This is a genomic window from Azohydromonas lata NBRC 102462, from assembly GCF_001571085.1.
GTDB lineage: Bacteria > Pseudomonadota > Gammaproteobacteria > Burkholderiales > Burkholderiaceae_C > Azohydromonas > Azohydromonas lata.
In genome coordinates this window covers 1-57,090 of sequence record NZ_BCTC01000032.1, presented here as the reverse complement: position 1 = coordinate 57,090, position 57,090 = coordinate 1, and the positions used below count along the sequence as shown (strand labels likewise).

44 protein-coding genes and 1 tRNA gene are annotated in these 57,090 nt (G+C 70.4%); 27 read left to right on the top strand and 18 right to left on the bottom strand.

What is annotated here, in order from left to right; translation table 11 throughout:
• The first annotated feature begins 114 nt into the window (after positions 1-114).
• Positions 115-957, top strand: coding sequence for an AAA family ATPase (locus tag ALA01S_RS13355; protein ID WP_066337168.1), 843 nt, complete (start codon positions 115-117; stop codon positions 955-957).
• A gap of 130 nt (positions 958-1,087) precedes the next feature.
• On the opposite strand, the gene ALA01S_RS13350 is transcribed toward ALA01S_RS13355, so the two are convergent.
• A complete protein-coding gene (locus tag ALA01S_RS13350) occupies positions 1,088-2,206 on the bottom strand; it encodes a FecR family protein (protein WP_157118982.1) in 1,119 nt (372 codons plus the stop codon).
• A 189-nt stretch (positions 2,207-2,395) separates the two neighbouring features.
• On the opposite strand from ALA01S_RS13350, the gene ALA01S_RS13345 reads away from it, so the two are divergent.
• The 12 genes from ALA01S_RS13345 to rocF all read left to right on the top strand — a co-directional run bounded on the left by ALA01S_RS13345 (position 2,396) and on the right by rocF (position 22,127).
• The gene (locus ALA01S_RS13345) at positions 2,396-2,983 is read left to right on the top strand and encodes a GNAT family N-acetyltransferase (protein WP_066337164.1); all 588 of its coding nucleotides are present in this window, start codon (positions 2,396-2,398) and stop codon (positions 2,981-2,983) included.
• Between the two features lie 4 nt (positions 2,984-2,987).
• The gene (locus tag ALA01S_RS13340; protein ID WP_066337160.1) at positions 2,988-4,946 is read left to right on the top strand and encodes a S9 family peptidase; all 1,959 of its coding nucleotides are present in this window, start codon (positions 2,988-2,990) and stop codon (positions 4,944-4,946) included.
• A gap of 103 nt (positions 4,947-5,049) precedes the next feature.
• On the top strand, positions 5,050-6,216 hold the full coding sequence (locus tag ALA01S_RS13335; RefSeq protein WP_066337159.1) for a vWA domain-containing protein: 1,167 nt from the start codon (positions 5,050-5,052) through the stop codon (positions 6,214-6,216).
• Entirely contained in the window at positions 6,213-8,132 is a 1,920-nt protein-coding gene (locus ALA01S_RS13330) for an autotransporter assembly complex protein TamA (protein WP_084267516.1), read from the top strand. Before ALA01S_RS13335 ends, ALA01S_RS13330 begins: the two co-directional genes overlap by 4 nt.
• A 336-nt stretch (positions 8,133-8,468) precedes the next feature.
• Positions 8,469-12,680, top strand: coding sequence for a translocation/assembly module TamB domain-containing protein (locus ALA01S_RS13325; protein WP_066337158.1), 4,212 nt, complete (start codon positions 8,469-8,471; stop codon positions 12,678-12,680).
• Positions 12,681-13,080: 400 nt separating this feature from the next.
• Positions 13,081-16,515, top strand: coding sequence for an FG-GAP repeat domain-containing protein (locus tag ALA01S_RS13320; protein WP_066337152.1), 3,435 nt, complete (start codon positions 13,081-13,083; stop codon positions 16,513-16,515).
• 161 nt (positions 16,516-16,676) lie between these two features.
• Positions 16,677-16,751, top strand: a tRNA-Arg gene (locus ALA01S_RS13315).
• Between the two features lie 166 nt (positions 16,752-16,917).
• Complete coding sequence (locus tag ALA01S_RS13310; RefSeq protein ID WP_066337150.1) at positions 16,918-17,757, top strand: GGDEF domain-containing protein; 840 nt, start codon at positions 16,918-16,920, stop codon at positions 17,755-17,757.
• Between the two features lie 123 nt (positions 17,758-17,880).
• Positions 17,881-19,314 carry a S41 family peptidase gene (locus ALA01S_RS13305; RefSeq protein WP_066337147.1) on the top strand — a complete coding sequence of 478 codons (1,434 nt, stop codon included), beginning with the start codon at positions 17,881-17,883 and terminating at the stop codon, positions 19,312-19,314.
• 90 nt (positions 19,315-19,404) lie between these two features.
• Entirely contained in the window at positions 19,405-20,169 is a 765-nt protein-coding gene (locus ALA01S_RS13300) for a HesA/MoeB/ThiF family protein (RefSeq protein ID WP_066337144.1), read from the top strand.
• A gap of 38 nt (positions 20,170-20,207) precedes the next feature.
• Positions 20,208-21,110: an LOG family protein gene (locus ALA01S_RS13295; RefSeq protein ID WP_066337207.1), complete on the top strand. Its 903-nt coding sequence runs from the start codon at positions 20,208-20,210 to the stop codon at positions 21,108-21,110.
• 93 nt (positions 21,111-21,203) lie between these two features.
• Positions 21,204-22,127 carry an arginase gene (gene rocF, locus ALA01S_RS13290; RefSeq protein ID WP_066337140.1) on the top strand — a complete coding sequence of 308 codons (924 nt, stop codon included), beginning with the start codon at positions 21,204-21,206 and terminating at the stop codon, positions 22,125-22,127.
• Positions 22,128-22,182: 55 nt separating this feature from the next.
• Here the strand turns inward: rocF and ALA01S_RS13285 are convergent, their stop codons facing one another.
• Positions 22,183-23,880: a Na/Pi cotransporter family protein gene (locus ALA01S_RS13285; RefSeq protein WP_066337205.1), complete on the bottom strand. Its 1,698-nt coding sequence runs from the start codon at positions 23,878-23,880 to the stop codon at positions 22,183-22,185.
• A gap of 519 nt (positions 23,881-24,399) precedes the next feature.
• Between ALA01S_RS13285 and ALA01S_RS13280 the strand changes: the two genes are divergently transcribed.
• Positions 24,400-25,293 (top strand): peptidoglycan-binding protein, encoded by an 894-nt coding sequence (locus ALA01S_RS13280; RefSeq protein ID WP_066337137.1) that lies wholly within the window; start codon positions 24,400-24,402, stop codon positions 25,291-25,293.
• A gap of 162 nt (positions 25,294-25,455) precedes the next feature.
• On the opposite strand, the gene ALA01S_RS13275 is transcribed toward ALA01S_RS13280, so the two are convergent.
• A complete protein-coding gene (locus ALA01S_RS13275) occupies positions 25,456-27,387 on the bottom strand; it encodes a hybrid sensor histidine kinase/response regulator (RefSeq protein ID WP_157118981.1) in 1,932 nt (643 codons plus the stop codon).
• Between the two features lie 659 nt (positions 27,388-28,046).
• On the opposite strand from ALA01S_RS13275, the gene ALA01S_RS32960 reads away from it, so the two are divergent.
• The gene (locus ALA01S_RS32960; RefSeq protein WP_157118980.1) at positions 28,047-28,184 is read left to right on the top strand and encodes a hypothetical protein; all 138 of its coding nucleotides are present in this window, start codon (positions 28,047-28,049) and stop codon (positions 28,182-28,184) included.
• 160 nt (positions 28,185-28,344) lie between these two features.
• Positions 28,345-29,286, top strand: a complete 942-nt coding sequence (locus tag ALA01S_RS13270) for an NYN domain-containing protein (RefSeq protein WP_066337134.1) — start codon at positions 28,345-28,347, stop codon at positions 29,284-29,286.
• 42 nt (positions 29,287-29,328) lie between these two features.
• Here ALA01S_RS13270 and ALA01S_RS13265 read toward each other — a convergent pair whose 3' ends face one another.
• Both ALA01S_RS13265 and ALA01S_RS13260 read right to left on the bottom strand, forming a co-directional pair.
• Positions 29,329-31,782 carry a ligase-associated DNA damage response DEXH box helicase gene (locus ALA01S_RS13265; RefSeq protein WP_066337131.1) on the bottom strand — a complete coding sequence of 818 codons (2,454 nt, stop codon included), beginning with the start codon at positions 31,780-31,782 and terminating at the stop codon, positions 29,329-29,331.
• Between the two features lie 21 nt (positions 31,783-31,803).
• Positions 31,804-32,154, bottom strand: coding sequence for an antibiotic biosynthesis monooxygenase family protein (locus ALA01S_RS13260; RefSeq protein ID WP_066337202.1), 351 nt, complete (start codon positions 32,152-32,154; stop codon positions 31,804-31,806).
• Between the two features lie 165 nt (positions 32,155-32,319).
• On the opposite strand from ALA01S_RS13260, the gene ALA01S_RS13255 reads away from it, so the two are divergent.
• Positions 32,320-33,009, top strand: coding sequence for a hypothetical protein (locus tag ALA01S_RS13255; protein WP_066337128.1), 690 nt, complete (start codon positions 32,320-32,322; stop codon positions 33,007-33,009).
• Between the two features lie 244 nt (positions 33,010-33,253).
• Here the strand turns inward: ALA01S_RS13255 and ALA01S_RS13250 are convergent, their stop codons facing one another.
• A complete protein-coding gene (locus tag ALA01S_RS13250) occupies positions 33,254-33,694 on the bottom strand; it encodes a response regulator (RefSeq protein ID WP_084267519.1) in 441 nt (146 codons plus the stop codon).
• Positions 33,695-34,182: 488 nt separating this feature from the next.
• Here ALA01S_RS13250 and ALA01S_RS13245 point away from each other — a divergent pair, with 488 nt between their 5' ends.
• The 3 genes from ALA01S_RS13245 to ALA01S_RS13235 all read left to right on the top strand — a co-directional run bounded on the left by ALA01S_RS13245 (position 34,183) and on the right by ALA01S_RS13235 (position 37,235).
• The gene (locus ALA01S_RS13245) at positions 34,183-35,391 is read left to right on the top strand and encodes a tetratricopeptide repeat protein (RefSeq protein WP_176579657.1); all 1,209 of its coding nucleotides are present in this window, start codon (positions 34,183-34,185) and stop codon (positions 35,389-35,391) included.
• A gap of 303 nt (positions 35,392-35,694) precedes the next feature.
• Positions 35,695-36,741 carry a HupE/UreJ family protein gene (locus tag ALA01S_RS13240; RefSeq protein WP_238455788.1) on the top strand — a complete coding sequence of 349 codons (1,047 nt, stop codon included), beginning with the start codon at positions 35,695-35,697 and terminating at the stop codon, positions 36,739-36,741.
• A gap of 152 nt (positions 36,742-36,893) precedes the next feature.
• Positions 36,894-37,235: a hypothetical protein gene (locus ALA01S_RS13235; RefSeq protein WP_066337118.1), complete on the top strand. Its 342-nt coding sequence runs from the start codon at positions 36,894-36,896 to the stop codon at positions 37,233-37,235.
• A 31-nt stretch (positions 37,236-37,266) separates the two neighbouring features.
• Here the strand turns inward: ALA01S_RS13235 and ALA01S_RS13230 are convergent, their stop codons facing one another.
• The 11 genes from ALA01S_RS13230 to ALA01S_RS13180 form a co-directional block, all read right to left on the bottom strand.
• A complete protein-coding gene (locus ALA01S_RS13230) occupies positions 37,267-38,079 on the bottom strand; it encodes a DUF429 domain-containing protein (protein ID WP_066337110.1) in 813 nt (270 codons plus the stop codon).
• A 43-nt stretch (positions 38,080-38,122) separates the two neighbouring features.
• The gene (locus ALA01S_RS13225; protein WP_066337108.1) at positions 38,123-39,097 is read right to left on the bottom strand and encodes a 2-hydroxyacid dehydrogenase; all 975 of its coding nucleotides are present in this window, start codon (positions 39,095-39,097) and stop codon (positions 38,123-38,125) included.
• A complete protein-coding gene (locus tag ALA01S_RS13220; protein ID WP_066337106.1) occupies positions 39,094-40,062 on the bottom strand; it encodes a Bug family tripartite tricarboxylate transporter substrate binding protein in 969 nt (322 codons plus the stop codon). Before ALA01S_RS13220 ends, ALA01S_RS13225 begins: the two co-directional genes overlap by 4 nt.
• A 129-nt stretch (positions 40,063-40,191) precedes the next feature.
• Complete coding sequence (locus ALA01S_RS13215) at positions 40,192-41,163, bottom strand: Bug family tripartite tricarboxylate transporter substrate binding protein (RefSeq protein WP_066337104.1); 972 nt, start codon at positions 41,161-41,163, stop codon at positions 40,192-40,194.
• A gap of 245 nt (positions 41,164-41,408) precedes the next feature.
• Positions 41,409-42,674: an alpha-hydroxy acid oxidase gene (locus tag ALA01S_RS13210; protein WP_373862992.1), complete on the bottom strand. Its 1,266-nt coding sequence runs from the start codon at positions 42,672-42,674 to the stop codon at positions 41,409-41,411.
• 38 nt (positions 42,675-42,712) lie between these two features.
• Positions 42,713-43,990, bottom strand: coding sequence for a glycerate kinase type-2 family protein (locus tag ALA01S_RS13205; RefSeq protein WP_066337102.1), 1,278 nt, complete (start codon positions 43,988-43,990; stop codon positions 42,713-42,715).
• A gap of 492 nt (positions 43,991-44,482) precedes the next feature.
• Positions 44,483-45,385 (bottom strand): 2-hydroxy-3-oxopropionate reductase, encoded by a 903-nt coding sequence (locus ALA01S_RS13200; RefSeq protein ID WP_066337099.1) that lies wholly within the window; start codon positions 45,383-45,385, stop codon positions 44,483-44,485.
• Between the two features lie 45 nt (positions 45,386-45,430).
• Complete coding sequence (locus ALA01S_RS13195; protein WP_066337095.1) at positions 45,431-46,228, bottom strand: HpcH/HpaI aldolase family protein; 798 nt, start codon at positions 46,226-46,228, stop codon at positions 45,431-45,433.
• Between the two features lie 109 nt (positions 46,229-46,337).
• Positions 46,338-47,669, bottom strand: a complete 1,332-nt coding sequence (gene gudD, locus ALA01S_RS13190; protein ID WP_066337092.1) for a glucarate dehydratase — start codon at positions 47,667-47,669, stop codon at positions 46,338-46,340.
• Between the two features lie 132 nt (positions 47,670-47,801).
• On the bottom strand, positions 47,802-48,776 hold the full coding sequence (locus tag ALA01S_RS13185; RefSeq protein ID WP_066337090.1) for a Bug family tripartite tricarboxylate transporter substrate binding protein: 975 nt from the start codon (positions 48,774-48,776) through the stop codon (positions 47,802-47,804).
• A 215-nt stretch (positions 48,777-48,991) separates the two neighbouring features.
• On the bottom strand, positions 48,992-49,600 hold the full coding sequence (locus ALA01S_RS13180; protein ID WP_066337088.1) for a PH domain-containing protein: 609 nt from the start codon (positions 49,598-49,600) through the stop codon (positions 48,992-48,994).
• A 278-nt stretch (positions 49,601-49,878) separates the two neighbouring features.
• Between ALA01S_RS13180 and ALA01S_RS13175 the strand changes: the two genes are divergently transcribed.
• Positions 49,879-50,598, top strand: coding sequence for a FadR/GntR family transcriptional regulator (locus tag ALA01S_RS13175; protein ID WP_066337084.1), 720 nt, complete (start codon positions 49,879-49,881; stop codon positions 50,596-50,598).
• A 221-nt stretch (positions 50,599-50,819) separates the two neighbouring features.
• Here the strand turns inward: ALA01S_RS13175 and ALA01S_RS13170 are convergent, their stop codons facing one another.
• The gene (locus ALA01S_RS13170) at positions 50,820-51,539 is read right to left on the bottom strand and encodes a FadR/GntR family transcriptional regulator (RefSeq protein ID WP_066337081.1); all 720 of its coding nucleotides are present in this window, start codon (positions 51,537-51,539) and stop codon (positions 50,820-50,822) included.
• 139 nt (positions 51,540-51,678) lie between these two features.
• Here ALA01S_RS13170 and ALA01S_RS13165 point away from each other — a divergent pair, with 139 nt between their 5' ends.
• The 6 genes from ALA01S_RS13165 to ALA01S_RS13140 all read left to right on the top strand — a co-directional run.
• Entirely contained in the window at positions 51,679-52,506 is an 828-nt protein-coding gene (locus ALA01S_RS13165; RefSeq protein ID WP_066337079.1) for an NAD-dependent epimerase/dehydratase family protein, read from the top strand.
• 21 nt (positions 52,507-52,527) lie between these two features.
• Complete coding sequence (locus tag ALA01S_RS13160) at positions 52,528-53,433, top strand: SMP-30/gluconolactonase/LRE family protein (RefSeq protein ID WP_066337075.1); 906 nt, start codon at positions 52,528-52,530, stop codon at positions 53,431-53,433.
• A 134-nt stretch (positions 53,434-53,567) separates the two neighbouring features.
• Positions 53,568-54,533 (top strand): TRAP transporter substrate-binding protein, encoded by a 966-nt coding sequence (locus ALA01S_RS13155; RefSeq protein ID WP_066337072.1) that lies wholly within the window; start codon positions 53,568-53,570, stop codon positions 54,531-54,533.
• Positions 54,534-54,792: 259 nt separating this feature from the next.
• On the top strand, positions 54,793-55,392 hold the full coding sequence (locus ALA01S_RS13150) for a TRAP transporter small permease (RefSeq protein ID WP_084267513.1): 600 nt from the start codon (positions 54,793-54,795) through the stop codon (positions 55,390-55,392).
• Positions 55,383-56,672 carry a TRAP transporter large permease gene (locus tag ALA01S_RS13145; protein ID WP_066337070.1) on the top strand — a complete coding sequence of 430 codons (1,290 nt, stop codon included), beginning with the start codon at positions 55,383-55,385 and terminating at the stop codon, positions 56,670-56,672. The genes ALA01S_RS13150 and ALA01S_RS13145 overlap by 10 nt, the downstream gene beginning before the upstream one ends.
• Positions 56,673-56,795: 123 nt before the next feature.
• Positions 56,796-57,090, top strand: a 295-nt coding sequence (locus tag ALA01S_RS13140) for a UxaA family hydrolase (RefSeq protein WP_218011465.1), incomplete at its 3' end; no start/stop codon positions are given.

The window sequence follows — 57,090 nt, the reverse complement described above, 5'->3', positions numbered from 1 at the left end:
TGCTGCTGCGAGGGCGCCGGCGGTGGAGCTTGCGCGGTGTCAAGGCGCAGTCTAGGGGGCTCCTATACTCGAACGCCACCCCTGCAAACCCGCCGCAGCGCCGGCGCCACGCCCATGAAATTCCAAGGCTCCGACCAGTACGTCGCCACCCCTGAATTGCGCCTGGCCGTCAACGCCGCGCTCACGCTGCAGCGCCCGCTGCTCGTCAAGGGCGAGCCCGGCACGGGCAAGACCATGCTGGCCGAGGAAGTGGCCCAGGCGCTGGGCATGCCGCTGCTGCAGTGGCACATCAAGAGCACCACCAAGGCGCAGCAGGGCCTCTACGAGTACGACGCCGTGAGCCGCCTGCGCGACAGCCAGCTCGGCGACGAGCGCGTCAAGGACATCCACAACTACATCGTCAAGGGCGTGCTGTGGCAGGCCTTCACCGCCGAGCAGCCCGTGGCGCTGCTGATCGACGAAATCGACAAGGCCGACATCGAGTTCCCCAACGACCTGCTGCGCGAGATCGACCGCATGGAGTTCCATGTGTACGAGACGCGCGAGACCATCCGCGCCCGCCACCGCCCGCTGGTCTTCATCACGTCCAACAACGAGAAGGAGCTGCCGGACGCCTTCCTGCGCCGCTGCTTCTTCCACTACATCAGCTTCCCCGACCCGGCCACCATGCGCGCCATCGTGGACGTGCACTTCCCCGGCCTCAAGCACGAGCTGCTGGCCGCCGCGCTGGACAATTTCTACCGCGTGCGCTCCCTGCCGGGGCTGAAGAAAAAGCCCTCCACCAGCGAGCTGCTGGACTGGCTCAAGCTGCTGCTGGCCGAGGACATCCCGCTCGAAGCCCTGCACAGCGGCGACGAGCGCGTGAGCGTGCCGCCCCTGGTGGGCGCCCTGCTCAAGAACGAGCAGGACTTGAACCTCTTCCACAAGCTGGTCGCCATGCAGCGCCAGCACCGCTGATTTCAACTTTCGCTTGAAAGTGCTTGGGGCGATTACCCCGGCCTGACGCGGCAATCCGCCCCTTGAAAGCGCCTCCCGGCGCCTGCTGGCCTGCTGGCCTGCTGGCCTGCTGGCCTGCTGGCCAGCAGCCTCAGCGCAGGAAGCCGCTCATGGTCAGCGATACCCGCGGCTCCAGCGGCTGGCCCTCGCCCGTGCGGCGCGCGCCCAGGTCCAGCGACAGCTTTCCCGGCTGCAGCCACCAACGCATGCCCAGCTCGCGCGCGATGCCCGTGGCCTCGTCGGCCCACTGCGCGTAGACCATGTGCGTGCCCAGCGGGCGCCACAGCCCGGTGACGGCGGTGCGCGTGCGCATCTCGCCGCTGCGCAGATTGCCCGTGCGCTGGCGGCCCACGCTCATGTCCAGCGCCGCGTTCGGCCCCAGCCGCAGCAGGCTGCCGGAGGCCAGCAGCGCGCGCTGGTCGCTTTGCACCTGGCCCAGCGTGCTGTCGCGCGAACCCTGCCAGCCCAAGCGCAGGCTGGTGGTCAGCGGCGCGTCCAGGGCCGACCACTGGTGGCTCTGCACCTGGTCCAGCTCCAGCTTCACCGGCGCCTTGGGCGAGGCCGGGGGCTTGTCCAGCAGCGCCGCCTGCTGCACGGGCTGCACCGTGGCCAGCTCCACCTGCGAGCCCTGCACGCCCAGCTTGAGCTGGTCGCGGCCGCAGCCCTGGCGCAGCTGGGCCAGCCAGTCGTCGGTGCTGGCGCTGTTGAACGGGTCCGGCGCGCAGCTGCGCGGCGCGCTGAAAGCCGTCTCCTTCAGCGGCACGCGCAGCCGCGGCGCATAAATCCTCACCGCCGCCAGCGGCGTATGGGGCACCAGCCTGTAGGCCTGGCTGGACCACACGCTGGGCGCGGCATAGGGCGCGGGCGGCAACAGCGGCGAATCTTGCGGCGGCAGCAGCGCGGCCACGGACGGCGGGCGCAGCGGCTTGTCCAGCGGGCGCCACAGCGCCAGCAACTGCGGCTCGTACGCCGGCAGCTCCACGCCCAGGCGCTTGGGCGGCGGCGCGTCCTCGGCCGGCCCGTCCTCAACCGCCGCGTCCTGGGCGGAGGCCTCATCCGCTGCCGCCTCGCCTTCGGCCAGGGCTGCGGCTTCGCCCGCGTCCGCCGGGCCGGCCGGCGCGGCGAAGGCCGGCGCATCCGCCTCCTCCCGGTCCCCTTCCTGCCCCCAGGCCGGCAACGCCGCCACGGCGCCGGCCAGCACGCAAGCCATCACGAAATCCCACCGCGCACGCACGCCCACACTGCCGCCCACAACCCGCTCCCACGCCAACAACCACGCCCGCATTCGGGTCCGCCCGCAGGCGATGGTGCGATGATCCCGCGCCATGGATTTGAAGCAACAAAGGCCGCTTTGCCGCCGCTGTAACCCCATGCAAACGACCTCGCGGAGCCGCCGCCCATGAGCTGGCCCGCCGCCACGGCGCTGCAGGGGCATCACGCCAGCCTCAGGCTGCTCTCCCACGACGACGCCCCTGCCCTGGCCGAAGCCGTGCAGGAAGGCGAGCTGTGGAAGCTGTGGGCCACGCGCGTGCCCGCGCCGCACGAGATGGATGCCGAGATCGCCCGGCGCCTCGCGCTGCACGAGCAAGGCGCCATGACCCCCTACGCCGTGCTCGACGCCCAGGGCACGCCCGTGGGCATGACGACCTACATGAACGTGGACGCGGTGAACCGCCGCGTGGAGATCGGCAGCACCTGGATCGCCCAGCGCGTGCAGCGCACGCCGCTCAACACCGAGTGCAAGTACCTGCTGCTGCGCCGCGCGTTCGAGGAGCTGGACTGCCTGGCCGTGGAGCTGCGCACGCACCGCCTGAACCACCGCTCGCGCCGCGCCATCGAGCGCTTGGGCGCGCAGCTCGACGGCATCCTGCGCCACCACATGCGGCTGCCGGACGGGACCCTCCGCGACACCGCCGTCTACAGCATCACCGCCCCGGACTGGCCCGCGGTGAAGCGCCATCTCGAAAGCCAACTGCAACGCCGCTGACCGCATGAGCACCCGACGACTGCACCCGCGCCTGACCTGGCGGCTTGAACACCCTTCGGCCATCGCCCTGTGCGCGGACGGCGCCCGCGCGGCGCTGCAGGTGCAGTCGCCCCGCGGCGACACCGTCGCGTCCCGGCTGTGGCTGCTGGACACGCGCCGCGGCGGCGAGCCCCGGCCGCTCACGCCGGCGGACGTGGACGCCCGCGCCCCCGCCTGGGCGCCGCGCGGCGGCGCCATCGCCTGCACCGCGCGAGCGGCCGGCGACCCCCACGCGCCGGCGCAGCTTGGGCTGCTGGACCCGGCCGCCGACGCCGCCGCGCCGCCCCGCGCCCTGGCGACCGTGCCCACCGGCGTGTTCGCCCCGCGCTGGCTGCCGGACGGCCGCGGGCTGCTGGCCGCCACCCGCACCTGGCCGGACCTGCCGGACACCGACGCCCAGGTCCGCCGCCTGCGCCGGCTGCGGCGCCTGGCGCGCGAGGGCGTGCACGAGGCAGACAGCGCCGAGCCATGCGCCGTGCACCTGCTGCTGTTCGACCTGGAAGGCGGCGTGCGCGACCTGTTCGCCGCGCTGCCCTGCGCGCTGGACGACGCCCCCGACGCCTGGGACGTCAGTGCCGACGGCCGCCACGTCGTTTTTGCATGCGCCCCGCGCCAGCCCGGCGGAGCGCGCGCCCTGGCCGAGCTCAACCTCGCCAGCGGCGCGCTGCGCTGGCTGGTGCGCGACGCGGGCTGGGACTGCTTCGCCCCGCGCTGCGCGCCGGCCTCGGCGCTGGACGGCGGGCGCGTCGCCTTCCTGGCCCGCCACGTCGGCCTCAAGCACAACCAGCCCGCGCAACTGGCGCTGTGGGACGGCGAGACGGCCGCCTGGAGCGTGCTCAGCGCCGCCTGGGACCACGAGGTCGAAGCGCCCCTGCGCTGGGAAGAGGACGGTTTGGCCGTGCTGCTGCGCGCCCGCCAGCGCGGTGTAAAACACCTGTGGCGCTTCGACGTGGCCGACCGCCGTGCCGAGGTGCTGGTGCGCGGCGGCTGGCTGCGCGCCTTCGACAAGACCGCCGGCACCCTGGTGACCGTGGCCGACGCGCTGGAGCACCCCGCCCGCGTGCACGTGCACCTGCCGGGGCAGCCGCCGCTGCGCGTGGAGCGGTTCAACGACACGCTGCTGCCCGGCGTGGACCTGGGCGTGGCCGAGGAAGTGACGCTCACCGGCGCGCTGGGCGAGGAGTTCACGCTCCAGCTGCACTACCCGCCCGGCTTCGACGCCACGCGCCGCTACCCCGTGCTGCAACTGCTGCCCGACGGCCCGCACGGCGGCGCGGGCGAGCGCTGGAGCACGGCCTTCAACCCCGCGCTGCTGGCCACGTTGGGCGGCTGCGTGGTGGCGCAGGCCCAGGTGCACGGCAGCGCCGGCCACGGCTATGCCTTCCTGGACAGCATCACCCACCGCTGGGGCGAGCTGGAGCTGCAGGACTTGCAGGCCGCCACCGCCTGGCTGCAGCGCCAGCCCTGGGCGGACGCGCGGCGGCTCTTCGCGGCCGGGCTGGGCGGCTACGGCGGCTTCCTCGCCGCCTGGCTCAACGCCCGGCGCTCGCCGCACGCGGCGCTGGCCTGCCTGGGAGGCGTGTTCGACTGGGACGCCATGCTCGCCAGCCGCGACTGGCCCCGCTTCGTCGCCGCCCTGGGCGCCCTGCCCTGGGCCAACCCCGAGGCCCTGCTGATCGCCAGCCCCCAGGCCAGCGCCGAGGGCATGCGCACGCCCATGTTGATCGTCCACGCCGCGGGCGACGCGCGCGTGCCGCTGCAGCAGGCCCTGGCCCACCACCACGCGCTGCAGGCGCTGGAGGTGCCCTCGCGGCTGCTGGTGCTGGACGCCCCCGACCTGCGCCGCCCCCGCCACGCCCGCCGCGTGCTGGGCGAGTTGCTGCGCTGGTTCCGCCGCCACGACCCCGGCGCGGCCGCGCGCTGAGCCGCTCCCGCGGCGCCCCCGCGCCGCGCACAATCCCTCCCATTCCGGGGGCGCGCCGCTGGCCGCCGCCCCTGGCGGCTGCGACCCCAGGAAGACCGCCCAAATGCTCATCGACTTCTTCTACAGCCTGCGCGCGGCGCGGCTGCCGGTGTCCCTCAAGGAGTTACTCACCCTGCTGGAGGGCCTCAAGGCCGGCGTGATCGAACCCTCGGTGGACGAGTTCTATGCCTTCGCCCGCCTGGCGCTGGTCAAGGACGAAACGCTGTTCGACCGCTTCGACCGCGCCTTCGGCGCCTATTTCAAGGGCGTGGAGCAGATCGACGTCGCCCTGGAGCTGCCGGACGACTGGCTGCGCCGCACGCTGGAGCGCGAGTTCACCCCCGAGCAGCGCGCCGCCCTGGAGGCCATGGACTGGGACGAGCTGATGGAGACGCTCAAGAAGCGCCTGGACGAGCAGCAGGAGCGCCACGAGGGCGGCTCCAAGTGGATAGGCACCAACGGCAGCTCCCCCTTCGGCCACGGCGGCATCAACCCGCGCGGCGTGCGCATGGGCGGCCCCGGCAAGGAAAAGAGCGCCGTGAAGGTGTGGGAGCGCCGCGCCTTCAAGGACTACGACGAGACGGCCGAGATCGGCACCCGCGGCATGCAGCTCGCGCTGCGGCGGCTGCGCCGCTTTGCCCGCGAAGGCGCCGCCGAGGAGCTGGACCTGGACGGCACCATCCACGCCACGGCCGCCAACGCCGGGCTGCTGGACATCCGCTTCGTCCCCGAGCGGCACAACAACGTGAAGCTTCTCTTGCTCATGGACGTGGGCGGCTCCATGGACGAGCACGTCAAGGCCGTGGAGCAGCTGTTCTCCGCGGCGCGCAGCGAGTTCAAGCACCTGGAGTTCTATTACTTCCACAACTGCGTCTACGACTTCGTGTGGAAGCACAACCAGCGCCGCCATGCCGAGCGCACCGCCACCTGGGACCTCATGCGCACCTACAACCACGACTACCGGCTGGTGTTCGTGGGCGACGCGACCATGAGCCCCTACGAGATCCTGCAGCCCGGCGGCAGCGTGGAATACAACAACGAGGAGCCCGGCGCCGAGTGGCTGCAGCGCCTGGCCCACCACTACCCGCACTGCGCCTGGATCAATCCCGAGCCGCAAGGCCTGTGGCAGTACCGCCAGAGCATCGCGCTGGTGCAGCAGCTCATAGGCCCGCGCATGTTCCCGCTCACCCTCGCCGGCCTGGAAGGGGCCATGCGGCTGCTGAGCAAATGAGGGGACCGCGGCAACCACGGCGGTACTTAGGGCAGTACTCAGGGCAGCACCCAGCGCGGCCACCGGCGGCAGCACTCCGGCGCCTGCGCACGGCGGCGCTGCTGGCGCCGGCGCTGCTCCTGGGCGGCTGCGCGCTGCTGCGGCCCAATGCCCAGGAGGCCGACGGCCAGGCCCGGCTCGCGCAGGCGCAGGCGCTGCCGCCGCCCTACACCCTGCGCGTGGAGCTGGACAACGCGCCGCTGCGCGCGCTGCTGCTGGAACACCTGGACCTGGCGCGGCTGCGCCGCGTCGCGCCCAACGCCGAGGTGGACGCCACGGAGCTCACGCGGCTCATCGCCGCCGCCCCCGCGCAGGTGCGCGCGCTGCTGGAAACCGAGGGGTTTTTCAACGCCCAAGTCAGCCTGCGCCGCGAGGACGGCGCGCCGCCGGTGGTGGCGCTGGTCGTCGATCCGGGCGCGCGCACGCGCGTGTCGCAACTGCAGTTGGACATCGCGGGCGACCTGCAACGCCGCCGCGAGGCGGGCGAGCGCGGCGCCGACGTGCTGGACGAGGAGTTGCGCCGCCGCTGGCCGCTGCCGCCAGGCGCGCCCTTTCGCAATGCCGACTGGTCCGCCGGCAAGCGCGCCCTGCTCACGCAACTGCGCGCCGCCGGCTACGCCGAGCCGCGGCTGGAGGACAGCGCCGCGCAGGTGGACGCGGCCACGCAGGAAGCGCGCCTGTCCGTCCAGGCCGACAGCGGCCCCCTCTTCCTCACCGGCCCGCTGCGCATCGAAGGTCTGCAGCGCCAGGACGAAGCCACCGTGCGCAACCTGGCCGGCTTCAATCCCGGTACGCCGGCCAGCGAAACGCTGCTGCTGGACTACCAGGACCGGCTGCACCTGGCGGGCCTGTACGAGCGCGCCACCGTGACGCTGGACACCTCGCAAGGCCCCGGGGCCGCGCCCGTGGTGGTGGCGCTTCGCGAGCTGCCGCTGCAGCAGGCCAACGTGGCGCTGGGCGTGGACGCCAACACCGGCGCGCGCGCCAGCGTCGAGCACTGGCACCGCCGCGCCCTCGGCTGGGACGCCACGGCGCGCGACAAGGTCGAAGTCGCCCAACTGCGCCAGGCCTGGGAGGGCGAGCTGGCCACGCACATCCTGCCCGGCATGCACCGCAACCTGGTGAGCGTGCAGGCCGAGCGGCTGGTGTCGGACGAGGACGTGGTGCGCTCGCTGCGCCTGCGCCTGGGCCGCGACCAGACCACGCCGCGCGCCGACCGCTTCAGCTTCGTGCAGTTCGAAAGCTCCAACCAGGAGCCCGGCGACAGGGCGCAGCCGTCCACGCACGTCGAGGCGCTGTCGCTGCAGCACCACGTGGTGCTGCGCCGGCTCGACAGCGTGCTGCTGCCCACGCGGGGCTGGACGCTGTCGCTGCAGGGCGCCGTGGGCCAGGCCCGCAGCAGCGACGCCGCGGCCGGCCCTTTTACAAGGCTGTACGCGCGGCTCACCGGCTACCGGCCCTTGGGCGCGAACTGGTACGGCCAGGCGCGCCTGGAATTGGGCCAGGTGTTCGTGCGGGCCAACGTGCTGGTGCCGGAGTCGCAGCAGTTCCGCGCGGGCGGTGACGAGTCGGTGCGCGGCTACGCCTACCGCTCGCTCGCCCCCACGGTCAACGGCGCCATCACCGGCGGCAACGTGCTGTTCACGGCCAGCGCCGAGGTGGCGCACCCGCTGTCGGCGGCGCTGCCGGCGCTGTGGGGCGCGGCCTTCGTGGACGTGGGCCAGGCCGCGCAGCACTGGGGCGGCCTGCAGCCCGTCTGGGGCCCCGGCCTGGGCCTGCGCTACCGCAGCCCCGTTGGGCCGCTGCGGCTGGACCTGGCCTACGCCACGGCCGAGCAGCGCGTGCGGCTGCACCTGAGCGTGGGCGTGATGTTCTAGACGCGCACCGTGCCGGCGCGGGTGGAGGCGTTGGGCGATGGAGGGCGTTAGACGGTCTAACACCGTGTTCAGGGGGCCTGCCGCGCCGGTCGCGCAAATGGCTTCGTCATCCCAGGGCGCCGGATCGCAGGCACACCGAAGTTGCCGTGTCCACACATCGGCCCACGGCTCAGACCGAGAGCACGCAGCGCCACGGCTCACGACCTGCCCAAGCGCCTGAACGTCCCCCGAAAATGCCCGCGGCGAGGGCCGCCGCGAACGGCAAGCCCCCTGCGGCGCCCCGCCTCCAGCCTTGCCGCCACCCCTTCACCACTTCCGGCCCCCCGATACGCCCTGATGCCCAACGACACCGCTGACGCCCAAACGCCGCCCACGCCCCACGCCCCGCCCCCGGCCGTGCCGCCCACGCGCCCCCGCCGGCGCTGGTGGCTCGCGCTGCTGCCGGCTTTGCTGGCACTGCTGGCGGCCGGCGGCGCGGCGCTGTGGTGGGCGCTGTCGCCCGCGGGCTTGACGTGGTGGCTGCCGCGCGCGGGCGTCGAGGTCGCCGGCCTGCGCGGCGGGCTGCAGGGCGGCGCCCTGGCCTTCGAATGGCTGCGCTGGAGCGGCCGCAACGGCGCCCGGCTGGACATCGACCAGTTCTCCCTGGGCGACCTGCACTGGACTTTCCGCCCGCCCGGCGGCTGGCTGGGCCTCACCCTCACCGCCCCCAGCGCCCAACGCGTGGCCTGGACCTCGGCCCAAACCGGCAGCCCGCCCCTGCGCGCCCCCGCCTCGCTGCAACTGCCGCTGCGCCTGCGCGTGGACAGCCTGAAGGTCGCCACGCTGCAGCTGGATGCGCAAACCGTGAGCGAGCTCGCGCTCAGCGCCGAGCTCGGCGCGCAGGCCGGGCGCGTGCACCGGCTCAACGCGCTGTCGCTGCGCTGGCAGCAGATGGCGGTGTCGGCCAGCGCACAGCTCGGCGCCCAAGCGCCGCTGGCGCTGCAGGGGCAGGCGCAGGCTGCGTCGCTGGAAGGCGTGTCGCCGCCCTGGCAGGCGGCCCTCACGCTGGACGGCACGCTGGCCCAATTCAGCGCCCGCGCCACGCTGCGCAGCCCGCCCGCCGACTCCAACGCGCCCGCGACGCCGCCCGGCGGCAAGCGCCGCGCCCTGCCCGGCACCCCAGCCGCGTCCGCCAGCCTGGACGCCGAGGCCCGCTTCACGCCCTTTGCCGACTGGCCGCTGCCCTCGCTGCAGGCGCGCACGCAGGGGCTGGACCTCTCCGCCCTCGCGCCCGCGCTGCCCGTGACCGCGCTCACCGGCCACGCCGACTTGCAAGGCGGCAGCGCCGGCACGCCGCTGGAGCTGGACCTGGCGCTGGACAACGCCCGCCCCGGCCGCTGGACGGAACACCGGCTGCCGCTGCGCAGCGCGCAAGTCACGCTGGCGGCGCGCCCCGGGCGGCGCGACCTGCTGGAGCTGCAGGCGCTGGGCCTGGAGCTGGGCGACGCGCGTGGCCGTGCCGGCAGCTTGAGCGGCAGCGGGCGCTGGGAGCAGTCCACGCTCACGCTGGACATCCGCGCGCGCCAATTGCAGCTCTCGCGGCTGGACCCGCGCCTGCCCGCGCTGCGGCTGGACGGACCGCTGGCCGCCGAGATCGCCGGCCTGCCCCTGCCCGGCACGGCGCCCCCCGCGGCGGCACAGCCGCTGCCAGCGCCGCTGCGTATGAACCTGCGCGCGGCGCTGAGCGGCCAGGACGAGAACCGCCTGCCCCTGCCCCTGCAGCTCAGCGCCTCGCTGCAGGCGCAGCGCGAGGGCGCCCCCGGCGCCGGCACGTGGCGCGTGGAGGTGCCCGAGTTCAACGCCCGCGCCGGCACGGCCCAAGCGCAGGGTGAAGGCCGCTTCGAGCGCGACGCCACGGGCGCCTGGCAGGCGCAAAGCCGCGGCCGGCTGCGCGATTTCACTTTTCAGCCCTGGTGGCCGGACGCGCCCGCCGGCACCTCGCTCAGCGGGCAGTGGGACGCGCAGCTCTCGGCGGCTGCCGGCGCCGCGCTGCCGCGGGCGCTGCGCGGGCAGGCCTCGGCGAGCTTCTCGCCCAGCCGGCTGGCCGGCGTGCCGCTGCAGGGCGACCTCTCCTGGCGCGACGTGGGCACGGGGCCACGGGCGCAGGCGCGGCTGCAGTTGGGCGGCAACCGGCTCCAGGCCGAAGCCCGCGCCGCCGGTGCCTCGGCCACGCCCACCTGGAGCGTGGACGTGGACGCGCCCGCGCTGGCCGCCCTCGCGCCGCTGGCGCGGCTGCATCCCGCCCTGCCGGCGCTGTGGCCGCGCGAAGGCAGCCTGCGCGGCCAGGCGCGGTTCCAGGGCGGCAGCGCGCGCGACTGGCGCAGCGAGGGCTCGCTGGAAACCACCGCCCTGGCCGCGGGCCCGTGGAAGCTGGCGCGGGCGCAGGCGCGCTGGTCGCTGCGCGCGCCGCAGGCGGGAGATGCGCCGCTGTCGCTCACGCTGGACGCCGCAGGGCTGCAGCAGGACGGCGCCGCGCGGCTGGACAGCCTGCGCGCGCGCCTGACCGGCCGTTGGGCCGCGCATGAATTGGACCTGCAGGCCTCCACCCCGCTGCGGCTGCCGGCCTGGGCCGACGGCTTGACGGGACCGTCCAACGGCACGGACCTCAGCCTGCGCGGCAGCGGCGCCTGGCAGGCCGGCGCGGTGGACCGCTGGAACCTGCAGCTCCAGGCGCTGCAGGCGCGCACGCGCGGCGGGCGCTCCACGCCCTGGCTGAGCGCGGGGCCGGTGCAGGCGGCAATGCAATTCGATCCGGCGCTGCGCAGCGTGGCCCTGTCGCCGGGCGCGCTGGACGTGTTGGGCGCGGCGCTGCGCTGGTCGCAACTGGAATGGACGGCCCCCGCCACACCGGACGCCGCACCGCGCCTGCGCGTGGCCGCCGAGCTGCCGGCGCTGCGCGCGGCGCCCTGGCTGCAGCGGCTGCAGCCGGACTTCGGCTGGGGCGGCGACCTGGAGATCGGCGGCCAGTTGCGCTTTGACAGCACCGCGGCCACGGCCGGCGACGTGGTGCTGGAGCGCCGCCGCGGCGATCTCAGCCGCACTGACGAGCTGGGCATGGTTGAAAGCTTCGGCATGACGGACCTGCGCCTGGCGCTGCAGGTGCAGGACGGCCGCTGGACCTTCACCCAGGCCATGGCCGCGCGGCACTTCGGCGTGCTGGCCGGGGCGCAGGTCGTGCAAAGCCGCCCGGGGCTGCCCTGGCCCGCGCCGGGCGACGCGCTGCAGGGCGTGCTGGAGCTGCGCGTGGACGACCTGGGCGTGTGGGCGCCCTGGGTGCCGCCGGGCTGGCGCCTGGGTGGCCAGTTGCATGCCGGCGCGGGCTTGAGCGGGCGCTTCGGCGCGCCGGAGATCACCGGGCGGCTGGACGCCTCGCGCCTGGGCCTGCGCAACCTGCTGCAGGGCGTGGAGCTGCGCGACGGTGAGATCGCCATGGCGCTGCGCGGCGAGGACGCCCACATCGAACGTTTTACCTGGCGCGCCGGCGAGGGCCGGCTGGACGTCACCGGCGGCGCCACCTTCGGCGCCACGCCGGGCGCGGCGCTGAAGCTGCAACTGGAGCGTTTCCGCGTGCTGGGCCGGTTCGACCGCAACCTGAGCGTCAGCGGGCAGGCGGCGCTGAACCTGCAAGGCCCCCGCCTGGCCCTGGACGGCCGCCTGGCCGTGGACGAGGGCTTCATCGACATCAGCCGCAGCGAGGCACCGGCGCTGGACGAGGACGTCACGGTGCTCCACCGCCCCCACGCCCCGGCCGGGGCGGCGGCGGTGGCCGCGGAGCCTTCGGCCCTCATGCGCAACACCCGCGTGGAGCTGCGGCTGGACCTGGGCCAGCGCTTGCGGCTGCGCGGCCAGGGCATGGACACGCGGCTGGCGGGCGAGGTGTTGATCACCACGCCGGGCGGGCGGCCACAGGTGGCGGGCACGGTGCGCACGCTGCAGGGACGCTACGCGGCCTACGGGCAGGAGATGGAAATCCGGCGCGGGGAGATCGTCTTCACCGGCGCGCCGGCCAATCCGCGGCTGGACATCCTGGCCATACGGCCCAAGCTGGACGAGGTGCAGGTGGGCGTGCAGATCGTGGGCACGGCGCAGAACCCGAGGGTGCGGCTGTACAGCGAGCCGGAGCTGTCGGAGCTGGACAAGCTGACCTGGCTGGTGATGGGCCGCGCGTCGGACAACCTGGGCCGCACCGACACCGCGCTGCTGCAGCGCGCGGCGCTGGCGCTGCTGGCCGGCCAGGGCGAAGGCGGGGCGGCGGGAGGTCAACTCTTTCACGCGCTGGGGCTGGACGACGTGGCCGTGCGGCAGCGCGAGGCGGGCGACGTGCGGCAGACGGTGGTGTCGCTGGGCCGCCAGATATCGAGCCGCTGGTACGTGGGCTACGAACGCGGCATCGGCACGGCCGCGGGCACCTGGCAGCTCATCTACCGGCTGGCGCAGCGTTTCACGCTGCGCGGCCAGTCCGGCGAGCAGAACTCGCTGGACGTGCTGTGGACCTGGCGCTGGAACTGACAGGCCGGCCGCGGGCGCGGCAAATACCGGCCCCATTACCGCTGCCGCAACCGAGCCCAGGTTTCCACGGCGACTAAACTATTCCATGCCTTATGGCCGATTGACCATAGGGCCAGGGTTTGTCCGGCGTCAAGCCACGCGGCACATATCCGGCCATTGCAATTTCAAACGACACACCGCAAGGCCAGTCGGCTTCCCAAGCGGTAATTAAATTCGTCTTCCAGATAATGGAGCGGCAGCCGGCACAAATAAACTATTTCAGTCGTCTCCCTGGAAGTCTTTTCAGCGACTGCCCCATACTGTGCCCGCCTTATTTGGCCCCAGGGCTCGCCGGATTTCAAACCGCCCCTGGACAAGCCCGCAAGGCATCTCATAAGCATTTCAAACAGGGAGTTTTTTAATGGCACTCAATGCCAATACTGCGCCGCAGTTTCGCAATCCAGGCACGACGGTTTCCTCGCTGGGCGGGACCGTTTCTTATACCGAGGGCGCCGCGGCCGTGGCCCTGGATACCGACGCCGTGGTGTACGACGCCGAACTGGCTGCGCTCAACGGTGGCATCGGCTGCTATGCCGGCGCCAGCATTACCTTGTCGCGCGTGGGTGGCGCGTCGTCCGAAGACGTTTTTTCGGCCTTGGGCAGTTTGAAATTCAGCGCAGGCCGGGCGCTGCTGTCAAATCTGGACGTAGGCGGCCTCACCAACGCCAACGGCACGCTCACGATCACGTTCAACGCCAATGCCACGAAGGCCAACGTCAGCACGGTGCTGGAAAGCATCGGCTACGCGAACACGTCGGATGCTCCACCGTCCAAGGTGGACATAGGCTGGACGTTCAAGGACGGCGCGGATGCCACGGCGTTGAGCGTGAGCGACCACACCTACGTGACCGTGACCAACGTCAACGACAAGCCCACGGGCCAGGTCACGGTCCAGGGCCTGCCCAAGTACGGCTTCACGCTGAGCGCAGCCAGCACGCTGGACGACGCCGACGGCCTGGGCGAGCTTCACTTCCAGTGGCTGCGCAGCGGCACAACCATCGTCGGCGCCACCGGCAGCGAGTACACGCTGGGCCAGACTGACGTGGGCCAGCGCCTGTCCGTGCGCGTCAGCTACGTGGACGGCATGGGCTCGGCCGAAACCGCAGCCAGCGCAGCCACGGCCGTGGTCGCCCGGGCACCCGTCAAGGACTACGTCCTTTGGCGCGAGACCAGCACCGGCAACACCAAGGTGCTGCCCGACGCCACCACCTCCAACAACGTAAGCACTTCCACCATGGCCATGGACGTGCAGGCCGTAGGCATGGGCGACTTCAACGGCGATGGCACACGCGACGTGCTTTGGCGCAATGTCACCACCGGCAAAAACTTCTACTGGAACAATGGCAACGCCCGGGGCGAGGACCTGCCCGAGCAGAGCAACTTGAGCTGGCAGGTCACAGGTGTGGGCGACTTCAACGGCGACGGCCGCAGCGACATCCTCTGGCGCCAGGCCTACAGCGGAGCCAACGCGATCTGGGACAGCGGCAGCTCCAGCCGCACCATCACCGCGATGACGGACCTGAATTGGAAGGTAGCCGGCGTGGGCGACTTCAACGCCGACGGCAGGAGCGACATCCTCTGGCTCAACACCGTGACGGCAGACACCACCGTCTGGTTCAGCGGCGACGCCGCGCAGGCGCAGCAAGGCTACAACACAGGGAATCGCGGCTGGCGCGTGGCCGGCATCGGCGACTTCGACGGCGACGGCCGCGACGACGTCTTCTGGCGCCACACCAGCGGCATCAACTACGTCTGGGCTGGAGCCGACGGCAGCAGGGGCTACAGCGTCGATTGGGAGTTGACAAGCTCCCCTGTGGGCGTCGGCGACTACAACGGTGACGGTCGCGACGACGTGCTGTGGAGCAATGCTGCCGATCGCACCAGCTCGATCTGGGACAACGCCGACCCCTCCCTTGCACATAAGGTCTACCACCCGCCAGGCCAGTACTGGACACTGCCGGCCCAGACCAATGCGGCGGCACAGCCCGCGAGGCCCACCAACGACTTCGACGGCGACGGCCTCAGCGACCTGGTCTGGCGCCACGGCGGCGAGGGCAACATCACCGTCTGGTCAGGTGCCCAAGGGCCGTGGGACGTGCTGCCCACACGGGAGGAGCACCAGAGCTGGAAGATCGTCGGCATCGGCGACTTCGACGGCGACGGCCGCGGCGACTATTTCTGGCGCAACGTCGTGACTGGCGACACCAGCATCTGGTGGCGCGGCAATGTCGAGGACAACCCAGCGCAGGGCGCTTTGACCAACCTGAATTTTCAGGTCGCCGGCATCGGCGACTTCGACGGCGACGGCAAGAGCGACGTGCTCTGGCGCAACTCCATCACCGGCGCCAACACCGTGTGGTACAGCGGCAGCTCGCCCAAGACCATTGATGGTCTCACCGACACGCACAACATCGTCGCCGGCATAGGCGACTTCGACGGCGACGGTCGCAGCGACATTCTGTGGCGCAATACCAGCAATGGCGGCAACACGCTGTGGCTGGGCGGCACAGGCCCCCATGTCGCGCTGGCGGCCGAGCCGAGACAAGGATGGCGCGTGGCCGCTGTCGGCGACTTTGACGGGGATGGCCGCGACGACCTGTTCTGGCGCAACACGGATGGCAGCAACGCCATTTGGAGCGGCGCCAACAAGTCCGAGACCCACGCGGTGGACGCCGTGGCCGACACCAAGTGGCAGGTCATGGGCGTGGGCGACTACAACGGCGACGGTCGCGACGACCTCTTCTGGCGCCACGACGCCACGGGAGCCACCCGCATCTGGTACAGCGCGTCGACAAAGACGACGCAAGACTCCATCAACGTGGAAGACCCGTACTGGCAACCCGTGCCGCAAACCCAGGCCGCGGCGCGCCCCCCCATGCTGCCCAATGCGGATTTCACGCGCGACGGCCACAGCGACATCTTTTGGCGCAACACCGACACGGGAGAGACAAGCATCTGGCCGAACGGCAGCGCAGCGTGGGCCTACCCAACGCAGAGCGACGCCTTCACGCTGAACCAGAACTGGGTGCAGGTCGGCCTGGGCGACTTCAACGCCGACGGCACCAGTGACGTGCTCTGGCGCAACACCGCCACGTTTGAGATCAAGGTCTGGGACAACGGCATTGCCGCGCAGAGCCGGACGCTACCCTTCTCCAGCACCAGCGCCGATACGCGCAACGCGAACTGGCTCATCGCCGGCATCGGCGACTTCAACGCGGACGGCGCCAGCGACCTATTCTGGCACAACGATGCCAACAATGCCAACATCATTTGGTACAGCGGCATCATCCAGAGCCAACATTTGCTGGGCACGCAGCCAAGCGTGGCCTGGCAGGTGGCCGGCGTGGGCGACTTCAACGGCGACGGCAGCAGCGACGTGCTCTGGCGCAACAGCGCCACCGGCAACAACACCGTCTGGGAGAACGGCTACAACGGCCGCGCCACCGCCTGCGATCCCGTGACGGACCTGGGTTGGCGCGTGGCGGCCATGGGCGACTTCACCGGCGACGGCCGAGACGACATTTTCTGGCGCCATGACAACGGCAGCGTCGTCGTCTGGAACGCGCTGACCAACCCGACGCCGGTCAACGCCGCCGCGAGTCCCGGCGCGAACTGGAAGGTCGTCGCCGTGGGCGACTACAACGGCGACGGCCGCGACGACCTCTTCTGGCGCAACGCCGCCACAGGCGAGGACAAGATTTGGGACAGCGCCGACAGCACCCACGCACATGCAGTGGACACCGTGGCGGAGGGCAGCTGGCAGATCCAGGGGCAAACCAACACCTGGCTGTTCTAAGCGCCGCCCCGGCCCGCTCCAAGCCTCCAGGCCGCTGCGGCCTGGAGGCTTTTTCGTGTCCATGCGCGGCCCTCCCGGGCTCCACGCGGCTGTGGCCCGCAAGCGTCGCCGCGCCGCAGAGGCGCCGCCGCCGGCCGTGCGAGAATGCGCCCCGCTGTCCGCTCGCCGTAGTTCAATGGATAGAACGGCCGCCTCCTAAGCGGCAAATACAGGTTCGATTCCTGTCGGCGGGACCAGCCCTTTTCTCTCTACCTCCTCCTTTTTTCGATTCCGCCGACAGGGATCGACCCCGCCTTCCCCTCTGGGCCAGCGCCGGGTTCCGCCGCCGTTTGCAACATCCTCGCAACGCTCGGCAACAAGCGCTTACTTCATCCCCTCCCGCCCGCGACGAATAGCGGGCAAATGGCCACGCTTTTTTCATCCCATCCCGCCACGGCGATTGCCGCGCTTGCCGAAGAGGCGGCTGCAGGCGGCGTGTTGCGGCGCTTCGAGCGGCTGCAGCGGGTAGGCATGCTGGGTTTCATCGCGCTGCTGCTCGTTCTGGCGGTGGCGCTGCTGGCGGCGCTGCAGGGCGCCCACGCGCAGCAGCTCATGCAGGTGGTGCTGGTGGCCACGCCGGCGCTGGCCGGGGCCGGCGCGATGTGGCTGCTGCGGCGCACGCGCGCCCTGGTGCAGGCCGGGCTGCAGGCACAGGCCGCGCTGGCGCAGGCGTCGCTGCGCGATCCGCTCACCGGCGCCTACAACCGCCGCGCGCTGGACTTCAAGCTCGACGCGCTGCTGCGCCAGGCGCGCGAACGCCACCAGCCGCTGGCCGTGCTGGCGCTGGACCTGGACGGCTTCAAGGCCGTCAACGACGGCCACGGCCACGCCGCGGGCGATGCGGCGCTGCGCGAGGTCGTGGCGCGGCTGCACGCCGCGGTGGGCGAGGCGGACCTGGTGGCGCGCACCGGCGGCGACGAGTTCGTCATCGCGCTGCAGCCGGGCACCGACGAGGCCGCCGCGCAGGCCGTGGGCCGGCGGCTGATGCAGGCCCTGGCCGAGCCGGTGGCCCTGCCCGGCGGCTCGGCCGCCCGTCTGGGCGTGTCGGTGGGCGTGGCGCTGTGCCCGCGCGAGGGCGCCGGCGCGCGCGCCCTGCTGGAAGCCGCCGACGCCGCCTGCTGCGCCGCCAAGCGCGGGGGCAAGAACCGCGTGGAGGTCGCCGGGCCGGCCGGCGTGGGCCGCTGCGGCGGGCATCGTCCCTAAGGGCGTGAAATAGCCCGTGGAAAGTCCGCAGCCGCTCGCAAGTTATGGCCTTGCGCCCCTGAACCCCAGGGGGGCGCCACTTATACTGCCCAAGCTAGTTCATCTCGCGGGAAAGCTCATCACATGGGTGCCAAATTGAAAGTTGCTGGCCTTGTGGCCATAGGCGCCGTGGCGGGCGCGCTCACCACGATGCAGCTGCAGGCGGTGGCCCGCAACGCGACCGCGCCGCTGCCGCTGGAAGAGCTGCAGCAGCTCGCCGCCGTGTTCGGCATCGTCAAGAGCGATTACGTGGAACCGGTGGACGAGAAGAAGCTGCTGTCCGATGCCATCTCCGGCATGGTCGCGGGGCTGGACCCGCACAGCCAGTACTTCGACAAGAAGAGTTTCAAGGAATTCCGCGAAGGCACCAGCGGCCGCTTCGTGGGCGTGGGCATAGAGATCGGCATGGAGGACGGGCTGGTCAAGGTGGTCTCGCCCATCGAGGGCTCGCCCGCCTTCCGCGCCGGGCTCAAGGCCGGCGACCTCATCACCAAGATCGACGACACGGCCGTCAAGGGCCTGAGCATGGACCAGGCCGTCAAGCGCATGCGCGGCGAGCCCAGCACCAAGGTGCAGCTCACGGTGTTCCGCAAGTCCGAGAGCCGCACCTTCCCGGTGACCATCACGCGCGAGGAAATCCGCGTGCAAAGCGTGCGGGCCCGCGTGATCGAGCCCGGCTACGCCTGGCTGCGCGTGAGCCAGTTCCAGGACCGCACGGTGGAAGACTTCGTCCGCAAGGTCGAGGACATCTACAAGCAGGAGCCCAACCTCAAGGGTCTGGTGCTGGACCTGCGCAACGACCCGGGCGGCCTGCTCGAAGGCGCGGTGGCCATCTCGGCGGCCTTCCTGCCCACGGACGTGGTGGTGGTCTCCACCAACGGCCAGCTGCCGGACTCCAAGGCGACGTTCAAGGCTTCGTCCGAGTTCTACCAGCGCCGCGGCGGTGCCGACCCGCTCAAGCGGCTGCCGGATGCGCTCAAGAAGGTGCCCATGGTGGTGCTGGTCAACGAAGGCTCGGCTTCGGCCAGCGAGATCGTGGCCGGCGCGCTGCAGGACCACAAGCGCGCCGTGATCATGGGCGCGCAGACCTTCGGCAAGGGCTCGGTGCAGACGGTGCGCCCGCTCACGCAGGACACGGCCCTGAAGCTCACCACCGCGCGCTACTACACGCCCAGCGGCCGCTCCATCCAGGCCAAGGGCATCGTTCCCGACGTGTGGCTGGACGAGACGGCCGAGGGCAACGTCTTCGCCGCGCTGCGCATGCGCGAGGCCGACCTCGACAAGCACCTGGTGCAGGGCGAGGAAAAGCGCGACGCCGCCCGCGAGAAGGCCCGCGAGGAAGCGCGCCAGAAGCTCGAAGAGCAACTGGCCAAGCGCGCCGAGCCGCCCAAGCCGCTGCCGGAGTTCGGCAGCGCCGAGGACTTCCAGCTCGTCCAGGCGCTCAACCGGCTCAAGAACAAGCCCGTGGTCGTGAGCAAGACCATGAGCGAGCGCAAGCCCGAGAACGAAACCAACTGACCGGTTTTCTCTCATCTGCAGTACCGCAGCCCACGACAAAGCCCGCCCCGTGCGGGCTTTGTGCGCTGTGGCGGCGGCTATGCTGACGCGATGAACGACGACCAGCTGCTGCGCTACTCGCGCCACATCCTGCTCAACGAACTCGGCGTGGAAGGCCAGCAAAAGCTGCTGGACAGCCGCGCCCTGGTGATTGGCGCCGGCGGCCTGGGCTCGCCGGTGGCGCTGTACCTGGGCACGGCCGGGCTGGGCACCATCACGCTGGTGGACCACGACACGGTCGACGTGACCAACCTGCAGCGCCAGATCGCCCATGACATGGCGCACGTGGGCCAGCCCAAGGTGCTCTCGGCCGCCGCGGCCATCCACGCCATGAACCCCGAGGCGCGCGTGATCGCGCTGCAGGAGAAGGCCGACGCGGCGCGTCTCGACGAGCTGGTCGCCGACGCCGACGTGGTGCTGGACTGCAGCGACAACTTCCGCACCCGCCACGCCGTCAACGCCGCCTGCGTCAAGCACGGCAAGCCGCTGGTATCGGGCGCGGCCATCGGCTTCGACGGCCAGATCGCCGTGTACGACAGCCGCGACCCCGAGGCGCCGTGCTACGCCTGCGTCTTCCCGCCGGAGTCCGGCGTGGAGGAGGTGCGCTGCGCCACCATGGGCGTGTTCGCGCCGCTGGTGGGCATCGTCGGCAGCGTGCAGGCAGCCGAGGCGCTGAAGCTGCTGGCCGGCGTGGGCAGCTCGCTGGCCGGGCGGCTGCAGATGCTGGATGCGCGCAGCATGGAGTGGACCGAGATCCGCATCGCCCGCGCCGACCACTGCCCCGTGTGCGCCGCCGCGCGCGCCGCCGGCCGCTGAACGACCCCAAACACCCTTTCCTCACGACCTGCCTCTACATGGAAAAGCGTCCCGAACTGACCGCCCGCAACTTCCCCACGGCCGAGGAAGAAGCGCTGTCGCAACTGGAAGCCTCCCGCTACGCCGGCCCCGAGAGCGCTTACCACCTGGCCTTCACCGACACCGCCTTTTTGCTGCGCGAGGAGCTGCGGCCCGTGCGCATGCAGCTGGAGCTGCTCAAGCCCGAGCTGGTGCAGCGCGAGCAGGGCATCGATTCGACCATCGTGATCTTCGGCAGCGCCCGCGTGCTGCCGCCTGAAGAGGCGCTGCTGCGCCTGGAGGCCGCGCGCGAGCTGGGCGAGCCGCAGGCGCTGCGCCGCGCCGAGATGGGCGTGCTCATGAGCCGCTTCTACGACGAGGCCCGGCGCTTCGGCGCGCTGGTGACCACGCAGTCGCGCACGCACGCCACGCCCATCTACGTCGTCACCGGCGGCGGCCCCGGCGTGATGGAGGCCGGCAACCGCGGCGCCTACGAGGTGGACGGCAAGAGCATCGGCCTGAACATCGTGCTGCCGCACGAGCAGGCGCCCAACCCGTACATCACGCCGGAGCTGTGCTTCCAGTTCCACTACTTCGCGCTGCGCAAGATGCACTTCCTCATGCGCAGCATCGCGCTGGTGTGCTTCCCCGGCGGCTTCGGCACGCTGGACGAGCTGTTCGAGGTGCTCACGCTGATCCAGACCGGCAAGTGCCGCGCGCGCCCCGTGCTGCTGTTCGGCCGCGAGTTCTGGACCAAGCTGATCAACTTCGACTGGCTGGTGGAGACGGGGATGATCAGCGCCAACGACGTCAACCTCTTCCACTTCGTCGAGACGGCCGAGGAGGCCTGGGAGCGGCTCACCGAGATCTACGGCTTCGACGCGCCGGTGACGCAGACGGGCGAATTCGCCGACGACATCTGAGCCCGCGCCCCCGGCACGGCGGCTGCCCCATTCGCGGCGGCAGCCGCTACCGAGCCCCACCGCTGCAGCAGCACAGAAGCAGAGGAGCCGCACATGATCCGCAACGTCAGCCTCATAGGCGCGCCCACCGACGTGGGCGCCAGCGCCCGCGGCGCCTCCATGGGCCCGGAGGCACTGCGCGTGGCGCGCATTGGGCCGCTCTTGGGCGAGATGGGCCTGCAGGTGGAAGACCGCGGCAACCTCACCGGCCCGGCCAACCCCTGGCTGCCGCCGGTGGAGGGCTACCGCCACTTCGACGAGGTGCTGGCCTGGAACCGCGCGGTGCACGAGGCCGTGTACGCCGAGCTCTGCGGCGGGCGCTTTCCCATCCTGCTCGGCGGCGACCACTGCCTTGGGCTGGGCTCGGTCAGCGCCGTGGCGCGGCACTGCCGCGAGGCGGGCAAGAAGCTGCGCGTGCTGTGGCTGGACGCGCATGCCGACTTCAACACCGACCAGATCACGCCCAGCGGCAACATCCACGGCATGCCGGTGGCGTGCCTGTGCGGCTTTGGCCCGCAGCCGCTGGTGGAAATCGGCGGCCACGTGCCCTCGGTGAGCCCCAAGTGGGTCAAGCAGATCGGCATACGCAGCGTGGACGCGGGCGAGAAGCAGTTGCTGCACGACGCGGGGCTGGAGGTGTTCGACATGCGCTACATCGACGAGATGGGCATGCGCCACACCATGGAGCTGGCGCTGGCCACGCTGGACGCCAACACGCACCTGCACGTGAGCTTCGACGTGGACTTTCTCGACCCGTCCTTCGCGCCCGGCGTGGGCACCACGGTCATGGGCGGGCCGACCTACCGCGAGGCGCAGCTCTGCATGGAGATGATTGCCGACACGGGGCGCATGGCCTCGCTGGACATCATGGAGCTCAACCCCGCGCTGGACGTGCGCAACCGCACGGCCGAGGTTGCGGTGGACATGGTGCAGAGCCTGTTCGGCAAGAGCACGCTGGTGCGTCGCGCCCCACGCTGAGGCCTTGACGGCGCGGGCCACCCCGCGCCCTTGCCCGTTTCCGCCCGCCGCGGGCCTATCCCTGCCGCTGCGCGTCCTGCACCTTGGGCATGGCCGAGGCCGAGGCCACGGGGGCGCCGGTGCGCAGCCGCGTGTTGGCCAGGGCGCCGGCGGACTCCAGGATGGGGTAGGCGATGGAGCAGATGTGCGAGTTGATGCGCTTCAAGTCGCTGATCAGGTCCAGGTGCAGGCTGCTCGTCTCCACGCTGTAGGGCGTGTTGGTCTGCAGCCGGACGATGTGGCTGGCCGCGTACTCGTGCTCCAGGGCGCGGAAGCGCGCCTTTTCTTCCAGCAGCTTTTGCGCGTCGTGCACGTTGCCGTCCAGGAACACGCTCATGCCCAAACGCAGGTTCTGCAGCAGCCGCTGGTGCAGGTGCACGATCTCGGCCATGCCGGCGTCGGAGAAGCGGCGCTTCTTGCGGATCTTCTTGTCCTCGATGTCCTGGAGCACGCGCTCGATGATGTCGCCTATCTGCTCCATGTTGATGGTGAAGGAGACGATGTCGGTCCAGCGCCGGCCCTCGCGCTCCGAGAGCGCCTCCTGCGATATCTGCGTCAGGTAGAACTTGATGGCCGAGTACAGGGCGTCCACCGTGTCGTCCATCTTGCGCAGTTGCTGCGACAGTTCCAGGTCGTCGTGGCGCAGCACGGGTTCTATGCCGCGCAGCATGGTTTCCACGACGTCGGCCTGGTGCAGCGCCTCGCGCGCGGCGCAGGAGATGGCCAGCGAGGGCGTTTCCAGCGCCATCGGGTCCAGGTGCTGCGGGCGGGCCGGGGCCAGCGGCGCGGGGGGTTCCACCAGCCAGCGCTCCAGCCAGGAGGCCAGCAGCGTGGTGGCGCCCACCAGCAGCACCGCCAGCGCCATGTTGAAGCCCAGATGGAAGAGCACCACCTCGCGCGCCACCGTGGGCGCGGCGTCCTGCAGCAAATCGTGGAACAGCGGCAACAGCGGCATGGCCACCAGGCAGCCCGCGCTCTTGCACAGCAGATTGCCCACGGGCAGCCGCCGCGTGGCCACCGAGCCGCGCAGCGTGGTGAGCACGCCCAGCACGCCGCTGCCCAGGTTGGCGCCCAACACCAGGCCCAGCGCCACGGTGGGTGTCAGCAAGCCCTGCTCGGCCAGCGTGGCGGTGAGCAGGACGATGGCCAGGCTGGAATACGACATCACCGCCAGCAGCGCGCCCACGATCAGTTGCGGCACCACCTCCTTCGGCAGCGAGGTCAGCAGCGTGCGCACCACGGGCGAGGCCACCAGCGGGTGCGTGCTTTGCATGATGAGGTGCAGCGCCAGCGTGATCAGCCCAAGGCCGATGAGCACGCGGCCGAACTTGCCCACGGCGCTCTTCTCGCGCGAGATGAACATCACCACGCCGACGAAGATCAGCAGCGGCGACAGCCAGGACAGGTCGAAGGAGAAGACCACCGCCATGAGGCTGGAGCCCATGTCGGCGCCCAGCATGACGGCCAGTGCCGCGGAGGTCGGGACGAGCTGCCGGCCCACGAAGGAGGCCATGAGCATGCAGGTGGCGGTGCTGGACTGCAGCAGCATGGTCACGCCCAGCCCGGCGGCCAGCGCCGAAGGGCGCGAGCCCATGCTGCGCGCCAGCACGTGGCGCAGGTCCTCGCCGAACATCCGCAGCACGCCCGTGCGGACGATGAAGGTGCCCCACACCAGCAAGGCAATGGCGGCCAGCAGGTTCAACAGCTCTGTCATGAAGGCTTCTTCCGGGACCACCGTCCGCCGCCGCCCTCCATCCCCATGCGGCGCGCTTCCGGGATACAGACCCGAGCGAGAAGCATGCCTGACTCCCCCGTATGGGGCCATGCGGGTTTGCGGTTGACGGCGCGCAAAAGCAACGCTTTTTCGGTGTGCATCGCAGCCCCCCCGGCGGCGACGGCCGTCGCGCGGGTGCGGCGCGTCCGCGCCGGGGTGCACAACGAGCCGCGGCCCGCACACGGCCCCTGCCCTTGCCGCCGGCCGCACCGGTTTGAAGCGCCGCGATCCAATCTTCTTTTCATGGCGCCATTGTGGACACCGGCCTTAATCCATGACGGGAAAGCAAAACCCGCCGCCGCGAATATAGGCAGCCGAAAACCAAGTGACTTTGGTCAGCCGCGAGAACTGGAAAGCCCGATTGTTTGAGCGCGGGGCGGTTGCTAGGCTTTTGTGCCCGCATTGGTTTTTCCAAATTCACCAGGGCATTTGATCTTTGTGGACCCAGGAGGTTCGGCCATGGCCCTCAATGCTTTGGACGCCGTCAAGCGCGTCGCTCCGCGTGCCGCACAGAACTATTTGCTGGCCTTGCGCGACGGGGCCGCGCTGTTCGAGCGGCACGGCATCACCACCGGCTTGCGCATGGCGCATTTCCTGGCCCAGGCGCTGCACGAGACGGGCGGCTTCACGGTGCTGCGGGAGAACATGAATTACGGCTCAGCGTCGCGGCTGTTCGAGATTTTTGGCGTCAACCGCCACTCGGCGGCCCTTACGCGCGACGAGGCGCAGCGCCTGGCCGGCCACCCCGAGGAGATTGCCGAGCGCGTCTACGGGCTGGGCAATGCGCGCAAGTCGCGCGAGCTGGGCAACCTGCAGCCGGGCGACGGCTTCAAGTTTCGCGGCAACGGCGTGCTGCAGACGACCGGCCGGCTCCATCACCGCCGCCTGGGCAATGCCTGCGGGGTGGATTTCGAGAGCCACCCGGATCTGGTGACGGCGCCTGAGCACGCCTTGAAGCCCGCGCTGCAGGAGTGGAGCGAGGGCGGGCTCAACGCGCTGGCCGACCGCAACGACCTGCGCGGCATCACGCGGCGCATCAATGGCGGCTTCAACGGGTTCGAGGACCGCCAGCTCTGGTTCGACAAGCTCTGGCCGCTGTTCAAGGACCCGGCGGCCCCGTCCGAGGCTTGGGCCGCGGCCGATGCCGACGAGCAGGTGCGCCAGCTTCAAACCGCCCTCAACGACCTGGGCGCCGACCCGCGCCTGGAGGTGGACGGCCGCTACGGGCCGGCCACGCGGCGCGCGGTGCGGGAGTTCCAGGCCGTGGCCGGGCTGGACGTGGACGGCATCGCCGGGCCGCTCACGCGCGCGCAGATCGAAATGCGCCTGGCGGTGACGCGCGGGGGGCAGTGACCGGGATTGAATAATGATTGTTTTTCTTGATATTTTTTAAATACTGAAGCCTGCGCCTAGTGCGCAGGTTTTGTTTTTAATTCAAAGATTTCTTGAATATTCGCTGAGCACCGTTTCAACGGCAATATTCCGCAAACCGGGGCGCACGGCGCCTATCCCGATTCACCCCGCCACCTCGCCGGTCTCGCCCCGAGCGAGGGCCAATTGCCTGTCCAGCCCGCGCAGGAAGGTTTGCACCTCTATGGGCTTGCTCCAGAAGTCGTCGAAGCCGCTGGCGCGGGCGCGCTCGACGTTGGCGGGCATGGCGTCGGCCGTCAGCGCCACGCAGCGCAGCGAGCGCGTGGCCGGGTCGGCGCGCAGTTGGGCCAGCACCTCGTGGCCGCTCATGTCCGGCAGGTTCAGGTCGATGAGCACCAGCGCGGGCTGCTCGGCGCGCACCGCCGCCAGGCCGGAAGTCCCGTCCGGCGCCACCCGCAGCACGCAGTCCGGCCGCAGCCCCATGATGTGCTGCACCAGCAGCGCGTTGACGGGCTCGTCCTCGATGTAGAGCACCAGCGGCTTGCCGCGCTCCCGCGGCGGGGGCACGGCCGGCTCCACGGCCGTCTTGGGCTGCGGCGGAACTGCAGGTGCAGGTGCAGGTGCAGGCGCGAACGACGGTACGGCCGCAGGCGCGGCCAGCGACAGCGGCGGCGGTGCCGGCGTGGGCGTGGCTACCGGCAGCTCCAGCGTGAAGACGCTGCCGCCGCCCTCGCGCCGCGCGGCGTGCAGGCTGCCGTGCATGAGCTGCGCCAGTCGCTGGGCGATGACCAGGCCCAGACCCGTGCCCTCTATGCCCATGCGCTCGGCTCCCAAGCGGTTGAAGGGTTGGAAGAGCTGGCCGATCTGCGCCTCGCTCAGGCCAATGCCCGTGTCCTCCACGGCGATGGCCACGCGCGCGGCGCCGGCCGGGCGGATCGTGAGCCGCACCCAGCCGCCGCGGCGGTTGTACTTGACGGCGTTGCTCAGCAGGTTGATGAGCACCTCGCGCAGCCGCGTGGCGTCGGCCTGCACCGCCGAGGTGTCCCGGGCCAGGTGCACGCGCAGCGCGACGTCGGCGGCGCGCGCCAGCGGCTCCAGCCCCTGCAGCACCTCCGCGGCCAGCGGCTGCAGCGCCACGGGCTCCAGCGACAGCCGCACCGTGCCGGCCTCGATGCCGTTGAGGTCCAGCATCTCGTTGATCATGGTCAGCAGGTGCTCGCCCGCGCCCTGGATCTGGCGCAGCCGCTGCGCCTGCACCGGCGGCAGCGGGGCCTGCAGGTCCAGTTGCATCATTTGCGCGAAGCCCAGGATGGCGTTGAGCGGCGTGCGCAGCTCGTGGCTGGTGCGGGCGAGGAACTCGCTCTTGGCGCGGCTGGCGCGCTCGGCGGCCTCGCGGGCGGCGCGGTCCTCCTCGGCGTGCTTGCGCTCGCTGATGTCGAGGTTGGTGCCGGCCATGCGCAGCGCGCGGCCCTGCGGGTCGCGCTCGACGACGCGGCCGCAGTCCAGCACCCAGCGCCAGGGGCCCGCACCCGTGCCCACGCGGTACTCGGCCACGTAGGCGGGCGAGCGGTTTTGCAGATGGGCGTCCAGCGCGGCCTGCATGGCGGCGCGGTCCTCGGGGTGGATGAGGCCTTTCCAGGTGGCCACGCTGGGCAGCGGGCTGGCGCCGGCACAGCCGCGCATGGCCAGCCAGTGGGCGTTCCAGGTCAGGGTGCCGGTGGCCACGTTCCAGTCCCACAGCCCCAGGTCGGCGCCGGCCAGGGCCAGCTCCAGCCGCTGCTCGCTGGCCTGCAGCGCGGCGTTGGCCGCGGCCAGCTCGGCCCGGCTCGCGTTCACGCGCGAGGCCAGTCGCTGGTGCCGGAGCGACTCGCGCCGCAGCAGCCGAAACAGCAGCAGGCTGGCCAGAGCGCCGCCCAGGAGCACCAGCCAAGGCGCCAGCAGCGGCACGCCACCGTGGCGGCCCGCCAGCCCGGCGTTGTCGCAGACGTACCAGGCCGTGCCGGCGCTCAGCGCCAGGCCCAGCGCCAAGACCAGCGATGCCAGCGGAACCGGCCGGGGCAAATCCGATGAAGGCATGGCGAAGGGTTGCGGTGATGCGGCGCGCGGCCGGTCCCGGAGCCGGCACGCAGGCGGCGTTTGCGTGGCTGGTGTTCGTACCACGTACGTGCGCGCGGGCCGCCGCGCAGGCGCATGGACGTGCACGTCATGATGGCTTGGCAGGCTTGATCCGCAACAAGCTTGCCGTCCCTGCAGGTTGCAAAGACCTGTCTTGTGCCAACAAGTGCACACCGCTGCCGGAATCACGATTCAACCCCATTACAGCCCTGGCCGAGATAACGCTTAAATACATGCACGGCAGCGCCAAACTCCTCTCCAGGCCGCTGACGTGACAGGTCCACCAAAAGAAAGGAGGCTCCCAGACGATGTCAGGCGATACAGCTCCCAAGGATTTGCCGATCGTGAAATCCCCTTCCCCAATGAATTAAGGCCTTATCAGCCTTCTGCAGTTCGATCGGTATTTTCATCACGGTAGACCGCGCCCGCTCGGGGCCGGCATCCGCGCATGTCGTAACGGCAACTCCCTCCAGGCGCCGGTATTTTCGACAATTCTCAGGGCTTTCCGTCCTGGCGCTTCACGGATGCCATTCCAAGCAGGACAGTCCAACCCTAAGTCAAACGGCGCCTCTGGCGCCGTTTTATTTGCCAATTACTGGCCCACTGCAGGGCCGACGGTCATGAAGCACTTGCTGCTGGGTTTGTCCATTTGGTTTTCAGTGGCCTACAACACCGCCTCGGTCTGCGCCGACGTGGTTGGAGACATATTGAGCCAGGTCAATACCCAGGTGGAACAGGTACTGCGCCCCCGGCACTGAGGCGGCCCCTGCCCCGCCCGCCGTGGCCGCCACGCCGGCCCTGGAGCGATGTCGGCTTTGATTTTTCTTCCGTGAATTTTTCATGCTTGGGCTAAACTGCATGTTGCCATGTGCCGAAAATATCATTGGCACGGTTCTTCGCATAAATTCAAGAAAAATCATGACACGCCAAGGCGATGCCCCCAAAGTGGCAATCTACTGGGATTTCGAAAATCTGCACGCCATTCTGGCCAACCTGGCCTATGGCGAAAATGCCTACCGAGAAAACAGATTCACCATTCAGCCGCCGCTGATCAACATCAAGCCCATTCTCGATTATGCATCGTCTTTCGGCGACATCATCATCAATCGGGCCTACGGCAACTGGCAGTGGTTTTCAAAATACCGTGAAGACTTGAACCAGGCCGGCATAGATCTGATTCAGATTTTCCCGCGCGGCCAGGGCATGAAGAACAGCGCGGACATCCGGTTGACGGTGGACGCACTGTCGGACGTTTATACCCATACTCACATCAGCCACGTGGTGGTGGTTTCATCGGACAGCGATTTCATTGCCCTGTCGCAGCGCATCAAGCAAACCGGCCGGTTCGTGGCCGGCATAGGCGTGGAGGGTTTGAGCAACCGCTTCTGGATATCGTCCTGCAACGATTTCAAGTTTTACCAGCACCTGGCCCCAACCCGGACCATGGAGCCGCCGATCCCTGTTCAGACGGCTGCCGCCGAGCCGCCGCCGCTGGTGCTGATTTTGCCCGCGCCCCAGGTGGAAGGCGGCAGCCTGAGTTTCGAGGAAGCGCGCGACGCCCTGCACCGCGCCCTGCGCCAACTGGTGGAGCGCCGCGGCGTGAATTACGTGCCCAAGGCCACGCTCAAACACAGCCTCAAGCGGCTGCTGCCCGTGTTCGACGAGGTTTTGCTGGGCTTCCAGAATTTCACCGAGTTTCTGGGCCACTGCGAAGACGTCGTGCGCACGGTGGACAACGACAGCGGGGGGCATGTGGCCTTGGTGGGGTATGAGGCGGCGGTGGATTTCAATGGCGCCGTTCCATCCACGACCCCCATGCCCGCAGAAAATACACAGGCGGTGACGGCAGAAGAGGTTTGAGAAACGTGGCCTGCCGGCATGTTCGAAATACCACATTCGCCATCAAACCTCCCCCACGATCCGCGCCAGCCGCTCCCCCAGCTTTTCCGTGCTGAGTTGTTCGCGCCAGCGCTCCACCATCAGCGGCACGGCAAAGGGGCTGGGCTCCTGTAAATCCACCAGCACCACGCGCTGCGTGGACAAGCGCTGCAGCGTCCGGCGCAGGCGATTGATTTCCAGCTCCTGCGCCAGCGCTTCGTTTTTCGCCTGGGCGAGCAGGAGATTGTCCGGGTCGTATTGCCGGAACACGTCGAAAAACAGCCCGCTGGAGGCCTGCAGTTGGCGCGCGCTCTTGGCCGCGCCGGGATAGCCGCCAAACACCAGCCCCGCCACGCGGGCAATTTCCCGGAAGCGCCGCTGCGCCAGTTGCCGCGCGTCCAGGCTGGCCAATAAATCCGCCTCCAGGCGGTCGCAGGCGAATGCCGATCCGTCCAGCAGCGGCGCAATGTCCACCGGCAGCGCGCTGAGCAATTCCAGCCCGTGGTCGTTCACCGCCAGCGAAAAGGTGTTGGCTTGAAGCTGCGCCAGCCGCCAGGCCAGCAGCCCCGCCAGCCCCAAATGCACGGGCCCGCCCGCGAAGGGGTACAGCCACAAGTGAAAACCTTCGCGCGATTTGTGGCGCTCCACCAGCAATTCGCCCGCACCCGGCAAGCGGGAAACCGTTGCCTGCAATTCCAGCATGGGCCGCGCGGCACGCAGCTCCGGTTCCTTGTAAATACCCTGCCCCGCCTCGTGCATCAATTCGAGCAGGGCGCCGGCCAATTCGTCGGACAAGGCCATGCGCGTGCCGGACCAAACCGGCATGCGGCCGGATTTCCTGGTGGCGCGGGTGACATAGGCCGTCAAATCCCGCACGCGCACAAATTCCAGCAAACGCCCGCCAAACCAGAAGCAGTCGCCCGGCGCCAAGCGTGAAATGAAACTTTCGTCCACCGTGCCCAGCGAGGCGCCGCCCACCATCTGCAGCCGCATGGTGGTTTCGGAAACGATGGTGCCCACCTGCAGCCGGTGCCGGTGCGCAATGCCGCGGTCCGTCACGCGGAATTTCCCGTCCACAACCTGCAGCCGGTGGTATTGCGGGTAGGCAGCCAGGCTCGCCCCGCCTTGCCCGGCGAAGGCCAGCGCCCAATCGAATGCCTCGCGCTTGAGCTCCCGATAAGCCGGGGCGCTGCGCACCTCCTCGTACATCGCAGGCGCGGCCCAAGTGCCGTCGGCCTGCGGTTCGGCGTCGAAGCCGCCGCCCAGCGCCACCGTCACCAGGTGCTGCACCAGCACGTCCATGGGTTGATCCGGGCTGCGGCGCGACTCGATGTCGCCGGCCAGCGCGGCGCGGCGCAGGGCGGCGGCCTCCAGCAGCTCAAAGAGCTGCGTGGGCACCAGCGTGGCCCGGCTGGCGCGCCCCGGCGCGTGGCCGGAACGGCCCGCGCGCTGCAGCAGCCGCGCCACCCCTTTGGGGCTGCCTATCTGCAGCACGCGCTCCACAGGCAAGAAGTCCACGCCCAGGTCCAGCGAGGAGGTGGCCACCACGGCCTTGAGCTTGCCCTCCTTGAGGCCCTGCTCCACCCACTCGCGCAGCGAGCGGTCCAGCGAGCCGTGGTGCAGCGCGATGAGGCCGGCCCAGTCCGGCCGCGCGTCCAGCAGCCGCTGGTACCAGGCCTCGGCCTGCGAGCGCACGTTGGTGAAGACCAGCGAGGTGGCGGCCGACTCGATCTCGCGCACCACCGGCTCCACCATGCGCGCGCCCAACTGCCCGGGCCAGGTGTAGCGGGCGGCGCCGGCGGGCAGCAGCGTGTCCAGCACCAGGCGCTTGGGCACGCGGCCGCGCACCAGGCGTCCGCCGCCGGCGCCCACCAGGGTGTCCATGGCCTCGTCCAGGTTGCCCAGCGTGGCGCTCAGGCCCCAGGTGGCCAGCGCGGGCTGCCAGCGCCGCAGCCGCGCCAGCGCCAGTTGCACCTGCACGCCGCGCTTGCTCCCTATGAGCTCGTGCCATTCGTCCACCACCACGGTGTGCACGCCGCCCAACTCCGCGTGCGCGTCGGCGCGCGTGAGCAGCAGGCTCAGGGATTCCGGCGTGGTCACCAGCGCCTGGGGGCGCTGGCGGTCCTGGCGGGCGCGCTCGGCGCTGGAGGTGTCGCCCGTGCGCTGCCCCAGGGCGAAATCCGGCGCCAGGGCGGGCAGCACCTGTGCCAGCGCCCGTGCCGTGTCGCTGGCCAGGGCGCGCATGGGCGTGATCCACAACACCTGCAGCCCGCGCGCGGCCGTGCGCCGCTGCAGCGCCCCGAACCAGACGGCGTAGGTCTTGCCGGCGCCCGTGGTCGCGTTGAGCAGGCCGCTTTCGCCCGCGGCCATGGCGCGCCAGACCTCGCGCTGGAAGGCAAAGGGCTTCCAGCCCCTTTCGGCGAACCAGGCCTCGGCGGCGGCCAGGGCGGCGGTGGCGGCGCGTTGGGCGCGGGGCACGTCGCGGACGGTTGGGCCGCGTCAGCCCTTGAGCGGCGTGGCCGTCCAGCCGTAGGCGCGCTCCACGCGGGCCACGCGCAGCTCGTAGGCGGCGTACCAGTCGCTGCGGCCGCTCTCGCGCGCTACCTCGTGCTCGGCGTGGCGGCGCCAGGCGGCGATGGACTCCAGATCGCGCCAGTAGGAGACGGTGATGCCCAGGCCGTCGTCGCCGCGCGCGCTTTCAATGCCCAGGAAACCCGGCTGCGCCGCGCCCAGCTCCACCATGCGTTGCGCCATGGCCTCGTAGCCGTGGTCGCCGCCGGTGCGCAGCGAGGAAAAGATCACCGCGTAGTACGGCGGCTCAGGCAAGCGGGCGAAGCTGGGTGAGGTCATGTTCTTGCTCAAGTCGGCGGTGGCGCGATGGCGCCGCGAAGCGCGGCGGGGCTTCATGCGTACACGGTGCGAGCATGCCGCAAGCCGGTGCTCCCACGGAGCACGCCGCGTGCAGCACGCCACCCCGCCGTTGCCGCCCAACCCACACCGACCAGGAGACGAACGATGCGAGTCCTTGCCCCCGCCCTGCTGCTGTCCACCGCGCTGCTGTCCGCCTGTGCCCAAAGCCCCCAAAGTCCCCAAGGCGGCGGCGGCGGCGGCGCCGCCGCCGGCTCGCAGTTGGGCTTTTTCGTCACCAGCACGGGGCTGGGCCGCGGCGCGGACCTGGGCGGCCTGGCCGGCGCAGACAAGCACTGCCAGGCGCTGGCCGAGGACGTGGGCGCGGGCGGGCGCACCTGGCGTGCCTACCTCAGCACCAGCGCCAGCGACGGCACACCCGCCGTCAACGCCCGCGACCGCATCGGGGCGGGCCCTTGGCGCAACGCCAAGGGCGTGGTGATCGCCGACAGCGTGGCGCAACTGCACCAGGACAACCGCCTGACCAAGCAGACCGCGCTCACCGAGAAGGGCGAGGTGGTCAACGGCCGCGGCGACACGCCCAACATGCACGACGTGCTCACGGGCACGCAGTCCGACGGCACGGCCTACCCGGCCGGCGCCAACGACATGAGCTGCCGCAACTGGACGCACAGCGGCGAGGGCGCGGCCATGGTGGGCCACAGCGACCGCACGGGGCTGGACGACAGCGCCGCCGCCAAGTCCTGGAACACCTCGCACCCCACGCGGGGCTGCAGCCAGGACGCGCTCAAGGGCACCGGGGGGACGGGGCTGTTCTATTGCTTTGCGGCGAAATGAGGGGGCGGCGCCTTGGCCAGCCTGGCGGTCAAAGCGCCACGCACCCAGATCCGTCATGCCCGCGAAAGCGGGCATCCACGAACACCAAAACATGTCTTTCGAACGGCATCGCCCAAGACAGGCGTCGGCACGCCAGCACCCCGGCCGGCGTGGATGCCCGCTTTCGCGGGCATGACGACGTAGAGCGCGGAGCGCACTGGCTCGCGGGATGCGCCCAATGCAAAAACCCGGCCCTGGCGCTCGCTCACCCCCTGCCCGCCAGCCCCGCGATGATCTTTTCCAGCGCCTGCAGCTCCACCGGCTTGACGAGGTGGGCATCGAAACCGGCCTCCTGCGAGCGCTGGCGGTCGGCGGCCTGGCCCCAGCCGGTGACGGCCACCAGCAGCGCGCGGCGCGCCCAGGGCTGCTGGCGCACGCGGCGGCAGACCTCGCAGCCGTCCATGCCGGGCAGGCCCAGGTCCAGCAGCATCACGTCGGGCTGCAGCCGCGCCGCGGCCTCCAGGCCCTGCGGGCCGTCGTAGGCGGTGTGCGCCTCGTGGCCGCCCAACTGCAGCAGCATGGCCAGGCTGTCGGCGCTGTCGGCGTTGTCGTCCACGATCAGGATGCGGCGGCCCTGCGGCGGCGCCTCTCCAGGCTGCGCCCCATCGGTCGGGGAAGCGGACGGGACATCGTGTTGGTCAAGCATGTCAGGCGCGGTGATGCGTTCCAAAAAGTGGATGTGAACGTGGGCGGGAGCGTGGAACTCGTCTTGGGCGAGTCCAGTTGGGTCCGGCAAGCCCCCGGACAAGGGTGAACCGGCCCCAGTGTGTTTGAAAGCGTGTCGGCGCCGGAGCGCGAAGCCGCCAGCACCGCCCCAGGGCGCAACGCGCGGCCCGGTGGGGGCCGCGGTTAGGCCCAGCAGGCAACGGGGACGGGACGTGCGTTGTCACGCCGGCAAGACTTCCTGGAGCACGGCCGCCACTATCCCACACGACCCGCTCGGGCAAGGAGAGCGCTTGCATCCGGCAGCCCGGTGCGCTGCGTATCTCCAGGCCAACACGCCAGCGCCCAAGCGAAACACCCCATGCCCGTCTGCCCAAGAAGGAGAGCCGCACCCAACGCCTGCCGCGACCCGCCGCGGGGCGGCCGCCCACGGCGAGTGCCGCCGCCTCCCCAGCTCCAGGAGTGACGCCCATGACCCGTCCGCCCCCCCTCCGCCGCGCCCCCGCGCTTTCTCCACCGGCGGCCCGCACCGGCCCTGGCCTTTCGCACGGGCTGCCGGTGCTGCTGGCGCTGGTGGCTGCCGCCGTGCCCGCGGCAGCCGCGCCGCTGCTGCCGGCCAGCGACGCCCAAGTGGTGCAGCGCCTGCCCGCGCGGCTGCTGCCGGCACCGGCGCGGGGCGGCGCCCCGGCCGCCATGGTGCCGGCACAGGCCGTGGAGGCGGCGCGGCACCTGATGGAGCAGGCGCGGCGCGAGGGCGATCCGCGCCCGGCCGGCCAGGCGCTGGCGCTGCTGGCGCCCTGGCGCGAAGCGGCCGACGCGCCGGCGCCGGTGGTCGTCATGCTGGCCACGGTGGAGCAGTACCTGCACGACTTCGAGGGCGCGGCGCGGCGGCTGCAGGCCCTGCTGGCGCGCGACCCCCAACAGCCCCAGGCGCTGCTGACGCTGGCCACGCTGCGCCGGGTGCAGGGGCGGCTCACCGAGTCCGACGCAGCCTGCCAGGCGCTGGCCGCCACGCGCGCGGCCCCGCTGCACGCCCGCGCCTGCCAAGCCGAGAACGATGGCTTACGCGGCCACTTCGACCAGGCCCGCGCCAGCTTTGAAGCGCTGCTGCTGGAAGCGGGCGGCGACGCTTCGCTGCGCGGCTGGCTGCTGACTTCCCTGGGCGAGCTGCAGGCGCGCGCGGGCGAGGCGGCACAGGCGGAACAAAGCCTGCGCGCCGCGCTGCAGGCGCAGCCGGACGGCTACACCGCCCTCGCCCTGTCCGACCTGCTGCTGGCCCAGGGCCGCGGCGCCGAGGTGCCCGCCTTGCTGCGCCACGAACCGCGCAGCGAGGGCGTGCTGTTGCGGCTGGCGGCGGCGGAGAGCGCATCGGCCGACGGCGAGGGACCCGCCGGCACCGAGCTGCGCGAGCGCCTGGCGCAGGCGGCGCTGCGGCCGGGCGCCTCGCTGCTGGACGCGCGCGAGCGCGCGCTGTTCGAGCTGGACGTGCGGCGCGCCCCCCACGCCGCCCTGGCCGCGGCGCGCGACAACGTGACGCGCCAGCGCGAGCCGCTGGACCTGCTGCTGCTGGCCCGCGCCGCCCGCGCCACGGGCGACACCGCCGCCATGGCGCAGACTCACGCCCTTTTGGCGCAGGTTGGGCTGCGGGACAGGCGGATTGAGAAGGTGCTGCAGAAATAAGCGGCTTTGGGAGAAAACATGAATTTGATCGATGCGGGCACGCTTATTTGCCGGCCGCCAGCTACCACGCCGTCATGCCCGCGAAAGCGGGTATCCACGCCGCCCGGGATGCTGGCACGACGACGCTGGCCCAAAGCAATGCAATTCATAAGACATACCTCGGCATTCGTGGATGCCCGCTTTCGCGGGCATGACGAAATAGGAAGCAATTCTTTTAAAAGACTCTTTATTCAAATTCTCCCCCTGCTTTTCATCCTCATTTTCTTTACTCCCGCCCAAGCCCACCAATCCAGCGACGCCTATTTGCAGCTTCAAACCCGTTCCACCGGCGTCGAAGTGCGCTGGGACGTGGCCTTGCGCGACCTGGACAACGCCCTGCCGCAACTGGATGCGGACGGCAACCGCGAGCTGACCTGGGGCGAGGTGCGCGCCGCCTGGCCCGCGCTGGTGGCGCATGCGCAGGCGCATTTGAAAATTCCCGGCTGCCCGCTGCAGCCCGCGGGCGAGCCTGCGCTGGAGCAGCGCAGTGACGGCGCCTACGCGGCGCTGCGCTTCACGGCCGCCTGCGCCCCGCCGCAGGGCCTGCCGCTGGAGTACCGGCTGTTCGCCGGGGTGGATGCGAGCCACCGCGGCATCGCCCGCATCACCCACCCGGACGGCCGCGTGGAAGTACGCGTGCTGGACCCGGGCGCGGACCCCGCCGCTGCAAGCGCCCCGGCGGGGGATGCGGCGCCCTCTGCCGCCACCGGCAGCTTCGTGCGCGAGGGCGTGCTGCACATCCTCACCGGCTACGACCACCTGCTGTTCCTGCTGTGCCTGCTGCTGCCGGCCGTGCTGCAACGCACGCCGCAGGGCTGGCGCCCGGTGGCCTCGGCGCGGCAGGCGCTGGCGCCCGTGGCGGCCACGGTGACGCTCTTCACCCTGGCGCACAGCCTGACGCTGGCGCTGGCCGCCCTGGGCCACGCGAACCTGCCGCCCACGGTGGTGGAGCCGGCCATTGCCGCCACCATCGCCGTGGCGGCGGTGGACAACCTGCGCGGCCTCTTCGGCCGCTGGCGCGGGGCGGTGACCTTCCTGTTCGGCCTGGTGCACGGCTTCGGCTTTGCCGGCGTGCTGCACGAGGTGGATTTGCCCACGCTGGATTTCGGTTGGGCGCTGCTGCGCTTCAACATCGGCCTGGAGCTTGGGCAACTGGCCATCGTGGCGCTGGTGGTGCCGCTGCTGTTCCTGGCGCGGCGGCGCGGCGGCTACGAGCGCTGGGTGCTGCACGGCGGCTCGGCCACCGCGATCGGCGTTGCGCTGCTGTGGTTCGTGGAGCGCACCACGGGCATGGGGCTGCTGCCGGTTTGAGCCTCGGCCCTGCTCACCCCCCGACGAACGAACCCCCATCCCTCCAAGGCCCGCCCTCCCCCGCGCGATTTTCCGAATCCATCCCGGTTCCTACAGTTCGCCCCCAGCACCAAACCGTGCCCTGCCGAATACCCGCTTCCTGGAGAACTGCAATGAACCGCATCGCCCTGACTCTTGCCGTGGCCGCCATTTCCCTGCTGTCGGCCTGCGCCAACCGGCCGGAATCCATTCACGCGTCCTACGTCTCGCACGAGAAATACACGCAATTGAATTGCAGCGAATTGGCGTCCAAAAAGGGCGACGTGCGCGCCGAGCTGGACAAGTATTCGCGGCTGCAGGATTCCAAGGCCAATACCGACGCGGTGGGCGTGTTTCTCCTGGCGCTGCCCTTCAGCAAATTGTCCGGCGACCACGAGGCGGACGTGGCACGGCTGAAGGGCGAGGTCGAGGCCATAGACACGGCCCAGGTGAAGAACCGCTGCAAGACGGTTTGAGGCGCCCTGCCCTCCGCCGTTCAAGTGCCGCTCAGGCGCCGACGATCCAGCCCTCCACCGGGTCGAATCCGGCGGGCAGCCCCCAGTGCGCCTGGCCGGCGGCCCACGCGGCCTGCAGCAGGCACAGCACGGCGTCCAGGCGGTCGCCGCTGGGGTCGGCGATGAGCGCGTCGTGCTGGGCCGGCGTCAGTTTCAAACGCAGGTTCAGCCGCGTGCGGTCCAACTCCAGCGCGGCGAGGATGTCCTTGCGCGCGATGAGCCGCTCGGCCGTCTGCTTGGCCGCGTCGTCGTTCTTGTAGGAGCGCCGGCCTATGAGCTCGCGCGCCAGCAGCCCCGGGTAGGCCTCCAGCGCCACGCGGGCCTTGTCGCCGTCGAGCAGGCCCGGCAGGTCCACGCCCGCGTCCAGCAGCAGCGGCACGCCGGCGTGCAGCATGTAGGCCACGGGCGGGTTCACCCACTTCATGGACGTGCTGGAGCCCGCCGGGCCGTCGGTGGCGCGGTGCGCGAACTTGTGGCCCACCGGCCGCGCGTTGCAGAAGGCGGCGAAGGTGTCGCGTATGGCTGGCCGCTCCAGGGCCGCGTAGTGGCGCATGAGCGCCAGCCACTGCGTGGGCCAGCCCAGGTGCTCGACCAGCTCGCGCGGCAGGCCGAAAGGAAAATCGAAGCCGCCCACCCAGGGCCCGGGCTGTTTCAACCACTGGCCGAAGCCCTCCAGCGTGTCGAAGCAGTGCAGCGCCTGCAGCTTGACGGTGGAGCCCGCCGCCAGGCCTTGTGCGACGACCACGGGCTTGCGGCGGGTTGGGCGGCTGGAGAAATCGACGCCTATGACTTCGCGGGGGGACATGGGCGGATTGTCGGCGGCGCCTGGGCGCCGCCGCAGCCGTGGCTCAAGCCACCGGCGCCGCCACCTTGGGCCGTCCCTCGCTGAAGAAGGCCAGCAGGTTGTCCAGCACCAGCGCGGCCATGGCTTGGCGCGTCTCGTGGGTGGCGCTGGCCACGTGGGGCAGCAGCACCACGTTGTCCAGCGCGAACAGCGCTTCAGGCACGCGCGGCTCGTCCACGTACACGTCCAGGCCCGCGCCGGCAATCGCCTTGTCCCGCAGCGCCTGGATCAGCGCCGGCTCGTCCACCACCGTGCCGCGGGCGATGTTGATGAGGAAACCTTGCGGGCCCAGCGCCTGCAGCACTTCGGCCGAGATCAGGCCCTGGCTCTCGGCGCCGCCGGCCGCGGCCACGACCAGGAAGTCGGACCACCGCGCCAGCTCCGTGAGGCTGGCCTCGTAGCCGAAGTCCACACCCTCGGCCGGGCGGCGGTTGTGGTAGCGGATCTCCATGTCGAAGCCGCTGGCCCGCTTCGCAATGGTGCGGCCGATGCGCCCCAGGCCCACGATGCCCAGCCGCTTGCCGCTCGCGCGCGTGGCCAGCGGGAACTTGTCGGTGAGCCAGGCGCCGCGGCGCACGAAGCGGTCGGCCTCGCTGGCGCGGCGGGCCACGTCCAGCAGCAGCGTGAAGGCGGTGTCGGCCACGCAGTCGTTGAGCACGTCCGGCGTGTAGCCCACGGGAATGCCGCGGCGCGCGGCGGCCTGCACGTCCACCTTGTCCAGGCCCACGCCGAAGCTGGAGATGACCTTGAGCGCGGACAGCGAATCCATCATCGCCGCGTCGATGCCCACGGCCGCCGAGGTCACGGCGGCGACGAACTCGCGGCCGTGCTCGGCAACGTAGGCCTGCGGGTTGGGCTGCTGCGCCAGCAGCACGAGGTCGAAGTGCGCGGCGAGCTGCTCCTCCAGCCAGGGCAGCAGGCGGCCGATCTGCAGGACGCGGGGCTTGTCTTGATCGCTCACGTTGCGGGTTCCTTTCATTCCATCTTCACGCCGCCCTGCGCCACCACCTTGGCCCAGTTGGCGCGCTCGCGCTCGAAGAAGCTGCTGAATTCCGTGGGCGACATGGTGTAGACCTCGGCACCCTGCGACGTCAGCCGCTGGCGCACCTCGGGCATGCGGATGATGCGGGTGAGCTCGGCCGACACCTTCTCCAACACCGCCTGCGGCGTGTTGGCGGGCATGAGCACGCCTTGCCAGGTGCCCGACTCGAAGCCCTTGACGCCCTGCTCCGCGATGGTGGGGACGTCAGGCAACAGCGCCACGCGCGTGGCCTTGGACACGCCCAGCACCTTGAGCTTGCCGGACTGGACGAAGGGCAGCGTGGCCAGCATGCCGTTCATCAGCACGTGGGCCTGGCCGGCCACGGTGTCGTTGATGGCCTGCGAGCCGCCCTTGTACGGGATGTACTCCCACTTGGCGCCGGTGGCCTTCTCCACCGCCACGCCGGCCACGTGCGGCGCGCTGCCGATGGCCGTCACGGCGAAGTCGATGCGCTGTTTCTTGGACAGCGCGACCAGCTCCTGCAGGTTGTTGGCCGGCACCGAGGGGTGCACCACCAGCAGGTGCGGCGAGTAGGCCAGCATGCCCACGCCCTTGAGGTCCTTGCTGGGGTTGAAGGGCAGCTTGGGATAGACCGAGGGCGTGATGGCCAGCGCGCCCACGTCGCACAGCAGCAGCGTGTGGCCGTCGTTGGCCTTGGCCACGAAGTCGGTGCCGGTGTTGCCGTTGGCGCCGGGCTTGTTCTCGATGATGACCGTCGTCTTGAGCGCTTCGGACAGCGGCTGGCTGATGGAGCGGGCAATGATGTCCGACGAGCCGCCCGGCGGGTACGGCACCACGATGCGCAGCGGCTTCGTGGGCCAGGCCTGGGCATGGGCAGCGGGGACGGCGAGCACGGCCAGCGCGGCGGCGGCCAGGGCGTGGAAGGAATGTCTGCGGTTCATGTGCAATCTCCTGCGGCGGGGTCACGGGCAAAAAAAGTCCCGTCATGCCCGCGAAAGCGGGCATCCACGGATGCCGGGGCGGTTCCCCGGCGGGGCAAAAGAAGGCCGGCCCAAAGGGCCGGCTCCACGTCACTCGATCTTGATGTTGGCCGCCTTGACGAGCTGGGCCCACTTGGCGACTTCGGCCTTCTGGAAGGTGGTGAACTGCTCGGCCGTCATCTGGCCCGGCTCCATGCCCAGCTTGGCCAGGCGCTCCTTGACGTCCGGCTGGGCCAGGATCTTGTTGACCTCGTCATGCAGCCGCTGCTGTATGGCCTTGGGCGTGCCGGCGGGGGCGAAGATGGCCTGCCAGGACATCACCTCGTAGCCCGGCACGGTCTCGGCCACGGTGGGCACATTGGGCATGTTCGAGAGGCGCTTGGGCGAGGTCACGGCCAGCGCGCGCAGCTTGCCGGACTCGATGTGCGGGCCGGCGACGACGGTGGTGTCGAACATCATGTCCACCTGGCCGGCCATGACGTCCTGGATGGCGGGGGCGCTGCCCTTGTAGGGGATGTGGTCGATGTTGATGCCGGTCTTGAACTTCAGCAGCTCCAGCGCCAGGTGCTGCGAGGTGCCGTTGCCGGCGGAAGCCGAGGTCATGGGCTTCTTGGCCTTGCCGGCGTTGATGACGTCGGCCACGGTCTTGTAGGGGCTGTCCTGGCGCGTCACCAGCACCACGGGGTTGGTGCCGATCAGCGCGATGGGCGCGAAGGACGTGACCGGGTCGTAGCCCAGCTTGGGGTAGAGGCTGACGTTGATGGCGTGCGAGCTGATGGTGCCGCCCAGCAGCGTGTAGCCGTCCGGCGCGGCGCGCGAGACCTGCTCCGAGCCCACGCTGCCGCCGGCGCCGGCCTTGTTGTCCACGATCACCGTGGTGCCCAGCGCCGGGCCCAGCTTCTGCGCGATCAGCCGCGCCAGGATGTCGCTGGTGCCGCCCGCGGGGAAGGCGACGATGTAGGTGATGGGTTTTGACGGCCACTTGTCCTGCGCCTGCGCGGCGGGGATGGCGGCGGTGAAGGCCAGGGCGGCCAGGGCCAGGGTTCTGCGGGTGCGGTTCATCGTTTGTCTCCTTGTGGTTGGTCGTAAGCCGGCACGCACCGCTTACCGATTCGTCATTCCCGCGAAGGCGGGAATCCAGGCGGCCCCCAAGCAGGCCGCAAGCGAAAGGGGTGGTGTGCCGAGGTTTGAGAGTCGTGGCGCCGGCTTGGCCTCTGGCGCTCCAGCGTGGGGCCGCCTGGATTCCCGCCTTCGCGGGAATGACGAAGGAGTGGGCGGGCCGCCTTGGCTGACGGGATACGGACAGCTCACGAAGCCACTCCCGCCGCGCCCAGCCTCACCAACTGCCCGGCCTCCAGCTCTTGCAGCCGGTTGATGCCCAGCAGTCCCATGTCGGCCTGGATCTCGGCGCGCAGCAGGTGCAGTGCGTGCGCGACGCCGGCCTGGCCGCCCACGGCGGCGGCGTAGTTCATGGGACGGCCTATGAAGACGGCGCGCGCGCCCAGCGCCAGCGCCTTGAGCACGTCGGTGCCGCGCCGGAAGCCGCTGTCGGCCATGACGGTCATGGGCCCCGCGGCCTCGGCAATGGCCGGCAGCACGCGCAGCGGGCTCACCGCGCCGTCGAGCTGGCGCCCGCCGTGGTTGGAGACGATCACGCCGTCCACCCCGGCCTCGCGCGCGAGCCTGGCGTCGGCCGGGTGCAGCAAGCCCTTGAGCACCAGCGGGCCGTCCCAGCGGCGGCGTATGTCCTTGAGCGCGTCCCAGTCCAGGTGCTCGCGGCCGGAGAAGTCGCGCGTGACGTCGCGCGCCACCAGCGGCGCGCCGCGCTCGGCGCCCACGTTCTCGAAGTGCGGCATGCCGTGCTTGAGCAGCGTGCGGGCGAAGGTGCCCACCGCCCAGCGCGGGTGCGTGAGGCCGTCCCACAGCAGCCGCAGGTCCGGCCGCAGCGGCGTCTTGAAGCGGTTGCGCACGTTGTTCTCGCGGTTGGGCACCACGGCGGAATCGATGGTGACCACCAGCACCGGCGCGCCCGCGGCCTTCACGCGCGCCACCAGCCGCGCCGTGGCCTGCGGGTCGCGGCCCAGATAGGCCTGGAACCAGGTGCCGGGGGCCTGCGCCAGCACCTCTTCCATGCGGATCAGCGAGGAGCTGCTGAGCACCATGGGCACGCCCGCGGCCCGCGCGGCGCGCGCCTGCGCCAGGTCGCCCCGGTAGGCCGTGAGCGCGCTGATGCCCATGGGCGCGATGCCGAACGGCGACGCGTGGCGCGTGCCGAACAGCTCCATCGACTGCTCGCGCCGCGCCACGTTCACCAGCATGCGCGGGATGAAAGCCAGCTCGCCGAAGGCCGCGCGGTTGTCGCGCAGCGAGGCGTTGGTTTCCGTGGCCCCCGAGACGTAGCCGAACAGCGGCCGCGGCAGCCGGGCGCGGGCGGCGGGCTCGAAGTCGTCCAGGCAAAGAAAACGCTGCAGCGCCCGCGGCGCCACGTAGGCCGCTTGGGCGGCGCGCGGCGGCGCCACGGCGGGTTCCACCGGCGTGGCGTCGTGGGCCTGCTTGGGCATGGAGACGGCCATGGGGCTGCTGCGGCGTCGCTGTGGTGGGGTTGCGGGGACTATTTCGCGGGCGCGTCGATGACGATGGCCCGGAAGTCGTTGACGTTGGTGAGCGTGGGCCCGGTGATGACGGCGTCCCCCAGGGCCTGGAAGAAGCCGTGGCCGTCGTTGTCGTCCAGGCTGGCGCGGGGGTTGATGCCCTGCGCCCAGGCGCGCTCCAGGGTGTTGGGCGTGATGCAGGCGCCGGCGATTTCCTCCACGCCGTCCACGCCGTCGGTGTCGCCGGCCAGGGCGTGCACGCCGCGCAGGCCGTCCAGCGCCACGGCCAGGGACAGCAGGCACTCCACGTTGCGCCCGCCGCGGCCCTGGCCGCGCAGGGTGACGGTGGTCTCGCCGCCGCTGAGCAGCACGCAGGGCGCCTGGAAAGGTTGGTCGCGCAGCGCCACCTGGCGCGTGATGCCGGCCAGCACCTTGCCCACGTCGCGGGCCTCGCCTTCCAGGCTGTCGCCCAGGATGTAGGGCGTGAGGCCCGCCTCGCGCGCCACCTGCGCGGCGGCCTCCAGCGCCATTTGTGGGGCGGTGATGATGCGGGTTTCGACACGCTGCAGCCGCGCGTCGTCCGGCTTGACGCTTTCGCTTTCGTCGCGGCTCAGCCACTCGCGCACGGCGGCCGGGACCTCGATGCGGTAGCGCTCGATGATGGCCAGCGCGTCGGCCCGCGTGGTGGGGTCGCCCACCGTTGGGCCGGAGGCGATGTCCATGGGGTTGTCGCCCGGGACGTCGGAGATGAGCAGCGTCAGCACTTGGGCCGGATGGCAGGCGGCCGCGAGGCGCCCGCCCTTGACGGCCGAGAGGTGGCGGCGCACGCAGTTCATCTCGGAGATGGAGGCGCCGCTGGCCAGCAGCGCCTTGTTCACGGCCTGCTTGTGCTCCAGCGTCAGGCCCGGCGCCGGGCCCACCAGCAGCGAGGAGCCGCCGCCGGAAATGAGGGCGATGACGAGGTCGTCGGCGGTGAGGCCGGTGACCAGCTCCCGGATGCGCTCGGTGGCGCGCAGCCCGGCAGCGTCGGGCACGGGGTGGGCGGCCTGCACGATCTCGATGCGCTCGCACGGCACCTCGTAGCCGTAGCGCGTGACCACCAGGCCTTGCAGCGGGCCGTCCCAATGCTCCTCCAGCGCGCGCGCCATGGCGGCGGAGGCCTTGCCGGCACCGATCACGAGGGTGCGGCCTTTCGGCTTGCCCGGCAGGTGCGGCGGCAGGCACAGCGCAGGCTGCGCGGCGGCGATGGCCGCGTCGAACATCTGGCGCAGCAGGGGGCGGCGGTCGGGGGTGGTCATGCGAACAATCCTTGGTCGGTCGAGGGCCTCAACTGTCGTGCAGGCGCGGGGACGTGGGGCGGAGGCGATTGCCGGTAGTGCGGAGCGCCACCGGGCACAAGAGGACACCCTTGTTTGTGTTGAACACCGCTGCTTCCAGGAGAAGCCCCTTGGTGCGCATCCCGCAGCAAAAACGGCACGCCCCCTGTTTCGTCATTCCCGCGCAGGCGGGAATCCAGGCGGCCCCACGCCGGCACGTGAGCGAAGGCACAGGCGCGCCAAGGCCCATGCCACGGGTTGCCAACCGGCCGGCTGCGGCTGACTTGGGGGCCGCCTGGGTTCCCGCCTGCGCGGGAATGACGAAGTGGCGGGCGGGCCGCACCGGCCACCGGCTACCGGCTACCGGCTACCGGCTACCGGCTACCGGCTACCGGCTACCGGCCGCACGTTGCCACGGGCTTGCCACCGCGGCCGGCTGACGCCACTCACCTGCCCCAAGTCCGCCTGGGCCTCTCAGCCCTTGGCCACCTCATGGTTGCCCATGAGCTCCAGCGCGCGCACCAGCGCCGAGTGGTCCAGGTCGGCCATGTCGTTGGCGGCGAGCACCTGCATGAGCTGCGCGGCGCCGGCCGTCTGCGGCAGGGCCAGGCCCAGCTCGCGCGCGCCCTGCAGCGCCAGGTTCAGGTCCTTCTGGTGCAGCTTGATGCGGAAACCCGGGTTGAAGGTGCGCTTGATCATGCGTTCGCCGTGCACTTCCAGGATGCGGCTGCTGGCGAAGCCGCCCATCAACGCCTCGCGCACCTTGGCCGGGTCGGCGCCGGCCTTGCTCGCGAACAGCAGCGCCTCGCCCACGGCGGCGATGTTCAGCGCCACGATGATCTGGTTGGCCACCTTGGTGGTCTGGCCGTCGCCGTTGCCGCCCACCAGCGTGATGTTCTTGCCCATCTTCTCCAGCAGCGGCAGCACGCGCTCGAACACCGCCGGCTCGCCGCCGCACATGATGGTCAGCGACGCGGCCTTGGCGCCCACCTCGCCGCCGGAGACGGGCGCATCCACGTAGTCCGCGCCCAGGGCATTGATCTTCTGCGCGAAGGCCTTGGTCGCCATGGGCGAGATGGAGCTCATGTCCACGATCACCTTGCGCTCGCCGCCCGCGCCGCCGGCCTTCAGGGCCGAGGCCACGCCGTTCTCGCCGAAGAGCACGGCTTCCACGTCCGGCGTGTCCGGCACCATGGTGAAGACGATCTCGGACTGCGAGGTCACTTCAGCGGCATTCGCGCAGGCCTTGGCGCCCGCGGCCGTCACGGCCTCCGGCACCGGGCCGTGCGTGTTGACGAAGAGCTGATGGCCGGCGTTGACGAGGTGCAGCGCCATGGGCGCGCCCATGATGCCCAGGCCGATGAAACCGATGTTCATGTGATCTCCTTTGTCTGGCGGTGGTGGCGTGCGGTGCGCGGCGGCTCAGTACGAGCCGGAGGCCGGGGTGGCCGGGTTTTGAAGTTGCGCGCGCATCGCGCCGAGGATTTGCTGCGAACCCGCCGCGAGCAGCCGCGCGTCCGAGCTGACGGTGACGAACTGGAAACCCTTGGCGATGCGGGCCAAGGCCACGTCGGCGCGGCCGTTGTGGATGCCGGCCACCACGCCGTGGGCCTTGGCGCGCTCCAGGATGTAGTCCACGGCCTGCGCGGCCTTGGGGTCCAGGTCGTCGAAGGTGGGCGTGCAGCCCAGGGACAGCGACAGGTCCGAGGGGCCGATGTAGATGGCGTCCAGGCCCTCGACGGACAGGATGTCGTCCAGGTTGTCCAGCGCCTGCGCCGTCTCGATCATGGCGAAGCGCACGATGGTGTCGTTGGCGTGCTGGGGGTAGTCGGCGCCGCCGTAGTAGAGCGCGCGCACCGGGCCGAAGCTGCGCACGCCGCGCGGGGCGTAGCTGGTCCAGGCCACGAGCTTCTGGGCGTCCTCGCGCGTGTTGACCATGGGGCAGATCACGCCGTAGGCGCCCGCGTCCAGCGTCTTCATCAGGATGCCCGGCTCCAGCCAGGGCACGCGCACCACGGGCACGGTCTCGGTGGTGGAGATGGCCTGCAGCATCTGCACCATGGCCTGGTAGTCCACCACGCCGTGCTGCACGTCGATGGTGAGCGTGTCCCAGCCCTGGTGGGCCATGACCTCGGTGGCGAAGCCGTTGGGAATGGCCAGCCAGCCGTTGACGGCGGCGCCACCGGACTTCCACAGCGCACGCAAGCGGTTCTCTCTCATGGCGTCGTCTCCAGCGTTCAAGTTGTGGCCTGCGGGTCAGGCGCGGGTTGGCTTGGAAAAGCGTGCCGGCAGGGGCTGCGGCCCCCACCGGCACGAAGAAGCGTTTCGTTCAGCGCACCAGGCAGGGCTTCTTGTTGTCGAACTTCCAGCCCGGGACGAGGTACTGCATGGCGATGGCGTCGTCGCGCGCACCCAGGCCGTGCTGCTGGTACAGGGCGTTGGCCTTCATCACGGCGTCCATGTCCAGCTCCACGCCGAGGCCCGCCTTCTTGGGCACGGCCACTTCGCCGCCCACGATCTGCAGCGGCTCCTTGGTGAGGAACTGGCCGTCCTGCCAGATCCAGTGCGTGTCGATGGCCGTGACGCGGCCCGGCACGGCCGCGGCGGCGTGCGTGAACATGGCCAGCGACACGTCGAAGTGGTTGTTGGAGTGCGAGCCCCAGGTCAGGCCGAAGTCGCGGCAGGTCTGGCCCACGCGCACCGCGCCCTGCATGGTCCAGAAGTGCGGGTCGGCCAGCGGGATGTCCACGGACTGCAGCACCAGCGAGTGCACGAACTGGCGCCAGTCGGTGGCGACCATGTTGGTGGCCGTGGGCAGCCCGGTGGCGCGGCGGAACTCGGCCATGACCTCGCGGCCGGAGAAGCCGCCCTCGGCGCCGCAGGGGTCCTCGGCGTAGGCCAGGATGCCGTGCATGTCGCGCATGAGGCGGATGGCGTCCTTGAGCAGCCAGCCGCCGTTGGGGTCCAGCGTGATGCGGGCCTCGGGGAAGCGGGCCTTGAGCGCCTTGATGGCCTCGACCTCCTCCTCGCCGCGCAGCACGCCGCCCTTGAGCTTGAAGTCCTGGAAGCCGTAGCGCTTCTGCGCGGCCTCGGCCAGCTTCACCACGCCCTCGGGCGTCATGGCCTCCTCGTGGCGCACGCGGAACCACTCGTCGGCGGCGTCGGGGTCGCTGTCGTAGGGCAGGTCCGTCTTCTTGCGGTCGCCGATGTAGAAGAGGTAGCCCAGCATGGGCACGGCGTCGCGCTGCTGGCCTTCGCCGAGCAGGGCGCACACAGGCACCTCCAGCTCCTGGCCCAGCAGGTCCAGCAGCGCGGACTCCACGGCGGTGACGGCGTGGATGGTGGTGCGCAGGTCGAACGTCTGCAGGCCGCGGCCGCCGGCGTCGCGGTCGGCGAACCTGGTGCGGATCTCCGTCAGCACGGCCTGCCAGTCGCCCAGCTTGCGGCCCACGACCAGCTCGCGCGCGTCGTCCAGCGTCTGGCGGATGGCCTCGCCGCCGGGCACTTCGCCCACGCCGGTGCGGCCGGCGCTGTCGGTGAGCACCAGCAGGTTGCGGGTGAAGTACGGGGCGTGCGCGCCGCTGAGGTTGAGCAGCATGCTGTCGCGCCCGGCGACGGGGATGGCTTGCAGGGAGACGACGGTGGGCGTGGTGCTGGGCATGGCGGCGGTGGGGAGTCGGGGGGTTTCTTTGGGCGCCCTGCCCCGCCGGTGGGCGGACACGGGGCGCCGTGGCGGCGGCTTGGGGGTGCGGCGGGGAAAGCGGCAGGAAGCGGCGGAAGGGCGGCGGCGGGATCAGTCCGCGGTGATCTTGCGGGTCTCGATCACGTTCTTCCAGCGCGCGTACTCCGCGGCCTGGAACTTGGCGAACTGCTCCGGCGTGTTGGCCACGATCTCGAACCCCTGCTCGGTGAGCTTGGGCTTGACGGCCGCGTCGTTGAGCACGGCGGCGATGGTGGTGGCGAGCTTGGCCTTGACGTCCGCGGGCAGGCCCTTGGGGCCGGCCACGGCCTGCCAGGAGTACACGTCCACGCCCTTGACGCCGGACTCGGCCAGCGTGGGCACCTGCGGCAGCAGCGTGGAGCGCTTGTCGCCCGTGACGGCCAGCGCGCGCAGCTTGCCGCTGTTGATGTGCTGGATGACGGCGTTGACGTTCTGGAACGAGGCGTCCACCACCGCGCCCAGCAGGTCCGTGATGGCCGGCGCGCCGCCCTTGTAGGGCACGTGCGTGCCCTCGGTGCCGGTCTGCAGCCAGAACAGCTCGGCCGTGAGGTGGTCGGAGGAGCCGTTGCCCGACGAGGCGAAGGTGAGCTTGCCGGGATTCTTCTTTTCGGCGGCGATGACGTCGGCCACCGTCTTGAACGGGGACGCCGCGGGCACCACGAGCACGTTGGGCGCCTGCACGGCCACGGTGATGTAGTCGAAGTCCTTGGTCGCGTCGTAGGGCGTGTTCTTGAGCAGGTGCGGCGCGATCACGTAGGGGCCCAGCGAGGCCACCAGCAGCGTGTAGCCGTCGGCCGGCGCGCGCTTGACCTGCGCCGCGCCGATGGTGCCGGTGGCGCCGGCCTTGTTGTCCACGATGAAGGTCTGGCCCAGCTTGGCCTGCAGCCCGGAGGCCAGGGTGCGGGCGATCATGTCCGTGGAGCCGCCGGGCGGGAACGGCACCACCAGGGTGACGGGCTTGGCCGGCCAGGCCTGGGCCATGGCGGGCAGCGCCACGGCCAGGGCCGCCGCCGCGGCGGCCACGCTCAACAGGGTTCGACGAAGCATGGGGTCTCCAAATCGTTGTGGTCCCTCGCCCAACCGGCCAAGGCCGCCATTGCGCTGCAGCCACCGGCTCCGGTTGCGAGAGCGACGCCTGACAAAAAAAGCGTCGTTGTCGTACGTCATCGTACAACTTGCCTCTTGCCGGGACAAGACCGCCCAAGTTGTGGAGAACACTTAGGCCCGGCCTGTCCCTGGCCGCAGTCCAGGGACAGGCTGCCTCACCCCTTGATGTACTTCTCGAACACCGCCGTGAAGTCCCGCTGCGTGTACTCCTGCAGCACGGCGCGGTTGTAGCTGCGCAGCAGCTCGGTGAATTGCCCGGCGATGCTCTCGCCCGGCGCGGACGCGGTGAGCTTGTAGGCCGACACCGTGGCGTTCAGGGCGTTGAGCGCATGGCCGCGGCAGGCCTCGTCGTGGTGCTGCTGCTTGCCGATGCTGATGAGCGCCTTGTAGACGTCCTTGAGCTGCTCGATGAAGTTCTTGCGCACGTCGATGCTGAAGGGCACGCCGCCCATGGTGAACTTCAGCTCGATGTCCATGTCCAGCGTGCCCGCCGTCTCCAGCGCCACGCCCGTGATGGGCTTGCTCGCGTACTCGTAGCGCTTGATGGCTCGCTTGGAGGAGACGGCGGAATCGCCGTCCACGTGGATGAGCGCGAAGTTGGTGAAGCAGTACTCGTCCTTGCGGGACTTGATCAGGAAGAAGATGCGCTCGCCGTCCTCGTGGAAGAGGTAGTCGTCGGCGTCCACGCTGCCGTAGTCCTTGGGCTGGACGATGCTGCCTATGTCGCTCAGGCCCAGGGCCTCGGAGGCGAGTTTCTTGAACATGGCCGGTCTCCTTGCTCGGCGGTTGCACGGCCGCCTGGCAGGGCCGGCAGCCCCGGGCGGTTCGCGACCCGCACCCTGCCCCGCCCACCGTCCCGCCGTCAATGGCCCCGCAGCATGCCCGCCCGCGGTCCGACGTGCGGGTCATGTCAGGCAAAAACGGGTTTTCCCGTATGACAGCCTGACAGCCCTTGACGGGGCATGGGCGAAAATCGCAGCCATTCCAACTTCCAGAGAGAAGGCGCCACGCGCTTGGGCCGGGCGGACGCCACACACCTGCCATGAGCGAACTGCGTTTGCAGAAGGACGGCACCGGCACGCTGCCGGAGCGCATCTATGCCCGCGTGGTGGAAGGCATCCTGCGCGGCGACTTCGGTGCCGGCGGCAAGCTGCCCACGGAGGGCGAGCTGGCCAACCGCTTCGGCGTGTCGCGGCCCACGGTGCGCGAGGCGCTGTCGCGGCTGCGCTCGGACGGCGTGATCGAAACCCGCCGCGGCTCCGGCAGCCACGTCGTCGCCCCCAGCGGCGCGCCCGCGGCCAGCACGCCGCCCATCGCCAACCTGGCCGACATCGAGCGCTACTACGCCTTTCGCAGCTGCGTGGAGTCCGGCGCCGCCGCCGCCGCCGCCGAATACCGCGACGCGGCCGACCTGGAGGCCCTGCGCGCGAGCTTCGACGCCCTGAGCGCCGCCATGGAAAGCGGCCAGCCCGGCATAGAGCAGGACGTGCGCTTCCACTTCGCCATCGCCCGCGCCTCGCACAACCCCTTCTTCCTCAGCACCATAGAGACCACCGTGGCGCCCATCCGCCAGTTCATGGAGCTGGCCAACAGCGTGACGGACAAGAAAAGCCCCGAGCGCGTGCGCACCGTGCAGGCCGAGCACCAGGACATCGTGGACGCCATCGCCCGGCGCGCGTCCCACGACGCGGCCGAGGCCGTGCGCGTGCACGTGCTCAATGCCAAGCGGCGGATTTTCGAGGGGACGCGGCTGGTGGGCTGAGGCGACGCCAGCGCCGGCTCCAGGCCGGCCGGCGACGCCGCGCAAGACAGCAGCGTCTCCAGCAAAGTTGCTTGACAACTTTGCACCCTGCATGACAATTCGCCCCGCCGCGGCGCTCCTTGCCCGGCGTGCCGTGCGGGAGAAGCGCGTTGATGTCCGTCGTCCAGAGCCGGCGCCTTGGCCGCCACGGCAGCGGCCTTGGGGCGCCAGGGAAACCGGCTTCAGGCCGTTTCGCCCGCGGCGCGGCGGCGGCGTTCGCGGCTGTTGGCCAAGTGCGTGCGCATCGCGGCGCGCGCGGCCTCGGGGTCCTGGCGGACGATGGCGTCGAAGATGGATTCGTGCTCCGCGTTGGCGCGCAGCAGGTAGGCCTTGAGGTCTTCGCTGCTCTCGTCGGCCAGGCGGGCGCGCGGAATGATCTTGGCGCCCAGCGAGCTCAGCAGCTCGGCGAAATGCGCGTTCTGCGTGGCGCGCGCGATCTCCAGGTGAAAGGCGAAGTCCGGCGCCACGGCGTCGCGGCCCTCGCCCACGGCGGCGGCGAATTCGTCCAGCGCCAGCCGCATGGTTTGCAGGTGCTCCCCGGTGCGGCGCACGGCGGCCAGGGCCGCGGCTTCCGTTTCCAGGCCGATGCGCAGCTCCAGCACCGCGATCACGTCGCGCAGCGTTTCCAGTTGCTCCGGCGTGATGCGGAACGACGCCTCCCCCGGCCCCACCACGAAGGTGCCCACGCCGTGGCGCGTCTCCACCAGCCCGGCGGCCTGCAGCTTGGAAATCGCCTCCCGCACCACCGTGCGGCTCACGCCGAACTCGGCCATCACCGCGGCTTCCGTGGGCAGCTTGTCGCCCGGCGCCAACTGCCCCTCGCGAATGCGCTCGCCCAACACGTCCACCAGTTCCTGGGCCAGGGAGCGCGGCTTCTTGCGCGCGGTGAAGACGGTACTCATACCTAGTGAAACCCCTAGTCACTGCGCCTTGACACCCAAGGCGCGAAAAATTCAAATAGTTGTACGACAACAGATGACAGACGACAAGCGCAGTTTTCCTGACGCACCTGTCGAAATGGTCCCCGGAGTTTCAAACATCATGCTGACTGAGCCTGTCACCCCGCTGCGCTTCAACCGCCTGCTGCTCACCGGCGCTGCCGGCGGCTTGGGCCGCGAGCTGCGTTCGCGGCTCAAGCGCTATTGCGACGTGCTGCGGCTGTCGGACGTCGCACCCCTGGGCGAAGCGGCCGAGGGCGAGGAGCTGATGCCCGCGCCGCTGCAGGACGCCGCCGCCGTGCGGGCGCTGCTGGAGGGCGTGGACGCCGTGGTGCACCTGGGCGGCGTTTCCACCGAGCAGCCCTGGCAGCCCATCCTGGAGGCCAACATCATCGGCACGTACAACCTGTACGAGGCCGCGCGGCTCAACGGCGTCAAGCGCATCTTCTTCGCCAGCTCCAACCACACCACCGGCTTCTACAAGCAAAGCGAAGTGATTGGCGTGGACGCCCCCGCCCGCCCCGACGGCCTCTACGGCCTGAGCAAGGCCTTCGGCGAGGACGTGGCGCAGCTCTATTTCGACCGTTACGGCATCGAGAGCGCGCTGGTGCGCATCGGCTCCTCCTTCCCCGAGCCGCGCGACCGCCGCATGCTGGCCACGTGGATGAGCTACGACGACCTGGAGCGCCTCACCCTGGCCGTGCTCACCACGCCGGTGCTGGGCTGCAGCGTCATCTACGGCATCTCGGACAACAAGACGCGCTGGTACGACAACAGCGGCGCCGCGCACATCGGCTACCGCCCGCAGGACTCCTCCGAGCCCTTCCGCGCCGCCGTTGAGGCGAAGCAGCCCAAGCTGGACCTGAGCGATCCGGCCGTCATCCACCAGGGCGGCGCGTTCGTGCGCACCGGCCCCTTCGACAACGCCTGAGGCGAACGGGAGCTCCTGGCCATGAATACGCAGGACCTGGGCCAAGCGGCCGTGCAAACGCTGTGCGACGTGCGCAACCGCGTGGGCGAGAGCCCGCTGTGGAGCCCGGCCGAGCAGGCGCTGTACTGGGTGGACATCGAGGCGCGGCGGCTGCACCGCCACGACTGGCAGACGCGCGAGGCACAGCACTGGGAGCTGCCCGAGCGCATCGGCTGCATCGCGCTGCACGCCTCCGGCGGCCTGGTGGCCGGCATGGAGACGGGCATCTACCGGCTGCGCCCGCAGCGCCGCGGGCAGATCGAGGTGGTGCCGCTGCACCAGATCACGTTCAGCCAGCCGGGCATGCGCTTCAACGACGGGCGCTGCGACCGCGCCGGGCGGCTGTGGCTGAGCTCCATGGTGATGGACATGTCGCAAGCCTCGCCCGCGGGCGTGCTCTACCGCTACGACCGCCGCGGCCTGGTGCCCATGGTGGACGGCCTCATCACCGGCAACGGCCTGGCCTTCAGCCCCGACGGGCGCACCCTGTACCTCTCGGACTCGCACCCCAGCGTGCGCCGCGTGTGGGCCTTCGACCTGGACGCCGAGGGCAACCTCTCCAACCGGCGCGAGTTCATCGATATGAACCAGCACCCCGGGCGCCCCGACGGCGCCGCGGTGGACGTGCACGGCGGCTACTGGATCTGCGGCAACGACGCCGGCCAGGTGCACCGCTTCACGCCGCAGGGCGAGCTGGCGCGCTCCATCGGCCTGCCCGTGAGCAAGCCCGCCATGTGCAGCTTCGGCGGGCCGGACATGCGCCACCTCTTCATCACGTCCATCCCGCCGGCCCAGCCCGCCGACGGGTTCGATGCGGCGCTGGACGGCGCCGTGTTCGTCACCGAGCCCGGCCTGCGCGGGCTGCCCGAGACGCCGTTCCGCGCCTGAAGCGGCCCGGCCTCCTGCGGGCTACAGGCTCACGGTTTCCTGTTCCCTGTTTCTTGTTCCCTGTTTCCTGCTCTCCGTTCACTGCTTCAGGCAGCCGCAACGGCAACAACCACACTCCATTGGAGACAAGCACCATGTTCAAGAACCTCTCACTGGCCGTGGCCGCCGCGCTGGCGGCCTTTGGCGCCCAGGCCGTCGAGTTCCGCTCGGCCGACGTGCACAACAGCGACGACTACCCCACCGTCGCGGCCGTCAAGCACATGAGCGAAGTGCTGCAGCAAAAGAGCGGCGGCAAATACAAGATCAAGGTCTTCAACAAGAGCGCGCTGGGCACCGAGAAGGAGACGCTGGACCAGGTGAAGATCGGCGCGCTGGAGATGAACCGCGTCAACATCTCCTCGCTGAACTCCATGTGCCCGAAGTCGCTGGTGCCCACCATGCCCTTCCTGTTCAACAGCATCGAGCACATGCGCAAGGTGCTGGACGGCCCGGTGGGCGAGGAGATCCTGCAGGGCTGCGAGAAGGAGGGCCTGGTGGGCCTGGCCTTCTACGACAGCGGCGCGCGCAGCATCTACGCCAAGAAGCCCGTGCGCACCCTGGCCGACGCCAAGGGCCTGAAGATTCGCGTGCAACCGTCCGACCTGTGGGTGGCCGTGGCCGCCGCCATGGGCGCCAACGCCACGCCCATGCCCACCGGCGAGGTCTACACCGCGCTCAAGACCGGCCTGATCGACGCCGCCGAGAACAACATCCCGTCCTACGAGGGCTTCAAGCACTACGAGGCCGCCAAGGTCTACTCCAAGACCATGCACTCCATGGCGCCGGAGATGCTGGTGATCAGCAAGGCCATCTTCGACAAGATGTCCAAGGCCGACCAGGACATGTTCCGCGCCGCGGCCAAGGAATCCGTGACCTTCCAGCGCAAGAAGTGGGACGAGCAGGACGCCAAGGCCCTGGAGATCGTGACCAAGGCCGGCGCGCAAATCGTCTCCGACGTGGACCTGCCCGCCTTCAAGAACGCCATGGCCCCGGTGTACGCCAAGTTCATCAACACGCCGGACCTGCAGCGCCTGGTGAAGGCGGCGCAGGACACCAAGTAAGCCGCCCAAGCATCCCACCCGGCCACCCACCAGCGTCACACCCGCGCACGCGGGTGTCCACGAAGACCGGGCAGCAGCCCGGCTGGCGTGGATGCCCGCCTTCGCGGGCATGACGACGGGGCGCCGTTTGAGCGCCTGACAACGAAGCGGCGAGCGCCGCTTCCCCAGTTCCTCCAAGGTGCCGGCGCGCAATCAGCCGGCGCCCTTTGATGCGGGCCGCGCCCAGCGCGGCGCGGCCCGCCCTTTTCGGAGACTCTCCATGACACCCGCCGCCCTGCCGGCCACCGTCGCGGACAACGAGAACGTCAACGCTGCCACCGGCACGCCGCTGACCGCCTCGGCCACGCACGAGCGCCCGGCCTCGACACACCTTTATTCGCGCTTTTGCGCCTTCCTCTCCAAGGCCAGCCTGGTGCTGGCCGTGATCGGCCTCATCGGCCTGATCCTGTGCGTGCAGTTCCAGGTCGTCGGCCGCTACATCTTCAATGACACGCCCACCTGGGCCGAGGCCCTGGCGCTGCAACTCGTCCTGTACGTGACCGCGTTGGGCGTGGCCGTGGGCGTGCGCGACGCGGGCCACATCGGCCTGGAGTCACTGGTGTCGCTGCTGTCGGAAAAGTGGCGGCTGCGCGTGGAAATCGTCATCCACGGCTTCGTCGTCCTCTTCGGCGCGCTCATGGCGCAAAGCGGCTGGCTGTGGACCACGCTCAAGTGGAGCGACATCAAGCCCATGCTGGGCGTGCCCGTGGGCGCGGACTACCTGGCCCTGGTAGTGGCCGGCGTCCTGATCGTTCTTTTCTCCATCGAACACATCGTCGCGCTCATCCGCAACGAGGAAGTGGTGCCAGCATGGAACTGACCGTCCTTTGCATCAGCTTTGCAGCCCTGCTGGTCCTGGGCGTGCCCGTGGCCTTCTCCATCGGCCTGGCCTCGGTGGCCACGGTCGTGTACTCGGGCATGCCCGTGGCCATCGTCTTCCAGAAGATGGTGGGCGGCATGCAGGTGTTCTCCTTCCTGGCCATCCCGTTCTTCGTGTTCGCCGGCGAGCTCATGCTCTACGGCGGCATCGCCGACCGCATCGTGCGCTTTGCCAACTCGCTGGTGGGCCACGTGCGCGGCGGCCTGGGCATGAGCAACGTGGTGGGCTGCACGCTCTTCGGCGGCGTGGCGGGCTCGGCGCTGGCCGACGTGTCGGCCATGGGCTCGGTGATGATCCCGCTGATGAAGAAGGAGGGCTACGACGCCGACTACGCCGTCAACGTGACGACGCACGCCGCGCTGGTGGGCGTGCTCATGCCCACCTCGCACAACCTCATCATCTTCACGCTGGCCACCACGGGCATCGCGTCGGTGAGCGTGTTCAGCCTGATCCTGGCGGGCATCATCCCGGCGCTGCTGCTGACGGCCTGCAACCTGGGCGCGGCCTACTACGTGGCGCGCAAGCGCGGCTACCCCACCCGCGGCGGCTTCCCCGGCTGGGCCGAGGTGCTCAAGGCCTTCCTGGGCTCGCTGCCCGGCCTGCTCATCGTGGTCATCATCCTCGCGGGCATCCTGTCGGGCATCTTCACCGCCACCGAGTCGGCCGCCACGGCCGTGTTCTGGGCCGTGCTGGTGACGGCCCTGGTCTACAAGACGCTGTCGTGGAAGGACTTCCTCAAGGCCTGCGCCAAGGCCTGCAAGGCCACCGGCGTGGTGCTGCTGCTCATCGGCATCTCCAGCGCCTTCGGCTACTTCATGGCGCTGTACGAGGTGCCGGAGAAGACGGGCGAGCTGATGAAGTCGGTTTCGGACAACCCGCTGGTGATCTTCTTCATGATCAACCTGCTGCTGTTCGTCCTGGGCACCTTTCTGGACATGGCCGCCACCATCCTGGTGTGCACGCCCATCTTCCTGCCCATCGCCGTGCAGTTCGGCATGGACCCGGTGCAGTTCGGCATCGTCATGCTCATCAACTGCGCGCTGGGCCTGAACACGCCGCCCGTGGGCGTGACGCAGTTCGTGGGCTGCGCCATCGGGGAGATCTCGGTGGGGCAGGTGATGAAGTCCATCCTGCCCTTCTACAGCGCCCTGGGCCTGTGCCTGGCGCTCGTCACCTACGTGCCGGCCTTCTCGCTGTGGCTGCCCAGCCTCTTCAAGTAAGCCCGTGAGGCCCGGGCCGGCGCACGCGCCGGCCCGGCCCCCCCCCTCTTGCACGCGGCCGGAAGCCCTCCCCCAACAGGACTTCCGGCCGCGCCCCTTTTTCGGACACAGGACCTCATCGACATGACCGCCCCCGCCCCGCTGCTGATCCGAATGCATGCGAACGACAACGTCGCCATCGTCGCCAACGACGGCGGCCTGCCCGCCGGCACCGTGCTGCCTGAGCCCGCCGGCTTGGTGCTGCGCGAGCACGTGCCGCAAGGCCACAAGGTGGCCCTGGTGGACCTGAAGGCCGGCGACGCCGTGCGCCGCTACGACGTGCCCATCGGCTTCGCCCTGGAAGATTTACCCGCCGGCAGCTGGGTCAACGAGCGCCGGCTGCGGATGCCCGAGGCCCGCGGCCTGGAAGACCTGCCTC

Excerpts from the sequence above, each read along its gene's own strand:
- ALA01S_RS13295 (WP_066337207.1), top strand. The coding sequence starts at position 20,208 with ATGGAAAAGCGTCCCGAACTGACCGCCCGCAACTTCCCCACGGCCGAG.
- ALA01S_RS13155 (WP_066337072.1), top strand. The coding sequence starts at position 53,568 with ATGTTCAAGAACCTCTCACTGGCCGTGGCCGCCGCGCTGGCGGCCTTT.
- ALA01S_RS13165 (WP_066337079.1), top strand. The coding sequence starts at position 51,679 with ATGCTGACTGAGCCTGTCACCCCGCTGCGCTTCAACCGCCTGCTGCTC.
- ALA01S_RS13355 (WP_066337168.1), top strand. The coding sequence starts at position 115 with ATGAAATTCCAAGGCTCCGACCAGTACGTCGCCACCCCTGAATTGCGC.
- ALA01S_RS13230 (WP_066337110.1), bottom strand. The coding sequence starts at position 38,079 with ATGTCCCCCCGCGAAGTCATAGGCGTCGATTTCTCCAGCCGCCCAACC.
- ALA01S_RS13175 (WP_066337084.1), top strand. The coding sequence starts at position 49,879 with ATGAGCGAACTGCGTTTGCAGAAGGACGGCACCGGCACGCTGCCGGAG.
- ALA01S_RS13180 (WP_066337088.1), bottom strand. The coding sequence starts at position 49,600 with ATGTTCAAGAAACTCGCCTCCGAGGCCCTGGGCCTGAGCGACATAGGC.
- ALA01S_RS13270 (WP_066337134.1), top strand. The coding sequence starts at position 28,345 with ATGACACGCCAAGGCGATGCCCCCAAAGTGGCAATCTACTGGGATTTC.
- ALA01S_RS13345 (WP_066337164.1), top strand. The coding sequence starts at position 2,396 with ATGAGCTGGCCCGCCGCCACGGCGCTGCAGGGGCATCACGCCAGCCTC.
- ALA01S_RS13325 (WP_066337158.1), top strand. The coding sequence starts at position 8,469 with ATGCCCAACGACACCGCTGACGCCCAAACGCCGCCCACGCCCCACGCC.
- ALA01S_RS13280 (WP_066337137.1), top strand. The coding sequence starts at position 24,400 with ATGGCCCTCAATGCTTTGGACGCCGTCAAGCGCGTCGCTCCGCGTGCC.
- ALA01S_RS13305 (WP_066337147.1), top strand. The coding sequence starts at position 17,881 with ATGGGTGCCAAATTGAAAGTTGCTGGCCTTGTGGCCATAGGCGCCGTG.
- ALA01S_RS13275 (WP_157118981.1), bottom strand. The coding sequence starts at position 27,387 with ATGCCTTCATCGGATTTGCCCCGGCCGGTTCCGCTGGCATCGCTGGTC.
- ALA01S_RS13330 (WP_084267516.1), top strand. The coding sequence starts at position 6,213 with ATGAGGGGACCGCGGCAACCACGGCGGTACTTAGGGCAGTACTCAGGG.
- ALA01S_RS13195 (WP_066337095.1), bottom strand. The coding sequence starts at position 46,228 with ATGAGAGAGAACCGCTTGCGTGCGCTGTGGAAGTCCGGTGGCGCCGCC.
- gudD (WP_066337092.1), bottom strand. The coding sequence starts at position 47,669 with ATGCCCAGCACCACGCCCACCGTCGTCTCCCTGCAAGCCATCCCCGTC.
- ALA01S_RS13185 (WP_066337090.1), bottom strand. The coding sequence starts at position 48,776 with ATGCTTCGTCGAACCCTGTTGAGCGTGGCCGCCGCGGCGGCGGCCCTG.
- ALA01S_RS13350 (WP_157118982.1), bottom strand. The coding sequence starts at position 2,206 with ATGGCTTGCGTGCTGGCCGGCGCCGTGGCGGCGTTGCCGGCCTGGGGG.
- ALA01S_RS13310 (WP_066337150.1), top strand. The coding sequence starts at position 16,918 with ATGGCCACGCTTTTTTCATCCCATCCCGCCACGGCGATTGCCGCGCTT.
- ALA01S_RS13205 (WP_066337102.1), bottom strand. The coding sequence starts at position 43,990 with ATGACCACCCCCGACCGCCGCCCCCTGCTGCGCCAGATGTTCGACGCG.
- ALA01S_RS13335 (WP_066337159.1), top strand. The coding sequence starts at position 5,050 with ATGCTCATCGACTTCTTCTACAGCCTGCGCGCGGCGCGGCTGCCGGTG.
- ALA01S_RS13340 (WP_066337160.1), top strand. The coding sequence starts at position 2,988 with ATGAGCACCCGACGACTGCACCCGCGCCTGACCTGGCGGCTTGAACAC.
- ALA01S_RS13260 (WP_066337202.1), bottom strand. The coding sequence starts at position 32,154 with ATGACCTCACCCAGCTTCGCCCGCTTGCCTGAGCCGCCGTACTACGCG.
- ALA01S_RS13225 (WP_066337108.1), bottom strand. The coding sequence starts at position 39,097 with ATGAAAGGAACCCGCAACGTGAGCGATCAAGACAAGCCCCGCGTCCTG.
- ALA01S_RS13255 (WP_066337128.1), top strand. The coding sequence starts at position 32,320 with ATGCGAGTCCTTGCCCCCGCCCTGCTGCTGTCCACCGCGCTGCTGTCC.
- ALA01S_RS13160 (WP_066337075.1), top strand. The coding sequence starts at position 52,528 with ATGAATACGCAGGACCTGGGCCAAGCGGCCGTGCAAACGCTGTGCGAC.
- ALA01S_RS13245 (WP_176579657.1), top strand. The coding sequence starts at position 34,183 with ATGACCCGTCCGCCCCCCCTCCGCCGCGCCCCCGCGCTTTCTCCACCG.
- rocF (WP_066337140.1), top strand. The coding sequence starts at position 21,204 with ATGATCCGCAACGTCAGCCTCATAGGCGCGCCCACCGACGTGGGCGCC.
- ALA01S_RS13145 (WP_066337070.1), top strand. The coding sequence starts at position 55,383 with ATGGAACTGACCGTCCTTTGCATCAGCTTTGCAGCCCTGCTGGTCCTG.
- ALA01S_RS13215 (WP_066337104.1), bottom strand. The coding sequence starts at position 41,163 with ATGAACCGCACCCGCAGAACCCTGGCCCTGGCCGCCCTGGCCTTCACC.
- ALA01S_RS13220 (WP_066337106.1), bottom strand. The coding sequence starts at position 40,062 with ATGAACCGCAGACATTCCTTCCACGCCCTGGCCGCCGCCGCGCTGGCC.
- ALA01S_RS13150 (WP_084267513.1), top strand. The coding sequence starts at position 54,793 with ATGACACCCGCCGCCCTGCCGGCCACCGTCGCGGACAACGAGAACGTC.
- ALA01S_RS32960 (WP_157118980.1), top strand. The coding sequence starts at position 28,047 with ATGAAGCACTTGCTGCTGGGTTTGTCCATTTGGTTTTCAGTGGCCTAC.
- ALA01S_RS13285 (WP_066337205.1), bottom strand. The coding sequence starts at position 23,880 with ATGACAGAGCTGTTGAACCTGCTGGCCGCCATTGCCTTGCTGGTGTGG.
- ALA01S_RS13210 (WP_373862992.1), bottom strand. The coding sequence starts at position 42,674 with ATGGCCGTCTCCATGCCCAAGCAGGCCCACGACGCCACGCCGGTGGAA.
- ALA01S_RS13200 (WP_066337099.1), bottom strand. The coding sequence starts at position 45,385 with ATGAACATCGGTTTCATCGGCCTGGGCATCATGGGCGCGCCCATGGCG.
- ALA01S_RS13250 (WP_084267519.1), bottom strand. The coding sequence starts at position 33,694 with ATGCTTGACCAACACGATGTCCCGTCCGCTTCCCCGACCGATGGGGCG.
- ALA01S_RS13320 (WP_066337152.1), top strand. The coding sequence starts at position 13,081 with ATGGCACTCAATGCCAATACTGCGCCGCAGTTTCGCAATCCAGGCACG.
- ALA01S_RS13235 (WP_066337118.1), top strand. The coding sequence starts at position 36,894 with ATGAACCGCATCGCCCTGACTCTTGCCGTGGCCGCCATTTCCCTGCTG.
- ALA01S_RS13170 (WP_066337081.1), bottom strand. The coding sequence starts at position 51,539 with ATGAGTACCGTCTTCACCGCGCGCAAGAAGCCGCGCTCCCTGGCCCAG.
- ALA01S_RS13300 (WP_066337144.1), top strand. The coding sequence starts at position 19,405 with ATGAACGACGACCAGCTGCTGCGCTACTCGCGCCACATCCTGCTCAAC.